This window comes from Streptomyces sp. NPDC002580 (assembly GCF_042889485.1).
Lineage (GTDB): Bacteria > Actinomycetota > Actinomycetes > Streptomycetales > Streptomycetaceae > Streptomyces.
The window spans coordinates 550,172-607,842 of the sequence record NZ_JBIAQZ010000003.1 but is presented as its reverse complement, the minus strand read 5'-3'; the positions used below and the strand labels follow the sequence as shown (position 1 = coordinate 607,842).

General features: G+C 70.2%; 43 protein-coding genes, 1 tRNA gene and 3 pseudogenes (1 of these 47 cut by a window edge). 20 read left to right on the top strand and 27 right to left on the bottom strand.

Features of this window, described 5'->3' with window-relative positions:
* The 7 genes from ACFYW7_RS13665 to ACFYW7_RS13635 all read right to left on the bottom strand — a co-directional run.
* Positions 1-414, bottom strand: part of the annotated coding region (locus tag ACFYW7_RS13665) for a tetratricopeptide repeat protein (RefSeq protein WP_389501432.1) (this coding region is incomplete at its 3' end). The annotated region extends 1,702 nt beyond the left edge of the window; 414 of its 2,116 annotated nt are in view.
* A complete protein-coding gene (locus ACFYW7_RS13660) occupies positions 411-782 on the bottom strand; it encodes a hypothetical protein (RefSeq protein WP_389501430.1) in 372 nt (123 codons plus the stop codon). The genes ACFYW7_RS13665 and ACFYW7_RS13660, both read right to left, overlap by 4 nt.
* Before the next feature lie 551 nt (positions 783-1,333).
* Positions 1,334-4,888, bottom strand: coding sequence for an SAV_2336 N-terminal domain-related protein (locus ACFYW7_RS13655; protein WP_389501428.1), 3,555 nt, complete (start codon positions 4,886-4,888; stop codon positions 1,334-1,336).
* Positions 4,888-5,883: an AAA family ATPase gene (locus tag ACFYW7_RS13650; RefSeq protein WP_389501426.1), complete on the bottom strand. Its 996-nt coding sequence runs from the start codon at positions 5,881-5,883 to the stop codon at positions 4,888-4,890. The genes ACFYW7_RS13655 and ACFYW7_RS13650 overlap by 1 nt, the downstream gene beginning before the upstream one ends.
* A 13-nt stretch (positions 5,884-5,896) precedes the next feature.
* On the bottom strand, positions 5,897-8,104 hold the full coding sequence (locus tag ACFYW7_RS13645; protein WP_389501424.1) for a caspase family protein: 2,208 nt from the start codon (positions 8,102-8,104) through the stop codon (positions 5,897-5,899).
* Positions 8,105-8,139: 35 nt separating this feature from the next.
* Positions 8,140-9,366 carry an alpha/beta fold hydrolase gene (locus ACFYW7_RS13640; protein WP_389501421.1) on the bottom strand — a complete coding sequence of 409 codons (1,227 nt, stop codon included), beginning with the start codon at positions 9,364-9,366 and terminating at the stop codon, positions 8,140-8,142.
* 376 nt (positions 9,367-9,742) lie between these two features.
* The gene (locus ACFYW7_RS13635; RefSeq protein WP_389501419.1) at positions 9,743-10,573 is read right to left on the bottom strand and encodes a class I SAM-dependent methyltransferase; all 831 of its coding nucleotides are present in this window, start codon (positions 10,571-10,573) and stop codon (positions 9,743-9,745) included.
* Positions 10,574-10,629: 56 nt separating this feature from the next.
* Here ACFYW7_RS13635 and ACFYW7_RS13630 point away from each other — a divergent pair, with 56 nt between their 5' ends.
* The 16 genes and pseudogenes from ACFYW7_RS13630 (at position 10,630) to ACFYW7_RS13555 (ending at position 23,668) form a co-directional block, all read left to right on the top strand.
* On the top strand, positions 10,630-11,346 hold the full coding sequence (locus ACFYW7_RS13630) for a GntR family transcriptional regulator (protein WP_389501416.1): 717 nt from the start codon (positions 10,630-10,632) through the stop codon (positions 11,344-11,346).
* 403 nt (positions 11,347-11,749) lie between these two features.
* Positions 11,750-11,929 carry a hypothetical protein gene (locus ACFYW7_RS13625; RefSeq protein WP_389501414.1) on the top strand — a complete coding sequence of 60 codons (180 nt, stop codon included), beginning with the start codon at positions 11,750-11,752 and terminating at the stop codon, positions 11,927-11,929.
* A 107-nt stretch (positions 11,930-12,036) separates the two neighbouring features.
* Positions 12,037-12,303, top strand: a complete 267-nt coding sequence (locus tag ACFYW7_RS13620; RefSeq protein WP_389501412.1) for a DUF6284 family protein — start codon at positions 12,037-12,039, stop codon at positions 12,301-12,303.
* A complete protein-coding gene (locus ACFYW7_RS13615; protein ID WP_389501410.1) occupies positions 12,303-13,148 on the top strand; it encodes a protein spdB in 846 nt (281 codons plus the stop codon). Before ACFYW7_RS13620 ends, ACFYW7_RS13615 begins: the two co-directional genes overlap by 1 nt.
* The gene (locus tag ACFYW7_RS13610) at positions 13,148-13,486 is read left to right on the top strand and encodes an RRQRL motif-containing zinc-binding protein (protein WP_389501661.1); all 339 of its coding nucleotides are present in this window, start codon (positions 13,148-13,150) and stop codon (positions 13,484-13,486) included. The genes ACFYW7_RS13615 and ACFYW7_RS13610 overlap by 1 nt, the downstream gene beginning before the upstream one ends.
* A gap of 29 nt (positions 13,487-13,515) precedes the next feature.
* Positions 13,516-13,746 carry a hypothetical protein gene (locus tag ACFYW7_RS13605; protein WP_389501407.1) on the top strand — a complete coding sequence of 77 codons (231 nt, stop codon included), beginning with the start codon at positions 13,516-13,518 and terminating at the stop codon, positions 13,744-13,746.
* 2 nt (positions 13,747-13,748) lie between these two features.
* Positions 13,749-14,066, top strand: coding sequence for a hypothetical protein (locus ACFYW7_RS13600; protein WP_389501405.1), 318 nt, complete (start codon positions 13,749-13,751; stop codon positions 14,064-14,066).
* A gap of 84 nt (positions 14,067-14,150) precedes the next feature.
* Positions 14,151-16,268, top strand: coding sequence for an ATP-binding protein (locus tag ACFYW7_RS13595; RefSeq protein ID WP_389501403.1), 2,118 nt, complete (start codon positions 14,151-14,153; stop codon positions 16,266-16,268).
* 204 nt (positions 16,269-16,472) lie between these two features.
* Positions 16,473-16,940, top strand: a complete 468-nt coding sequence (locus ACFYW7_RS13590; protein ID WP_389501401.1) for a hypothetical protein — start codon at positions 16,473-16,475, stop codon at positions 16,938-16,940.
* 19 nt (positions 16,941-16,959) lie between these two features.
* A complete protein-coding gene (locus ACFYW7_RS13585) occupies positions 16,960-17,442 on the top strand; it encodes a hypothetical protein (RefSeq protein ID WP_389501399.1) in 483 nt (160 codons plus the stop codon).
* 85 nt (positions 17,443-17,527) lie between these two features.
* Positions 17,528-18,275, top strand: a pseudogene (locus ACFYW7_RS13580) (DNA methylase).
* On the top strand, positions 18,272-19,123 hold the full coding sequence (locus tag ACFYW7_RS13575) for a bifunctional DNA primase/polymerase (RefSeq protein ID WP_389501397.1): 852 nt from the start codon (positions 18,272-18,274) through the stop codon (positions 19,121-19,123). The pseudogene ACFYW7_RS13580 and the gene ACFYW7_RS13575 overlap by 4 nt, the downstream one beginning before the upstream one ends.
* Positions 19,113-20,594: an ATP-binding protein gene (locus ACFYW7_RS13570; RefSeq protein WP_389501395.1), complete on the top strand. Its 1,482-nt coding sequence runs from the start codon at positions 19,113-19,115 to the stop codon at positions 20,592-20,594. The genes ACFYW7_RS13575 and ACFYW7_RS13570 overlap by 11 nt, the downstream gene beginning before the upstream one ends.
* 230 nt (positions 20,595-20,824) lie before the next feature.
* Positions 20,825-21,677, top strand: a pseudogene (locus ACFYW7_RS13565) (IS5 family transposase).
* A gap of 327 nt (positions 21,678-22,004) precedes the next feature.
* The gene (locus ACFYW7_RS13560; RefSeq protein ID WP_363136509.1) at positions 22,005-22,208 is read left to right on the top strand and encodes a helix-turn-helix domain-containing protein; all 204 of its coding nucleotides are present in this window, start codon (positions 22,005-22,007) and stop codon (positions 22,206-22,208) included.
* Positions 22,209-22,272: 64 nt separating this feature from the next.
* Positions 22,273-23,668, top strand: a pseudogene (locus tag ACFYW7_RS13555) (tyrosine-type recombinase/integrase).
* Between the two features lie 47 nt (positions 23,669-23,715).
* On the opposite strand, the gene ACFYW7_RS13550 reads toward ACFYW7_RS13555, so the two are convergent.
* From ACFYW7_RS13550 to bldG, 11 genes are all read right to left on the bottom strand, one after another.
* A tRNA-Thr gene (locus ACFYW7_RS13550) sits at positions 23,716-23,789 on the bottom strand.
* Between the two features lie 108 nt (positions 23,790-23,897).
* The gene (locus ACFYW7_RS13545; RefSeq protein WP_389501392.1) at positions 23,898-25,502 is read right to left on the bottom strand and encodes an alpha/beta hydrolase; all 1,605 of its coding nucleotides are present in this window, start codon (positions 25,500-25,502) and stop codon (positions 23,898-23,900) included.
* A gap of 355 nt (positions 25,503-25,857) precedes the next feature.
* Complete coding sequence (locus ACFYW7_RS13540) at positions 25,858-27,063, bottom strand: DNA polymerase III subunit delta' (RefSeq protein WP_389501390.1); 1,206 nt, start codon at positions 27,061-27,063, stop codon at positions 25,858-25,860.
* Positions 27,064-27,345: 282 nt separating this feature from the next.
* A complete protein-coding gene (gene tmk, locus ACFYW7_RS13535) occupies positions 27,346-30,717 on the bottom strand; it encodes a dTMP kinase (RefSeq protein ID WP_389501388.1) in 3,372 nt (1,123 codons plus the stop codon).
* A gap of 313 nt (positions 30,718-31,030) precedes the next feature.
* Complete coding sequence (gene topA, locus ACFYW7_RS13530) at positions 31,031-33,841, bottom strand: type I DNA topoisomerase (protein WP_389501386.1); 2,811 nt, start codon at positions 33,839-33,841, stop codon at positions 31,031-31,033.
* Between the two features lie 250 nt (positions 33,842-34,091).
* On the bottom strand, positions 34,092-34,289 hold the full coding sequence (locus ACFYW7_RS13525) for a hypothetical protein (protein WP_389501384.1): 198 nt from the start codon (positions 34,287-34,289) through the stop codon (positions 34,092-34,094).
* A 1,160-nt stretch (positions 34,290-35,449) separates the two neighbouring features.
* The gene (locus ACFYW7_RS13520) at positions 35,450-36,979 is read right to left on the bottom strand and encodes a methyltransferase (protein WP_389501382.1); all 1,530 of its coding nucleotides are present in this window, start codon (positions 36,977-36,979) and stop codon (positions 35,450-35,452) included.
* A 203-nt stretch (positions 36,980-37,182) separates the two neighbouring features.
* The gene (locus ACFYW7_RS13515) at positions 37,183-37,779 is read right to left on the bottom strand and encodes a small secreted protein (protein ID WP_389501380.1); all 597 of its coding nucleotides are present in this window, start codon (positions 37,777-37,779) and stop codon (positions 37,183-37,185) included.
* A 233-nt stretch (positions 37,780-38,012) separates the two neighbouring features.
* A complete protein-coding gene (locus ACFYW7_RS13510; RefSeq protein ID WP_389501378.1) occupies positions 38,013-40,421 on the bottom strand; it encodes a sodium-translocating pyrophosphatase in 2,409 nt (802 codons plus the stop codon).
* Between the two features lie 323 nt (positions 40,422-40,744).
* Positions 40,745-41,182, bottom strand: coding sequence for an ATP-binding protein (locus ACFYW7_RS13505; RefSeq protein WP_389501376.1), 438 nt, complete (start codon positions 41,180-41,182; stop codon positions 40,745-40,747).
* Positions 41,183-41,283: 101 nt separating this feature from the next.
* Positions 41,284-41,637, bottom strand: a complete 354-nt coding sequence (bldG, locus tag ACFYW7_RS13500) for an anti-sigma factor antagonist BldG (RefSeq protein ID WP_028799135.1) — start codon at positions 41,635-41,637, stop codon at positions 41,284-41,286.
* A gap of 80 nt (positions 41,638-41,717) precedes the next feature.
* Between bldG and ACFYW7_RS13495 the strand changes: the two genes are divergently transcribed.
* Positions 41,718-44,198: a DEAD/DEAH box helicase gene (locus ACFYW7_RS13495; RefSeq protein ID WP_389501374.1), complete on the top strand. Its 2,481-nt coding sequence runs from the start codon at positions 41,718-41,720 to the stop codon at positions 44,196-44,198.
* A 54-nt stretch (positions 44,199-44,252) separates the two neighbouring features.
* On the opposite strand, the gene ACFYW7_RS13490 is transcribed toward ACFYW7_RS13495, so the two are convergent.
* The 7 genes from ACFYW7_RS13490 to ssd all read right to left on the bottom strand — a co-directional run bounded on the left by ACFYW7_RS13490 (position 44,253) and on the right by ssd (position 49,795).
* Positions 44,253-44,714 carry an Rv3654c family TadE-like protein gene (locus ACFYW7_RS13490; RefSeq protein ID WP_389501372.1) on the bottom strand — a complete coding sequence of 154 codons (462 nt, stop codon included), beginning with the start codon at positions 44,712-44,714 and terminating at the stop codon, positions 44,253-44,255.
* 38 nt (positions 44,715-44,752) lie between these two features.
* A complete protein-coding gene (locus ACFYW7_RS13485; RefSeq protein WP_389501370.1) occupies positions 44,753-45,160 on the bottom strand; it encodes a TadE family type IV pilus minor pilin in 408 nt (135 codons plus the stop codon).
* A complete protein-coding gene (locus tag ACFYW7_RS13480) occupies positions 45,147-45,425 on the bottom strand; it encodes a DUF4244 domain-containing protein (RefSeq protein WP_389501368.1) in 279 nt (92 codons plus the stop codon). Before ACFYW7_RS13480 ends, ACFYW7_RS13485 begins: the two co-directional genes overlap by 14 nt.
* A gap of 78 nt (positions 45,426-45,503) precedes the next feature.
* Complete coding sequence (locus tag ACFYW7_RS13475) at positions 45,504-46,289, bottom strand: type II secretion system F family protein (RefSeq protein WP_389501366.1); 786 nt, start codon at positions 46,287-46,289, stop codon at positions 45,504-45,506.
* A complete protein-coding gene (locus ACFYW7_RS13470) occupies positions 46,286-47,158 on the bottom strand; it encodes a type II secretion system F family protein (RefSeq protein ID WP_389501363.1) in 873 nt (290 codons plus the stop codon). The genes ACFYW7_RS13475 and ACFYW7_RS13470 overlap by 4 nt, the downstream gene beginning before the upstream one ends.
* A complete protein-coding gene (locus tag ACFYW7_RS13465) occupies positions 47,145-48,704 on the bottom strand; it encodes a TadA family conjugal transfer-associated ATPase (protein WP_389501361.1) in 1,560 nt (519 codons plus the stop codon). The genes ACFYW7_RS13470 and ACFYW7_RS13465 overlap by 14 nt, the downstream gene beginning before the upstream one ends.
* Complete coding sequence (gene ssd / locus ACFYW7_RS13460; RefSeq protein ID WP_389501359.1) at positions 48,701-49,795, bottom strand: septum site-determining protein Ssd; 1,095 nt, start codon at positions 49,793-49,795, stop codon at positions 48,701-48,703. The genes ACFYW7_RS13465 and ssd overlap by 4 nt, the downstream gene beginning before the upstream one ends.
* A gap of 572 nt (positions 49,796-50,367) precedes the next feature.
* Between ssd and ACFYW7_RS13455 the strand changes: the two genes are divergently transcribed.
* A complete protein-coding gene (locus tag ACFYW7_RS13455; RefSeq protein WP_389501357.1) occupies positions 50,368-51,201 on the top strand; it encodes an HAD family hydrolase in 834 nt (277 codons plus the stop codon).
* Between the two features lie 365 nt (positions 51,202-51,566).
* Here ACFYW7_RS13455 and ACFYW7_RS13450 read toward each other — a convergent pair whose 3' ends face one another.
* Entirely contained in the window at positions 51,567-52,391 is an 825-nt protein-coding gene (locus ACFYW7_RS13450; RefSeq protein ID WP_389501355.1) for an oxidoreductase, read from the bottom strand.
* Between the two features lie 101 nt (positions 52,392-52,492).
* On the opposite strand from ACFYW7_RS13450, the gene ACFYW7_RS13445 reads away from it, so the two are divergent.
* Positions 52,493-53,473, top strand: coding sequence for an ATP-binding protein (locus ACFYW7_RS13445; RefSeq protein ID WP_389501353.1), 981 nt, complete (start codon positions 52,493-52,495; stop codon positions 53,471-53,473).
* Between the two features lie 88 nt (positions 53,474-53,561).
* On the opposite strand, the gene ACFYW7_RS13440 is transcribed toward ACFYW7_RS13445, so the two are convergent.
* Positions 53,562-54,836, bottom strand: coding sequence for a hypothetical protein (locus ACFYW7_RS13440; RefSeq protein WP_389501351.1), 1,275 nt, complete (start codon positions 54,834-54,836; stop codon positions 53,562-53,564).
* Between the two features lie 337 nt (positions 54,837-55,173).
* Here ACFYW7_RS13440 and ACFYW7_RS13435 point away from each other — a divergent pair, with 337 nt between their 5' ends.
* Positions 55,174-57,543, top strand: coding sequence for a SulP family inorganic anion transporter (locus ACFYW7_RS13435; protein WP_389501349.1), 2,370 nt, complete (start codon positions 55,174-55,176; stop codon positions 57,541-57,543).
* The last annotated feature ends 128 nt before the right edge of the window (positions 57,544-57,671 follow it).

The window sequence follows — 57,671 nt, the reverse complement described above, 5'->3', positions numbered from 1 at the left end:
CTTGGCCGTGGTCCACACCGCCAGGTCCGCGCCGGAAGCCAGGTAGTAGGAGGCGGCCAGTTGGGACTTGCCGACCCCGCCCTCGCCCACCAGCACCCGCCCTGACTCGGCCGGCTGGGCGAGCACCACGTCCTGGCCGTCCGTGCGGGCTGCCTCCACCAGCGCCCGCAAAGAGGGCCGGGGCTGGAAGGAGGACACCAGTGACGGCACCGCGCCTACCCGCAACGGCCACTTCACCTCAGGCAGAACATGGTTGACGGTGGTGCGGTTGACCACACGCGAGCCCGGCGCGAGCGCGGAACCCGACGCGTCACCGCCGACCGCGGCCCCCTGGGCCCGCACAGTCCGGCGGCCCACGAAACGGGGCACACTGCCGGCGCCGTCCTTGTCATACGCGCCGGTGCCCCTGCTCAAGAGCCGGTCCGCTTGGAGCGCTTGCCCAGCGCCGCGTCGTTCGCGTCGCCGCCCACAGCGATACCGTCCGGCCCCGACTCCACGTCCGCCTGTCCACCACCCGCACCGGGCCCACGAGCAGAAGCCAGCCCGACGACCTGAGAGTCCTCACCCAGAGCAGCGCCGTTCGCATCACCGGCGATCGCCACACTGCCACCCCGTACCCGCCGCGCCGGCCCGGGAGCGGTACGGAAGAACGCCACGACCGCCACCACCAGACCCGCCGCCGACAGCACAGTCCCCACCACCCCGGCCACCTGCGAGGCCTCATCCAACCGGCCCATCACCAGCATGACCACCAACCCCGCCGTCACCAGCAGAGCCGCCACCGCACACACACCCGAAACCCAACGAGCCACGACCACGCCCCCGAAACTCCCCAGCACACCCAAAACCGGGCACCACTGACGCAGTCTCCCAACACGACCGACTCGATGTCAGCCACATGGCACGTCCCGACCCGAGGAGCAACCGAGCGCTTGCCCCTCCAACCGGCGCCGAGGTGGTGAGACTTGAACCCGCGACGCCTTCGTCCCGAACAAGGTCAGAGCAAGATCCAGACATGGTCTCGGAGTTGTTTGCGCAGGTCAGGGGCTTGGCCTGAGTTGGTCTCGACGGGCCTCCGGGAGACGTATGGAGAAGATCTTCTCCCAGATTTCTCCCAGCCTCTCTAGCGGGTGCGACTAAGCGGAGGGGCATCTCTCAGGAAGTGGGTAGCGGTACGCGGTGGCAACAAGCACTTCCCGCGCTGGCGTCCAGTCGTCCCACGTACGCCAACGTCCCCCATGGCAATGGAGGTCCTCGCCGAGTTCGATCTGATCTATCACCACTAGGCAGGTGGGGACGCCTTCAGCGTGGCGGACCTCCCCTGCTGCGGGGATCACCGGCCCGGCGCTTCCTCCTCCTCCCGCTCCAGGGATTGGGCCGCGGCGTACACGATCTCGTGGTCCTCGCCCAACTCGCTGGCTGCCGTCTCCCACACGGTCGTCCACTCCTCCCGGGCTCGCTCCCTGCGCCCCAGTGCGGCAAGAGCATCGCCGAGCAACTGCCGGGATACGAGCGTCGCGGGGTGGGCCCCGCCGAGCATCCGGCTGCGGGTCCCGGTCACGGTCTCCAGCACGTCAAGGGCCTCCTGATGCCTCTCGGCACTCAGTAGCGACGCCCCGAGGTCATGTCCCGTGGACATGCTCAGCTTCGCGTCCGCCCCTATGACCCGGCATCGTACGGTCCACGCCTTGCGCAGCTGTTCGGAGGCCTCCTCGTGCGCGCCGCTCCTGGTGAGAAGCCTCGCCAATCTGCGCCGGGTCTTCACCATCTCAAGACTGTCCTCCGGCAGGGTGCGTTCCTCAATCGCCAACAATTCCAGACAGACGGCGATGCCCTCGTCCGTCCGATCCAGCGAGCTGAGTGCGTTCGCCAGGAGGAACCGAGTCCCGCTCGTGAAGCTGTCGTCCGGACCGAGGTGCTCGATCATGTCCGCCAGCGCCGCCCGCAGAATCTCTTCGGCCTCCGTAAACCGTCCGGCCTTGTGCAGGATGAGGCCGAGGTCGTGGCGGAAATCGAGGGTGATGCGGTGCACGGGACCGTCCAGATCTGTCACCTGGGCGAGAACCTGCCGCTGAAGCGCGATCGCCTCGTCGTACTCCGCCAGGTCTGTGTGGATCATGGCCCGTTGTACGCGGAATCTGAGCGTCTCCCTGTGCAGCTCTCCCAGCGTCGCAACCAGGCGCGGCTCCGTCGCCTCCATCTCATCTCGGGCCTCGGTGAATCGGCCCAGCTTGCGCAGCACGGAGATCAGGTCATAGCGCGCCCGGAAGGCCCAGGGCTGGTCGGTTCCGTGCCGCTGGCTGGCCGTGATCAGCGCCCTGCGGAACGGCTCCGCCTCCTCGTACCGTCCGCAGTCGTCCAGAAGATCGGCCAAGTTATCCAAGACCAGGGCCTCGCCGCTCCCCTTCCACTCATCGGACAGTTCCAGCTCCTCGAGTCCGGACCGCAGCTCGCTCTCCGCCTCGGCATAACGGCCTTGGGATTTCATCGCCGCAGCTAGCCAGGCCCGGGTGGCGAGCCTCGCGTCCATGCTGTACTCCAACGGCCCCGCAATCAGCGCGACCGCTGAGCGCAGCATCGTCTCTGCTTCGCGGAACCGTTTCATGCCATGAAGGGTGCGTCCCTGGTACCGCATGACGCTGGCGCGTTGCGACGTGTCTGCCTCAGGTCCGAGTCGTTCGAGGGTCTCCAGCAGGGCATCACCCTCCGCTTCCGCCTCGGGCAGCCGCCGGGCGTTGTAGAGCATTTTGTGCAAAAACCGGCGGGCGTTGAGTGTGTACGCGTGATCGGCGCCGTGCACCTCACGCGAGATACTGATGACCGCCCGCAGGTGTGCGGCACCTTCCTCGGTCTCACCCAGGCGACTGAGCGCGATGGCCAGGTTGCCGCGCATGTTGCGGCTCACCAGGTCGCTCTCCGGCGTCAGTTCCTCCAGCAGCTCCGTCAGCAGGGCGACAAGTGCGTTCCGGTAGCCCTGCTGACGGGTCGCCACAAGGAGATTCGCGAGCGCCGACACTGCGGTGATGCCCCTCCATCCGTATCCAGACCGCCACTCCTGAGCTTGGTCGACGACCTGCCGCGCCTGGTCGCTCACCAGGACCGGCGGGGCGGGATCGGCGATCAGGCGCCGGGCGAAACCCACCAGGGCAGGTGCCACGCGTTCCATCACGAAGACCTCTGCCGGGCCTTCCGGCACGTCCGGCACGGGCGTCTCCACCTCTCCGCCCGCGGATTCCGGTTCCGAGCGTGGAGGCGGCTGGGGCGTGCGCGCCGACGCGGGGCCGTCCCACAGCCCTAGACGTCGCAGCAGCTGTGGCGAGGCCGCGGCGAACGGCCCGGCCCGGTCGGGCAGGCCAGGGGAGGTGCCCGGCCTCTCCCCTGCCAGTTGGGCACGGAACTCCGGACCGGACCCGCAACGTCGCAGGAGGTATTCGCTGACCTGCGCGGCTGTGTCCAGCGCCACCGATGTGCGCACCGTGTCCAACAGGAGGTCCGCCACACCTGGTGCGAATTCGTACTCCACGCTGTCCGCCGCCTGGGTCCGTGTGGCCGGCCCGGTGCGGCGCAGCAGACCGCCCAGGAACACCTCGGCGAGCTGAGCCTGATGGAACTGCCCCTGCCCGGTCCGGTACGCCTCGTGCACCAGGCGCATGACCGGCAGGGTGAGCGGTTTGACGGAGGCCAGGGCGCCCGCCAGTTGACGGCTCTCCGGTGAGGCCGCTTCTCGGAATCGCCGCAGGCGCTCCTCCGGCTCCGGACCGCCACCGAAGCCGGTCCCCGCACGGGAGTCCGCGAGGGAGTCGGTGAGGGAGCCGGGGACGCCGTCGGGGATCAGCAACACAGGCAGCGCAGCCCGGCTGTGGCCGGTACTGAGGAGCGAGACCCAGGGTTCGAGCTCGCCCTTGGCGAGCTCCAGGACCGGGACGGGCGTACCGCTGTAGGACACCAGCTCGCTCGGCAGTACGGGATGGCTGACTCGAAGGGCGCGGCCCGCGGCAGCAGGCTCCCGGGACTGGACGACGAGCCGCTCGACCGGCCTGCCCGCCGACGGCCACATCCGCTCCGGCAGAGTCTGAAGCACCGTCACTGGGGCGCGCCGGGCCCAGCGGCGCAGCAGCCCCTTGACCGTACAGTTGCTCCAGCCCGGGCCCACCATGTCGGAGATCACCATGATCACGGTCGGGCGGACCGGATCAATACGCAGGCTGGCCCTCGGCGCGGCACCGGAGCGGAAGGGCCGTGCCCTCAGCAGGGGACCGGCTGACGCCCCCGAGCTGTCGAGCCAGTAGGTACGGATGTCGCGAAAGGCGCCCAGTCCCTCCAGCAGGGCCCGAACCTCGACGGCGTACTGCTGCCACAGCACCATCGAGGGCCCGTCGTCGACGACAAGGGCGGCGTTCAGCCAGCGTTCCGGCTCGGGCCGCAGCACAGGTTCATGCAGGGCCGTCTCGGCCATCCGTTCGACGGTCGCGTCCTCGTCGAACGCGAGGGCCGCGCGGGAGGGAACCGTCCGGCGGAGCGGTCGCATGGCCCGGCTCAGTGCCCGAGGGGACGCCAGGGACCGCGCTCCGTGAACCCCGACCGCGCGGGTGGGGCCGCCGCCCCTGGTTCCGGGTGCCGTAGGAGCGTACAGGCCGTGGGGTTGGGCGGACTTGCGCCGGGCCGCCGGGTCTTCGTCGTCGGTGCCACCAGGGTCCGGGGACCGTTCCTCCGGCTCCTCCGTTTCCGGAGCGGGTGCCCGGCGTACGTCCGTGGTCTGTTCCGGCCGCGGCTGGTCGTACGGTTCACCGGCCTGCCGGACCGTGGCAATCCAGAGGACGTCGAGGAGCTCTTCGGTGCCCAGGTCCACACCCGCGCCGCCCAGAAGTGCGGTGAGCCGGTCGAACATCAGATGTCCGTGTCCCCGAGCGAGCGGAAGACCGTCTCACGGAGCTTGTCGAAGTCCGTCGCGGCACCCGAGACCCGCAGGTGAACGGCGTTGAGTAGCTGATCGGTCGCCAGGTCGTGCGCCTCCAAGTCGCGCAGCTGCAGGAACTCCTCGATCAGCGCCTCCGCGCGCGCCGCCGCGTCCGTACCCAGGTGCATCCCCACGATCGACCGCAGTTGCTCCGCGTCGGGCTGCTTGAGATCCAGCCGGACGCAGCGGCGCAGGAAGGCCGGCGGGAAATCGCGTTCGCCGTTGCTCGTGATCACCACCACCGGGAAGGTGCTGCACGTCACCCGGCCGTCGTTGACACCGACCCGTTCGTCGCCCGGGCCGGTGATGCGTACCTGTGCCGTCGGGGACTTGAGACGTGCGAGTTCGGGGATCTCGTAAGTTCCCTCCTCGAACACCGTGAGCAGGTCGTTCGGCAGGTCCACATCGCCCTTGTCCAGTTCGTCGATGAGCAGGACTCGGGGAATGCGACGGGGCAGCAGGGCCGTACCGAGCGGGCCGAGCCTGAGATAGTCACCGATGTCCGGCTCGGTGGCGGCGATCGGCTTGGCGGCGGCATGCGGATCGGGGCGCCCGGTCAGGGAGGCATCCCGGAGCCTGCCCACGGCGTCGTAGCGGTACAGCCCGTCGGCGAGAGTGGACCTGCTGTTGATCGGCCAGTGCAGTACGTCGCCCAGGCAGAGCTGGCGTGCGATGGCACGGGCGAGGGTCGACTTGCCGGTGCCGGGGCGTCCGGTGACGAGGAGCGGCCGGTGCAGGTGCAGTGCGGTGTTGACGATGTCCTGGTCGGTCTCGGAGATGACGTAGCGCTGGCGCTGTGTCCCCTCCTCAGGCGGCTCGTCGGTCGCGTCACCGCCGGTGAAAACCCGCCACGGGGGTGGTGCCGGCCAGTCGGTGACCGGGTGTGGCTCGGCGTCCCCGCGAAAGAGCCGCCAGTCCGTGTTCATCAGTTCCCTCTTCTCATGGTGCCGACAGGTCGAGGCCTCGCGGCAGCGGCCGTCCCGGATCGTCCCAGAGCAGTGCCAGTCGGCCGCCAGCGTGCTGTTCGTCGACATCGCATTCGGCACGAAGCCTACGCAGCCTTCCTGGCAGCGCGCGCAGCGAACCGCCGACCAGCAGCGACCTCAACTCCTCTTCGCTGCTTCCGGGTTCGCTCCCTCCGCGCCAGACCATCACGGGTACGCCACCGAACAGACAGGCCGTGAAGACGGCTTTGCGGTGGGTCTCGGCAGCGGGTACCACGGTGCCCGGCGCATCCTCACGGGCACTCACACTTCCGTGTACGGCCTTCACCGTGGTCACGTCCGTCGGCAGCCAGTGCAGATCGTCCGTCTGCGCGGTGGCGACCCGCTTCCATCGGCGCTGCCACAGGTGTTCCTGCTCGGAGCGGCGATACTCGGTGCACCGTACAACGACTGGGAAATCCGTGCCGATGGACCGTTCGACGGGATCGCCGGCCCCGAGCCGCCAGCGGTGGACGTCCAGTTCGAGATCCGCGGCATCCACGAAGAATTCGACCAGTGTCTGGTGGACCCGGCCGTGCCTGCTCAGGATCGCGTCTACAGCCCGCTGTAGGTCGTCCAGTGACACGGGTACGTCATGTGTCTCGACGGACTCCACGCCCGATGCGGTGCGCGACCAGACCTGGCAGGTCCGCCACCCCGACCGGTCGGCGGGCGGGCACAGTCTGATCTGCACCCGGTCCTCGGTGTCGAGATGGTCGTCCGTGTCCGGCCGGGCGTGCGCGGCACGCTCCGTCAGATTGGCACGCAGGTTGACAAGAGCCGACCGCAAGTTCTCGCCGAGCCTGGTGGCGCATTTCAGCGACCATTTCCTGAGCTGTTCGGCACGGGGGTCGGTACCTGTCACCGCGGCGAGGCGCTCGACGGCCCCCAGCAGGCGCGGAAGTTGCCACTCGTCGACGTTCAATTCTTCCAAGTGGTCGGCGACTGCGATGGGTTCAGTGTCGGTGAGCACGACACCGACCGCCTCCTCGCGGGCTGCGCGCGCGAACGCTCGGGCGAAGTCGTGCGGTGGGGGGTGGAGCAGTCCGATCAGCGCATCGTATTCGCTGCACAGCAGCCATCGGCCCCGGGCCAGTTGCACGGAGCTACGCCGCATCTCCTCGGCGTCGGCCACGCTCACCCCGTCTGAGGCCAGCAGGTGGATCAGGCTCACGGTGCCGTGGGGCCGTGTCAGGGACCAGTCGACGATGGTCCGGGCGTCGAGTTCGTCGGGTGCACAGGGCAGGACGGAGTCCAGTTCCTTGCAGAGCCCGGCGGCGACACGTGCGGCGGAGACCGGACGGGTGGTGAGCGCGGCATCGACGTGGAGTGTCAGCATGTCCCGGTCGATGCTCTGAAGCCCCGTTAGCTCGCTTGGAGAGGGCGGATAGGGGTGGTGGGATTCGTTGTCGCGCCAGTCCTTGAGGTAGACCGTGGGCATCTGCCCGGCGCCAGCGATGGTCCGCAGCCGGTCGAATTCTGCCGAGACCTCGGCCCAAACCTGGGTGAGGTCGGGAACGGCGGCCGCGTCACGGCGGGAAGCGGCCTCCAGACGGTCCATCAGGCATGAGGTGAACACCCCTGCCCCCGCACGGTTCTTCGCCGCCTCGCCGGGCCGGGAGGCGCGCATCAGAAAGATGTCGCGGGAGCGGTGGGTTTCCGGGTAGGCGGCGATCGTCTCCGGTGCCTGCGCCTGCGCATACTCGCGGGGCGACAGTGCCGAGCGACAGGCGTCGATGACGACTGTCGCTCGGCCCGGCCCCACAGCAGGTAGATGTGCCGTACGGAGCAAAGAGACGAGATTGTCGGCGTCCAGGCCCAGCGGGTCACCGGTGCGGGATTCGGGGTACAGCAGACTCCAGCGGTTGCCGCCAGCCTGAACGCCGTGCCCTGCCCAGTACACCCACAGCCAGTCGACGTCGATATGGCGCAGTTCGTCACGGAAGACCCTACGGACGTTGGCCCGGTCCGCAGTGCTGCGTTGGGCCTGCGTGAAGCCAGCCAGCAGCCCTGTGTTCTCCGCGAGGGGCGAGGCCAACAGGTGCATCTGGTGCCCGGGTACTCCGCGCTCCAACAGCCAGCGCATCATGCGGGCGGCGTCGTTCGCCGGCCCCGAGAGCTCCCAGTCGGCGCCACCCGCGTATGCCTCGACGGCCACGATCACGGCATGGGTGCGCTCCCAGTCGTGCGGTGGGGACATCACGGCAGCTCGTCCCTTATGCGCTCGTAAAACGAATCGTGTGCGAAGTAGCCTGTGTGCGCCCTGGGGAAGGGCTGTCGCAGGTCGACGCGGGCGTCGGTGACCCGGCCAGGAAAGATCCGCTCGGCGACGAATCCGAGCAGGTCCCGGCGGTCGTAGACGTTGAGCCAACGAGGGAAGGCGGCGGGCAGTTCGTCGCCTCGCCGCAACCCTGTGAGCGCGTCGATCTCATACAGGAAGGGCGCCTGCGAACCCACAGTGATGAGTAGATCCACGCCGTGGGACGGTTCCATAGCCAGCAGATCGAAGGAGGCGATGCCTCCGAGGCTGTGGGCGAGCAGCACCACGGGGCCGTCGTCCTGTTCTCGAGTAAGCGCGACGACGTCGGCGATCCGTGCCCGCAGCCCCGCGCCGCGCCCCTGGTAGCGGAGGATGTCGCCGCTCTCGGGGAGGATTCCCCGGGTCATCCGCCGACGGCCGACTTGGATTGCGGGTGAGACGGTCCACAGGAACGGGTCGCCCAGCAGCCTAGCGCCAACCCATTTCCCGGCTTCCTTGATCCCGCGGTCGGTCCCGCCGAGCCGGTCGGTGAGCAGGGCGACCAGCATGTCGCGGTCGGCGCCATCGACGGGCAGCGGTTCCTCCGCGTCCTGGGCCGTCTCGGCCAACCTGGTAGCCAAGGCGATCACGGCGCGCGCGGCAACTGCTTCGGAATCGTGCCTGGGGGCTGTGCCGGAGAGCCGCATCGAGACTTCAGCGGCGATCTCGTCGGCGGCCTCAGTGACGAAAGGGGCGAGCTCCGCGGCGAACACGCGGGCGCTGTCGCCGGCTGGCTGCCCGCCTTCCGTCAAGGCCCCTTCGGTGAGGGTGCGAAGCCGGTCTGCGAGTGCGTCCCACGGGTCGGTGCGGCCTGGTGCGAATCCGCCGTCGTGGTCCCCTGCCCTGTCGGCGAGGAGTTCGATCTCGGCGACAGGGTCCCGTTCGAGGAGTGCCCAGACGGCCAGCGGGTCATCGGCATCGGCGGTGGGCAGTGCCCGGTCCTGGTCCTGTTCGGGGAAGCAGGCACCGTTAAACGCGAGGTGCGCCCCGTAGGGGTCGCCCCAGTAGCAGGGGACGAGCCGGATGTCCGGCCGTAAGCGTTTCACTCCCCTGGCAACGCGGCTGTACGACTTCCGATACGAGTCCTCTCGCACCCCCGTGCCGTGCACAAAGACAACGCTCGTCACCCGATCCCCCATCTGTGTCCCGAGGCCCGCATTTTAACCAGTGGGACACGTGACAGTTCCCCCTTTCGCCTAGGAATTGGACCCTCATCTGTTGCGGACCACACACCGACTCCAGCTTGGGGCGCAGGGTCACTGGAGGAGCTGGGCGGTCAGGTACAAAAGCTGAACCTTTAGTCGTCTTACTTGCCCCGAGTCAACGCAGGAAGCTTGGAGGTGGCGAGCTGAGATCGGGGGAGACAGCGCGTACCGCAGCAAGCCAGTCCTCGGGGAACTTTCCTCATGGATGGTTTCTGGCGCATCAGACGGCGCCAGGATCGGCTCGCGGTCTCCGACATGAGTGATCTCGGACAGCCGACGGAACGGTGGCCTCTGCCCGTCACTGTTCGCCACCGTCGATGCCAGCTGGAGCCCTGCCCACCGCCAGTAGGTGCGAACTGGCAGCAAGCAATTCCGGATACGGCTCCGCCATGCGCGCCGCCTCCATCGCTGAGGCGATCAGTTCGTCCGTGGGCCCCTCGCCAGGCTGTTGTTCGGCTGCTTTGACGAGCGACCATGCGGGCCCCTCGATGCCGAAGACCTGTACGTCTGTCAGCCCGGAAGCCGCCAACTCCGCGGCAAGCTCTTCAGCGCGGTGGAAGTAGGACAAGGTGAACCCTCGTACACCGTCGTAGACAGCCGTCTCAAGAATCTTGGAGACGGAGTCACGAATCTGTCCGGTGTGCAGGTGGGCGTATGTGACGTGCTCAAAGAGCGACGCGTAACGGTTGATTGCAGCCGCCGCAACCAATCCGCCCGGCTTCACCACGCGGCGGGCTTCCGCCAGGGCCCTGCGCCGATCATCGGGGTCGGGCAGGTGGTACAGCGGCCCAAGGAGCTGCACCACGTCGAAACTGTCATCCGACTCACGCAGATCGCGCGCGTCCCCCACGACCGCGGAGCACACGGCCGCTGCGCTCTCGACATGACGGGGCACGGGATCCACGAGCGTCACGTCGTAGCCGTCCTTCACAAGCCATTCAGCGTGAACCCCGGTCCCCCCTCCCACGTCGAGCACGCGCGCCGGCGCGGGGGGCAAGAAACGTCGGAGAAGCTCTTGAGTCCGGACCAACTCCATACGTCCGTCTGCCGAGCTACGCAGGCGGCTGTCCTCGTTCACTGTCTCGCCGTAGAACCGCATCACAGAGGGTGCCAATTCGAGATTCGACATGGTCGCAGTATCGTGTGTACCGGTGGACCAGTCCAGCATGCGGAGTAGAGGAAGCCATGGCCGTCCTGAAGTACGAAGAGATCGCCGAGTCTCTGCGCGCCCGCATCGCCGCTGGCGAGTTCGCCCCTGGTGCCACCATCCCGTCGGGCCGCGACCTGGCCGAGCAGTGGGACGTGTCACGGGCCACCGCCATCAAGGCCGTGGACGTGCTGCGCAACGACGGTGTGGTGGTGGCCAAGCAGGGCACCGGTTTCGTCGTCACGGAGACGCCCGTGGCGCGCCCTGCCGGCGCCCGCCGAGCTGGGTCGGCGCGCATCTTGGGCGGGATGCCGTTCCTTCGCGTCGGTGCGCCCGACTGGGCGGAGCCTCCCGCCCGCGTCGCCGTCGCACTCGGGATCTCCCCCGGAGTGCTGGCACTTCGGCGCATCCGCGTCCTCCAGCTCCCGGACGGAACCCCGAATAGCTGCGTGGAGGCGTGGTTCCCTCCAGAGATCGCAGAGGCAGCGCCTCGCCTCGCCGACACCGCTCCCATCGCCGAGGGCACGACGCGCTACGTCCGCCGGCAAACCGGGCGGTTCCCGGTCGAGGGAGTGGACATCACGACCGTGCGCCTCGCCACGGATTCGGAGGCGGGCCGCTTGAACGTCGCGACAGCCACCCCCGTCGCCGTGCTCCTCCATACGGCACACGACGAGGAAGGTCGTCCGCTGGTCTGCGAGGAAGGCGTCACTCCCTCCTCGCTCTTCGAGCAGGTGGACACCTACGCGATGTAGGCACCCGCAAACCAAGCTGGACCGGTCCGCCGGTCCAGCTTTTTTGATGCCTCGTCATGTCATCTGACCTGCGCTAACTCTGGCCAGCATCATCCAACTCCATTTTCATCACTTGACTGGACCGGTCCACCGGTCCAGTCTGTGAGTGCGACGCCGCTCCTCCTCTGTGAGGACGGTTCCGGATCGGGATAGCTCGCCACAACTAGGCGCCCCGCGCTGGTAGTTGCTTGAGAACTGCATAGGCGGGCCCCGTCTCCCCGAGTCGAAAAGACGGACCGTGCGGATGTGCCGCGCATCGACCCTCGCAGCGCTTGCTGCGGCCGGTTGCCTCCGCTGCTCGTCCCGTACGAGCAGCGTCGAGGGGAGCCGGAACAGGCCGGACCGGAAACCGAGGGAGAACCTCGTGCCGAAGTACAGCTTCACCGCCGAAGAACTCGCCGACACCCTGACCCCCGGAGAGGTCACGAGCGCGAGCGGCACGTTGAGCGCGTCCTCGCCGCAGGCCGCCAGGAAGGCGGTCGAGCGCAGCTTGCGCAGTAGGGGATACGAGCCGACCGGCCACATCACGATCACCCAGAAGTAGGCGTACCTGCCTGCCTCACCGACAGCCGATGAACGGCGCGCGGCCCCGGTGCTGGAACACCGGGGCCGCTGTTCGGGCCATCCACCCTGTGAGAGGAACACGACCCAATGAGTCCCATCGTCACTGTTCAGGATGCTGTTACCGCGTTCGCCGACTTCATGAAGCCGACGGATGCGGAGCTGGATGCGATCGAGCTGGAGATGCCCGCGATCCTCTCGGACGTCGACCTGATCGACGCGCAGATCACCGCCATGGACCACGTCCCCAACGAGGTCGACACCCGCCGGGTGCGCCGGGCCCTGTCCCGAGTGCTCGCCGAACGGGCCAAGCTGACCAACCGCACCGCCAGCACGATCCCGGCGGGGGTGGCGTGATGGCCCGCCCGACCGCACTGCCCGCCGTCGCCGTGACGGCGGTGTCCCTGGTCCTCACCCTGGCCGTGGTGGTGATGTGGCTGGGCACGGCGATGCCGTGGCCCGTCGCTCTCGTCGTCGGTCTCGGCATCGACGGGGGATGGCTGGCCACCCTCGCCTACGAACGCCGCCTCGCCGCCCAGGGCGACCACTCCACCGCCGTGACCGCGGTCGGCTGGTCCTTCGGTCTGCTCGCCACCGGCGTCCTGATCGCCCACGCGTTGACCGCCGAGTCGGACACCGGCGCGTGGTTGGCGGTGGCGTGGCTGCCTCTGGCGGCCAAGGCACTGTGGCTGGTCCACGGGCTGTGGGAGCGGACCGCACTCACCCCGAAGGCGCTGGCCGCCATCACCGGTATCCAGCAGGAAGCGCGCGACGAGGCGGCTGTCGCCCGTGCTCGACTGCGAGCGGAAGCCAGCACGGAGGAGACCCGGCTGACGGCCGTGACGCAGGCCGGCGCCCGCGTCCAGGCCACCACCGCCAAACGACTCTCCAACGCATGGTCGACGCTCGAAGCGGCTCGGACCGGCGAGGACACCGGCCGGGCCCTGACCAGCGTGACGCACCGCGTCACACCCGACGTCACACCCCGCTGGGAACTCCCCGTCTGGGGACCGACCGAGCCACTGACCGCGCTCGAATCCGGGCCCGCCCTCACCGACGCCGAACTTGGCGCGGTTGTCGACGAGATCCGCACCAGTCGCGTTCCGGCGCTGTCCTACCGGGAGATGGCCACCCGCTTCCGGGCAGCCGGCCACTCCGCCTCCGAGGTCCGCCTGCGGGCGGCGTGGAAGCGCGTGGCGTGATGGGCGCGCTGCCGGTGTTCCGGTGGCGCCTCGCCCCGGACGGCTACGCCACCCGCCGCCAACTCCGCGCCCGCGGGCTACGGCCCGGCGGACAGCCTGTGGCGGCACAGCTCGAACGGCCCCGCCGCCGTCACGGGCTGCTGGTCGCCTACCTCTACCGGGTCGACCTGGCCCGGCCGGTGCGGCCGATGACGGCCGCGAAGCGGGCGGCGCTGGCCAAGGCCAACGCCGCCCGCCGCACCTGCCCGTCCTGCCGGCGCGATGCGGGCTATGTCATCCCCGCCTTGCTCGGGACCTGCGTGCCCTGCGCCTACCCCGACGACCAGCGCACCGCCTGAACCCTCCCTCCACACCTTGGAGTTCCGCTGTGACCAGCATCAACGCTGCTCCGAGCAGCATCGACTACGCGTGGCATGCCTGGGTGACCGTGCCCGGCGAGGGCCGCGCGTTCGCCCACGGCACCGTCACCGCCCCCGCCTCCTTCTGCTGGGACCGCGTCACGCGCGAAGTCGCGGCATGGCTCGGGACCCAGGGCACGACCGGCCGGCTCGACGACATCCACCTCATCCTCGCCCCCGACGCCGGAAAGGCGGTCTGACCATGGGAAAGCCCGACACCCGACGCCTGGACCGCGCGATCCGCGAGACGAACCGCAAGCTCGAAGCCGTCCGACGCGGCGAACTGTGGCCGCTGACCGGTTCGGAGCGGCGGGCGATGCTCGCCGCCGTCGCGGGCGGCTCGTACCGGGTCCTGCGCGGAAAGAGCACCGGCCGCGCCGACAACCGGATCGACTCCGTCTCCACCTCGGCCGAGACGCGGCTGATCGCGGAGATGACCGCGTTGCAGATCGAGCGGCAGCGACTCGTCACCGAGGCCGCCCGCGCCAAGGCCGCCAAGAAGTCCTCCGGCTGGTGGTGACCCGCACCCGCACTACCCGCCCGCACCGCACTTCCCCCTCTCGCCTTCACCCCGGATCCGGGGCAGTCAGGAGTCCGTTTCACCATGAGTGAGAACGTCGTTCACCTGCACAAGAGCACCGACCCGGCCCCCGAGCCGGGCACCGTGACCACGCTAACCGTGGTCCCCGAACCGGCACCCGCGCCGCCCGTCCCGCTGTGGATCCGCTCCGGACACGCCATCCGCACGGCGGTCACGCACGAGACGACCAAGACCACCGCCCGCGCGGTCGCCCGGCACACCCTGTACGTCGTCGGCGGGGCGAGGATCGCGGCGAAGCGGACGTGGGACGGACGGACCGCCTCCCGCTACGAGCGGATGTTCCGTGCCGCCGAAGCCGCCGGGAACCATGAGATGGCCTCGGAGTGGGAGGAGCGCGGGCAGCACTTCCGCGAGGCACGCCATCGCCGCCGCATGGACCTGCTGCACTCCCCGGTCGACGCGGCCAAGGGCTTAGCGGTCAGGACCGGGATGGGCATCGGGTCCCTGGTCGCTCTCGGGGTCGTGATGGCGATCGCGACGAAGGACGTCACGCACGTCGTCACGCCCCTGATGGCCGTGGTCGACTTCATCAACCTGCTGATCACCATCGTTCAGGTGGTGTGGGGCCCGGCCCTCGCGATCGGCCCTTTCCTGGCCCTGCTCGCCCTCTGGGCCATCGGCAGCAAGCAGCAGGCCGCCCCAGCATGGGCCCTGCCCGACAACGTCCGGTCCAGTGAGGGCGAGCCCATTACGCCCTCGATCGTGGTCAAGGCCCTGCGCGACCTCGGCGTGCCCGCGCTCCGCAACGCGATCAAGGAGATGGGGGACGCTGGCGCGTCGATGCTCGGTCCGATCCGGATGGCCGGATGCGGCGTGGAAGTCGACGTCACGCTCCCGTCCGGGGTGTCGACGATCGAGGTGCAGAACCGGCGTCGGAAGCTCGCGGAGAACCTGACCCGGCACGAGCACGAGGTGTTCATCACCATCCCGACCGCCGCCCGCACGGTCTGCCTGTGGGTGGCCGACTCCGGGGCGCTGGATGAGCCGATCGGCCCGTCCCCGCTGGTCACCGACGACACCCTGACCGCCGACTACGCCAAGGGCTGCGCCCCCTGGGGCGAGGACCTGCGCGGCGATGCTGCCGCACTGAGCCTGTATCAGCGCCACCTGCTGATCACGGGACTGTCCAACCAGGGCAAGACGGCCGCGCTGCGGTCGCTGGCCCTGTGGCTGGCCCTGGACAAGTCGGTCCAGTTCCTCCTCGGCGACCTGAAGGGCGCCGGTGACTGGCGGATGTTCAACGGGGTGGCCACGACCCTGATCGAGGGCCCGACCGACGAGCACGTCATGCAGGTGACCGAGATGGCCGAGGGCGCCGTCGACGAGATGAACCACCGTCTCCAGGCACCGCCCGGAACGGTCTTCCCGCCGCTGATCGTGCTGGTCGACGAGGCGCAGGTCGCGTTCATGTGCCCGGCCAAGGACGAGGACAAGCGCCCCTACGGCGGCTCGAAGGCCAACTCCCGGTACTTCATGGCCGTCCGCAAGATCCACAACCAGGGGCGGGCGGTCAACGTCCTGATGTGGCAGGGCACCCAGGACCCGACGAACGAGAACCTGCCCAAGCTGGTCCGCGAGGGCGCCCACACCCGGGCCTCGCTCGCGCTGGGTACCGAGTCGCAGGCCCGCATGGCGCTCGGGGACAAGGCCGTCGACGGCGGGGCCGCGCCGAACCTGCTGCGCCCCGGGCTCGACAAGGGCACCGTCGTCGTCGCATCGGACGGCATCGCCATCCCGGCGGGGCAGGCGTCCATCACGGTGCGCACGCACTACATCGACACCGACGAGGCGTACGTCATCGCCGACCGGGCCAAGGCCCTGCGGGACGGGGTCACCACCCTGCGCGTCATCGAGCGGGACGAGGACCGCGACCCGCTCGCCGACATCGCCGCCGTCCTCGGGGACGCCTCCCGTGTCCTGACCGCCGACGTGCTCAAGCGACTCTCCACGCTCAACGCGGACGCATACGGCACCTGGACCCCGGGCGATCTCAAGCGCGTGCTGGAGGACGCCGGCGCGGAGCCCTACAAGTCGGACGGCCGCATGGTCGTCGGCTCCGAACGCGTCGCCCGCGCGCTCGCCAACCGCGACACCGACGGTTCCGCTTCCGCCGACGGATGACAGGGAGCCGACCCCGCCCGGGTCAGGGAGGCAGGGAGAACTCCCTGAACCCCTCCCTGACCCGCCTCCCTGGCTCTGAGCTGCACAAATGATCCATCAGGGAGTCAGGGATGCACCCCAGGTCACACCCCGAAAACCCCCTCCGCAGCCACCCCTCAAGGGGGTGGCTCCGCCTCCCTGACCGAGCACCGGAAGGGATTCCGCATGTACCCCGAACACCCCACCGACCGTCGCCCCGTGACCGCCGTGGAAGTCCACCACCCCACCCCGATCACCCCCGCCGACGTGGCACCGGCGCCCCTCGTGCCCGTCCAGCCGGGCAGCGTCCCGGCGGTGGCGAGCGTCGTCCTTCCCGACGGGCGGGTCGTCACCGGCTACGCCATCAACCCTGTCCAGCCCGAACCCCTCGCCGTCAAGCCGGCCGTCTCCCGCACGGCGGTGAACATCGCCCTCGGCGGGATCGGATTCGGCGCCGTGTGCGGCGGACTGCTGCTGCTGACGACGTTCATCGCCGCACTCACCGCGCTCATCACCCAGCTCATCACCCTGGCCGCCGTCATCTTCGGCGGGTGGATCACCGTCCAGATCTTCGGCGCATCCGGCAGCGCCAAGGGCGGGACCACGGTCAACATCCGCAAGGCCGTCATCAAGCGCAACCACTTCCACGGCTGAACCCCCAGAGAGGACATCCGTGTTCGAGATCCACGTCATCTGCGCCCCGGCCGACACCGAACGTGTCGTCGCCGCACTCGACAGCACGTTCACGACCGGCACCGTGACCGTCTACCCCACCCGCGACAGCAAGCAGAACCGCCTCTGCCTCCGGGCCGACCACCTCGACTCCCACAGCACGCCGGCCGACACGGCGGACTGGCCCACACCCGAAGTCGCGTACGCAACCGCACCGAGCATCGTCCGTGAGATCGGATGGACCGCACGAACGGCCCGCGCCGTGGCGTCCGGCACCTTCCCGGAGCGCGAGTTCTGGCTCCGCAAGGCCGCCCTGCTCGACCGCGTCGCCCTCTCCGACGAGAACGACGGCACCCCCACCACCTCCACGGACCTCGCCACACAGGCCGCCCGCACGCTCATGGACCTGGACGAGGAACCGGTGATCTGCGACCCGCGCCACTACGTCCGCCAGCAGTACGCCCACTGGACCAAGCACCAGTAGCTACGCCAAGGGCGGCCCCACTCCGCCAAGAACCGGGGCCGCCCTTGCTCACCAGCAACTCATCAAGGAACTGGAGACATCCAGCATGACGCAACGCACCGACAACCGGCGAGTCCTCGTCTTACGGCTCGGACGCGGGGACGTGTTCCGGGTCCTGGACGCCTACTCGTGCATCGGCGGCGCCGCCAAGGGTTACCGGCGCGCGTTCGGCGCCGACTGCCACGTCACCGGCGTCGACATCCAGGCTCAGCCGGACTACTGCGGCAACGCCTTCCACCAGGACGACGCGATCAAGTACATCCGCGCGCACGGCCACGAGTTCGACTTCATCCATGCGTCTCCGCCGTGCCAGGGCGAGGGCGCCCCGACCAAGGGCACCAACGCCGCCCGCAACGCGGCGATCGGCCGGACCTACCCCCGACTCATCGCCCCGGGCCGCCCTAGAAGAGACGAGGCGGCCGTACGTGATGGAGAACGTGGCCGGCTCCGACGTCCGCAAGGACATCCGCCTGTGCGGGGAACAGTTCGGTCTCACGGTGCTCATGCACCGCTACTTCGAACTCGGCGGCTGGATGTTCCCGCAGCCCGTCCACCCCCTGCATCGCGGCTACGTCCGGGGCTACCGCCACGGCATCTGGCGCGATGGCCCTTACGTCGCCGCATACGGCAAGGGCGGCGGTAAGGCCACGGTGGAGGAGATCCGGGAGGCACAGGGGATCGACTGGTCCACGGATCACCTGCGTCTGCGTGAGGCGCTCCCGCCCGCGTACACCGAGTGGATCGGCGCCGCCTACCTCACCACCCTCGCCCCCCAGCTGGAGACGACGGCATGAGCGAGCACCTGCGCACCGCGCTCACCCTCGCCGCGAACGGCGTGCCGCCCTTGCCGTTACGGGCGGGGAAGGTGCCGTTCGGGAACTGCCCGCCCTGCGCTAAGAACGCCTGCGGTGGCCGACCGAACATGAAGACCCCCGGACCTTGCCTCTGCCCGTACCCGTGCCACGGGTGGGCCGCCGCCACCACCGACCCGAACGTCATCAACTCGACGCCGTGGGTGCGGGCGTGGTGGGAGGCGGCGGGCGTGGCCTACCACCCCGGTGGCGCCAGCCTCACCGTCGTTGACCTCGACAACGCGGAAGCCATCGCGTGGGCCCGTGCGAGCCTGCCCGCCACCCGGATCGTGTCGACGAACCGGGGCGAGCACTGGCTCTACCGGGGCGTCATGCAGTCCGCCAACGCCGTGCGGCCCGGCGTCGACATCAAGTCCCTTATGCAGTATGCCCGTTGGCTCGGGCCGGGCGTGGGCGTCATGGCCGTTCTCCCGGACACCGTGCGCGCGCTGACAGTAAAGGACCCGTCCACGGCTCTCAGGGCGCCACAGGCGCTCTCAGCGCCCCTGGGTGGCCGACGGGGCGAATGCCCGCACCGCACGCCCACCTATCTGGATCGTGGGATCGCCATGGCGGAACAGCGCATCACCGAGGCCCGGGAGGCGGTGCACGCCACCGTCTACCGCACGTTCCTCGCTGTGCTGTCGACGCACGGCCGCTGCGGTTGCCTCACCGAGACGCACGCCACGCGGCTGTTCACCGCAGCGCAGGTCAAGGGCGAATCGCCCCGGCACTGCACGGATGCGTGGACCAACGCCCTGACCACGTTGGGACTGAGCCATGTCCGATGACGAAAAGAACCCCGCCCGCCAGATCATCGCGGACTACGCGCAGGAGCACTTCCGGTACTTCCGCACAGCCGACGGGACCGTGTACGCGCAGAAGAACGGCCACCCCGTCGCCCGCCCGATGCGCTCGCAGGGCACCACGGGCAGCCACCGGCAGGAACTCATGGTCGGCCTGTTCAAGGACGGGCGCGGCGTCTTCAACGGATCGGCGATGAAAGAGGCGTTGGACTTGATCGAAGCACTCGCATTGGAGTCGGACACGCACGCCGTGAACATCCGCGTAGCCCCCGGCTTCGACGGGGCCACGTGGCTGGACCTGGGACGCGACGACGGGCAGTCCGTCCGCATCCACCCGTCGGGCTGGGACATCCTCACCCCCGACCCGCGCGAGGTGTGCTGGCGGCGCACTCAGCTCACCGGGGAACTGCCCCTGCCGGTCAAGGACACCGACGGCAAGGGCATCGACCTGCTGATGCGGCTGTGCAACTTCGCCAACGCCGAGACCGAATGCCTTGCCATCGCGTGGCTGATCGGCTGCCTCGGTCCGTCCGTTCCCGTGCCCGCACCGTTCCTCACCGGCCCGCAGGGCGCGGGCAAGTCCACCGGGGGCCGGATGCTCACCCGGATCATCGAGGGGATGAGCGGTGACCTACGGCGGGCACCGAAGGACGAGGAGAACCTCATTGCGGCGGTGGCGGCGGGATGGATCACCGCGCTGGACAACCTCTCCCACATGACGCCGGACCTGTCCGACGCGATGTGCTGCATTGTGACCGGGGCCGAGAGCGTCAAGCGCGCCCTGTTCACCGACGGGGACGTGTTCCGCGTCGGGTACCGCCGGCCCCTGCTCCTGACCGGGATCGACGTCGGTGTCATCCGGCCCGACCTCGCGGAACGGCTCCTGCCGCTTCGGCTCGAACGGCCCCGGATCAGGCGCACCGAGGCCGAACTGTGGGCGGACTACGCGGAAGTGCTGCCGGTCGTGCTCGGCTCGCTCCTGGACCTCACGGTCAAGGTGCGTGCCGTGGAGGCGGAGACCCCCACGGATCTGCGGATGGCGGACTTCGCGCACCTGTGCGCGCAGTTCGACGCCGCTACCGGGCTCGGGGCGCTGCCCGCGTACCGGGCGAGTCTGGACGACCTGAACGACGACGTGATCGAGGGTGATCTCCTCGCGCAGACCGTCCTCCTGCATGCGGACACCATCGAGCCGGGCAGCGCGCAGCAGATGACGTCCACGGAGTGGCTGTCGTGCCTCAGCCGTCTCTGCAGCGGCGACGAGTGCCGTCCCGTGCCCAAGGGGTGGCCGACCACTGGCAAAGTTCTCTCCGACCGCCTCAAGCGGCTCCAACCGACGTTGGCAGCCCGGGGTGTGCTCATCGACTCGGGCCGCACCAAGGCGGGTCGCTATCTCGAAATGACCCGCACGGTCGCCCTGGCCCTGCCTCCGCACGAGCAGACGCGGGCGTTCTGACCCGCGATCCGCAGGCTCAAGCGAAACGGCAAGAGGAGCACGTGCTCCTCTTGCCGTTCGGCGGAACGCCGCCTCAGGTCGCGCCGCGCAGCGGCTCCTTCTTCGCTCTGTGAGGCGCACCCAGGTACTACAGGCAGCCCCTTCTTTGTCCTAAGAGGGCATCTGATCTAGGTAGTTGGTAGTTAGGGATGTTTTTGTGACTGTCGGGGATGGCTGTCGTTGAGCGAGGCGTGAACGCTCGTCGCCCGTACCGCAGTGATGTCTCCGACGCCCGCTGGGCCTTGATCGAACCGGTCTTCACGGCCTGGCGAGCCGGCCGGACCGGCCCCGGCACTGCGGCCCGGGTCCACGACTTACGGGAGATCGTCAACGCGATCCTCTACGTCAACCGAACCGGCATTCCCTGGGAGTACCTGCCGCACGACTTCCCGCCGTACAAGACCGTCTATGACTACTACGCGAAGTGGGAAGCGGATGGGCGCGACCCAGCGGGTCCACGACCTGTTGCGTGAACGGACCCGACGCTCCCACGGCCGCAACGCGGAGCCGACCGCCGCCGTGATCGACGCGCAGAGCGTGAAGACCTCGGCAAACGTGGCCGAGACCAGCCAGGGCATCGACGCCGGCAAGAAGATCAAAGGACGCAAGAGGCACCTGATCACCGACACGCTAGGCCTGGTCCTGGCCGTCCTCATCACCGCCGCGAACGTGCACGACACCGCCGGCGGCAAGCTCCTGCTCGACGACCTGGCCGCCGCCCATCCCGGCGTGACCAAGGTGTGGGCCGACGGCGGCTACCAGACCAGCATCCTCAACCACGGCGCCGGACTCGGCATCGACGTCGAGGTGGTGCAGCGGCCTCGGGCGAAGGGGTTCGAGCCCCTGCCGAAGCGATGGGTGATCGAGCGGACCTTCGGCTGGCTCATGCAGCACCGACGCCTGGCACGGGACTACGAAGCACTGCCCCAGAGATCCCGAGCGATGATCCACTGGGCGATGGCTAACAAAATGTCCCGCGAGCTGACCGGAGAATCCACCCCAACCTGGCGAATCGAAACGGACAACACTGTCATAGCGATCTGAAAGCTGATCAGATGCCCTCTAAGTAGGAAGACGCTGCGTCACCTGCGTCACCCGGGCCGGAAAACGACCCCTGGCCTGCGTCGACAGCGGTGACGCAGACGGCCGGCTCTGCGTCATCCTGCGTCATCTTCGTCACCCGGTGACGCAGATGGTGACGCACCGGTGACGCAGCCCCGAAGTGCCGCGTCACCCAAAACGGCAGGTCAGGGCCCTGAGTGACGCAGGTGACGCGGTGACGCAGAAATCCGAGCTTCGGACACACACACCGGTCTAGGACCCGCGCACAACTCCCCTTGGCAATGCCGAACTGCCCTGGAGGCACCCCGAATGAGCACCGCAATTGCCGCCCCGATCGATCGGCTCCTGTATAAGCCCGAGGAGGCGGCCGAAGCCCTCGCCATCGGCCGCTCCACCGTCTACGAGCTGATGGCCGAAGGCGCCCTGAAGTACATCAAGTTGGGTCGCACGCGCCGGATTCGACGGGCGGACATCGAGGCGTACGTCGAGAGCCTCGCCACGCTGCCCAACTGACCAAAGCCCGCACCAAAGGCGCCCCGAGCACTCCGCTCGGGGCGCCTTTCGAATGGAGGAACAGATGAGCCCCCGCAAGTCGAACCTGGAATCCACCATCTACTTCGGCGATGACGGCTGGTGGCACGGCCGCGTGACCATGGGCGTGCTGCCCGACGGGAGCCCCGACCGCCGGCACCGCATGGCCCGTACGGAGCCCGCGGTGCGGCGCAAGGTCCGTGAACTGGAGAAGCTGCGTGACGAGGGGCGCGCGACCAAGGCGGGCCGTAAGCCCACAGTCGGTCAGTGGATGGAGACCTACCTCACCGACATCGCAAGCCTCAAGCTGAAGCCCCGCTCGCTGGACGACTACTGGTCCAAGACCCGCAACGACATCATCCCCGGCGTCGGCAAGCACCGCATCGACAAGCTCGCCCCCGAACACCTTGAGCAGATGTACCGGGCCATGCTCGACGCCGGGCGCGCCCCGTCCCACGTGGTCAAGGTGCACCGCATCCTGTCGCGGGCCCTGAAGATTGCCCACCGCCGCCGGATGATCGGCGAGAACGTCGCCACCCTGGTCGACCCGCCCAGCATCGAAGAGACCGAGACGAACCCGTTCACCCAGGAAGAGGCCAAAGCGTTCCTGGAAGCGGCGGCCAAGCGGCCCACATTCATGCGGTGGATCGTCGGCGTCGGCATGGGGTTCCGGCAAGGCGAGACCCTGGGACTCCGGTGGCCATACGTCGACCTTGAGGCGGAGCTGTTCCACCCCCGGTGGCAGCTCCAGCGGCTCACGTGGCGACACGGCTGCGGCAACGCGCACGCCTGCGGAACGCCTGCACCGCTTCGAGCTCTGCCCGCCGCACTGCGCCACGCACAAGGGCTACAAGCGCGGATGCCCGAAGCCGTGCACCAAGACGTGCGTCAAGCACGCGAGCATCTGCCCCGCCCGCAAGGGCGGAGGGCTGGCCTTCACCCGTCCCAAGACCAGGAAGAGCACGAACCCGGTGCCGATCCCGCCCGCGTTCATCCCCTACCTGATCGCGCACAAGGCACAGCAGGACGAATTGCGGGAGGTGGCCGGCGAACTCTGGCAGGAGCACCAGGCCGTGTTCACCCGGGCCGACGGACGCCCCATCGACCCCCGAGACGACTGGGGAGAATTCAAGGAGCTACTGGCCGAGGCGGGCATCGGTGACCGTCGCCTCTACGACGGGAGCCGCCACACCGCGGGCACGATCCTGAACGAACTGGGCGTGGACATGCCCACCATCATGGAGATCCTGCGGCACACCCAGATCAGCCAGACCCGCCGCTACGTCAAGGGCCGCTCGCATCTCTCGAAGGACGCCATGCGCCGGATGGGAGACGCCTTCCTGCCGGCCCCGGCGCTGCCGTCCGAGCCCGCGACTGAGACTAGAACTGAGACTGGGGACCGCCGCACGGCCCGCGCACGGCGGCGTCGCCGTATCCAATAAAAGCAAAAGCCCCAGGTCACGGCGAGTGAGTCCTGAGGCTTCTACAGAGCCGCCTTCGGGATTCGAACCCGAGACCTACGCATTACGAGTGCGTTGCTCTGGCCATCTGAGCTAAGGCGGCGCGCTGCCCACACCTATGGTGCGATCAGCAACGTCGGTAAGTCTACACAGTTTCCGGGGGTGCTCCGCACACGCCCCGGGGCGGGGTTCCGCGGGACGGGTGGGACGGCTATGAGCAGCGCTTTCCCTTCTGTGGAGGGGTCCCCTGGAGGAGGTAGCGGTTGATCGCGGAGTCGATGCACGCGCTGCCCCGGCCGTACGCGGTGTGACCGTCCCCGACGTAGGTCAGGAGGGTCCCGGAGGAGAGCTGGGAGGCGAGGGACCGGGCCCAGGGGTACGGGGTCGCCGGGTCGCGGGTGGTGCCGACGACGAGGACGGGAGCCGCCCCCTCGGCCTCGATGCGGTGGGGTTCGCCGGTGTTCTTCACGGGCCAGTACGCACAGTTCAAGGAGGCCCAGGCCAGGCCCTCGCCGAAGACGGGAGACGCCTTCTCGAAGGCGGGCAGCGAGTCCTCCACCTGATCCGGCCCATTGAAGGCGGGCGGCAGGTCGAGGCAGTTCACGGCGGCGTTGGCGGACATCAGGTTCGCGTACTGGCCGTCGGCGTCCCGCTCGTAGTAGCTGTCGGAGAGGGCGAGCAGACCCGCGCCGTCGTTCTTCTTCATCGCGGAGGTGAGCGCGTCGCGCAACTGCGGCCAGGCCGTCTCGTCGTACATCGCCGCGATGACCCCGGTCGTCGCGAGCGCCTCCCCGAGCTTGCGGCCGTCCGCGTCACCCGTGGGGACGGGAGTCTTGTCGAGCTGCTGGAAGAACGCCTTCAGGTTCCTGCCCACCTGGTCCGGACTCGTGCCCGCATCGCCCAGCGGACAGTCGCTGTGCCGCACACAGTCCTTCGCGAAGGACTGGAAGGCCGTCTCGAACCCCGCCGTCTGCTCCTCGTTCAGCCTGCGCGCGGTCAGGGTCGGGTCCAGCGCTCCGTCCAGGACCAGCCGGCCCACCCGGTCCGGGTAGAGGCCCGCGTACGTCGCCCCCAGCAACGTCCCGTACGACGCGCCCACGTAGGTCAGTTTCCGGTCGCCCAGCAGGGCCCTCAGGATGTCCATGTCCCGGGCCGCCTCGACCGTGGACACGTGCCGGAGCAGCTCGGGCGAGTGCGCGCCGCACCCCTCGGCGAACTTCTTGAACGCGTCGACGAGTTGCTCGGTCTCCCGGCCGTCGTCCGGCGTGGTGTCCGTCTGCGTGTACGCGTCCATCGCACGACCGTTGAGGCATTCGACCGGCTCACTGCGGGCCACTCCGCGCGGATCGACCGCGACCATGTCGTAGCGGGCGCGGACCTCCGCCGGGTAGCCGATTCCGGCGTACGCCTGGAGGTAGCCGACCGCCGAACCGCCCGGCCCGCCCGGGTTCACCAGCAGGGACCCGAGGGGCTTGCCCGATCCCGTGGCCTTCTTCCGGGAGACCGCCAGCCGCACATCGCCCGAGCCCGGCTTCGCGTAGTCGAGCGGCGCCTTCATCGTGGCGCACTCGAAGCCGGGGACACCGCAACTGCGCCAGTTCAGCTTCTGCTCGTAGTACGGGGACAACGCGGTCGGCGTGGCGAGCGGCAGCGCGGTGAGCGCCGCGCTCGTCGCCGCGCCCTTCGTCGCGGCCGTCGTCGCCGACGTCGTCGAACTCCCGGCGGAACAGGCGGAGATGAGCAGCGCCGTGGCGGCCAGCAGCACGCCGCTCCCGCGGAGCGGTCGGATCGGCCGGGAGATGCGCCTCGTGTACATCTCGCGAGCGTAACCCTGCGAGGTCGAATGATCACCTTCAGTCGCAGACGCAGCTCGTACGAGTGACCCGGGTCAACTCATCGCGGACGCGTCACTTCCTGCCCGGTCCCTTCGGACGGCACGCTCCGGCCGACATCGTGGCTTGGGACGCGTCCCCAGAAGGTCGGGAGCCCGTGCCGCACGCCGTACAGCACGCAGAAACGTACGGCCCGCGAAAAACGTACGCCCGCGGTGCACGAGGCCTGCACGGCGCCCGCGAACAGCCACTCCTACGACTCCACGCACGCCGTTCACGGCACGCGCGGCAGCCGACACCCCCACGGCACCCGCTGATCCCACGGCACCCGCCGCGGGATCAGCCCGCTCGCAGCGCCATCGTCATCGCCTCGACCGCGAGCAGCGGGGCGACGTTGCGGTCGAGTGCCTCCCGGCACGCGGCAATCGCGTCGATGCGGCGCAGGGTCGACTCCGGCGAGCTGCCGCGGGCCAGCCGTTCCAGCGTGTCTCCCGCCTCCACGTTGGCGATGGCCAGGCGGGAGCCGAGCTGGAGGGCGAGTACGTCGCGGTAGAAACCGGTGAGGTCGATCAGGGCCAGGTCCAGGCTGTCGCGCTGCGTACGCGTTCTTCGGCGCTTCTGCCGGTCCTCCAGCTCCTTCATGACGCCCGCCGTGCCGCGTGGCATCCGGCCGCCCTGAACCGCGCCGAGCGCCGCCTTCAGCTCCTCGGTCTCCTTGACGTCGACTTCCTCGGCGAGCTGTTTCGCGTCTTCCGCAGCCGTGTCGATCAGCTCCTGCGCGGCCTTGAGGCAGCCGCCGATGTCGTCGACCCTCAGCGGAAGCTTGAGGACGGCGGCGCGGCGCTGCCGGGCGCTCGGGTCCGTGGCGAGGCGGCGGGCCCGGCCGATGTGGCCCTGCGTCGCGCGCGCGGCGGCCGCCGCGACGTCGGGCTCGATGCCGTCACGGCGCATGAGGATGTCGGCGACCGCTTCCACCGGCGGCGTGCGCAGGGTGAGGAGCCGGCAGCGGGAGCGGATCGTGGGCAGCACGTCCTCGATGGACGGCGCGCACAGGAGCCAGACCGTGCGGGGAGCGGGTTCCTCCACCGCTTTCAGCAGGACGTTGCCCGCGCCCTCGGTGAGACGGTCGGCGTCCTCCAGGACGATGACCTGCCAGCGGCCGACGGCCGGCGACAGCTGGGCGCGGCGGACCAGGTCCCGGGTCTCCTTGACGCCGATGGAGAGCAGGTCGGTGCGGACGATCTGCACATCGGCGTGGGTCCCGACCAGACTCGTATGACAGCCGTCGCAGAAGCCGCAGCCGGGGATCCCGCCGAGCGCACGGTCGGGACTCACGCACTGCAACGCGGCCGCGAACGCTCGAGCCGCCGTGGCGCGGCCCGATCCCGGCGGGCCCGTGAACAGCCAGGCGTGCGTCATCTTGGAGGCCTCGGGGAGCGGGGTGCCCGCGGTGACCGCCGTGACGAGGGCATCGGCGTCCCGGGCAGCGGCGGCGAGCTGCTCGCTCACCTTCTCCTGGCCCACGAGGTCGTCCCACACAGGCATGGGCTCCGCCCTTCCGTCGCACGTGTCTTGCGTCGTCCATTGTGCGGGTCGCCACTGACAGTCCGCCCCACCCGGCCGCCTGCGGGCCCGCCCAGCCGTCGCCCGTACCCGGCCCGCAGCCCAAGAGCCCTGCCCCCGGCCGTCAGCCGTCAGCCGTCAGCCGTCAGCCGTCAGCCGTCAGCCGTCAGCCGTCAGCCGTCAGCCGAGGATGCCTCCGTGGCCGAGGATGCCTTCGTGGCCGGGGAGGCATCGCGTCGGTCGGGCACCTCGTCGGCCGTGGAACTAGGACCGGCGCCGCCCGCCGCGCCCCCGCCCCTCGCCCCAGTCGTCGTCCTCATCGTCCCCGCGCGGGCCGAGCAGCTCGTCCGCCAAGGTCGGGAGGTCGTCGAGCGGGGTCTCCTCGGCCCAGTCGGGGCGCGGCCTGCGGCGCGGTGCGCCCGTCTCGTCCAGCTCAGGCATCTCCTGTGTGCGGCCGACAGGACCCTCGGGCCCCGCCTCCGGTCGCTCGTCGCGGAAGTAGCCCCGCGGCATGCGGTTCGTGGGGTCAGCCGGCGGAACGTCGGCACCGGCCCCGGTGCCCCTGTCCCGCAGCGGAGGAAGCACCGCGGTCTCGTCGGCGGCACCGCGCGCGGGAGAGACGGGCGGCAGCACCGCCGTCTCGTCCGCCGCCCGGTCCGGCACCGGCGGCTTCGGCAGCGTGGCGGTGTCCTCGCTCTCGGATCGGGACGTCGAACGCGACGCGGAACGGGAGGACGTCGAGCGCGTGTTCGTACGGTCCTCGTCCGCTCGTACGGGCCGCAGTGCGACGGTCTCGTCGACCGGTCCACCGGGAGCGGGGCCGGTCACGACCGGCGTGGGCAGCGTCGTCTCGTTGTCCGTCGCGGCCCTGCCCGACCCGGAACCCGCCGGAGCGGGCGAGTCCTCATCCGCGTCGCGCCTCTTCCCGGCGCCCGAGCCCGAACCGGTCGATGCGCCGGTCGGCGCACCGCCCCGCGGACCCGTTCCGGTGCCCGCGCCCGTTCCCGCGCTCGACACCGAGGCCTCGGCCGAAGCCGCCGCGGCAGCCGAGGCCGCCGCCGCCTCGGCGGCGAGCCGTCGCGCTTCCTCGGCCCGCAGCAACGCCTCCTCGGCCTTTCGCTGCTTCTCCAGGCGGCGCGCCTCGGCCTCGGCGCGCAGTCGCGTCTCCTCCTCGGCCTGCCTGCGAGCCCGCTCCTGCTCGGCGGCACGGGCCTGTTCCTCGGCGAGCAGCCGGACGCGCTCCTCCTCGGCACGACGGCGGGACTCCTCGGCGCGCTGCCGGGCCTCCTCCGCCTGGCGCTCGGCCTCGCGACGCTGCGCCTCCTCCAGCTCGCGCTGCTTGCGCTCCTCCTCCTCGGCGCGCAGCTTCGCGAGCTGCGCCTGGCGCTCCCGCTCCAGGCGCTCCTCCTCCGCCTTGCGGGCGGCCTCTTCCTCCGCCTTGCGCCGGGCCTCCTCCTCGGCCGCCCTGCGGGCCTCCTCCTGGGCCTTCACCTCGGCCTCGGACAGGGGCAGCATCACGTCGAGCCGGTGCCGTACGACCGTGGTGACGGCCTCGGGCTCCTGGGCCGCGTCCACGACCAGGTAGCGGCTCGGGTCGGCGGCCGCGAGCGTCAGGAAACCGGACCGCACGCGCGTGTGGAACTCGACCGGCTCCGACTCCAGCCGGTCGGGGGCCTCGGTGAACCGCTCCCGGGCGGCCTCCGGCGGCACGTCGAGCAGAACCGTCAGATGCGGTACGAGCCCGTCCGTCGCCCACCGGTTGATACGGGCGATCTCCGTGGGGGACAGGTCGCGGCCCGCACCCTGGTAGGCCACGGAGGAGTCGATGTAGCGGTCGGAGATGACGACGGCGCCCCGCTCCAGCGCGGGCCGCACCACCGTGTCGACGTGCTCCGCGCGGTCGGCGGCGTACAGGAGCGCCTCCGCGCGGTGCGAGAGGCCCGCGGACGACACGTCCAGGAGGATCGAGCGCAGCCGCTTGCCGACCGGCGTGGCGCCCGGTTCACGGGTCACCACGACCTCATGGCCCTTGGCCCGGATCCAGTCGGCGAGCGCCTGCGCCTGGGTGGACTTCCCCGCTCCGTCACCGCCCTCCAGAGCGATGAAGAAGCCCTTCGTCGTGGGCGTCTGCGCCGGGTCGTCGCCGCCGCGCAGCGCGTCCAGCAGGTCCTTGCGCAGCGGCACCCCGCTACGGTCGTCGACCTTGGCGAGCACCATGGCGGCGACGGGCAGCAGGAGCGCGCCGACCAGCATCATCGTGAAGGCGGCGCCGCCGTGCGCGAACACGAACTTGCCGTTCTCCAGGCGGTGCGGGCCGATCGCGGCGGCCACCAGGGGTGCCACGACCGCGCCGACCGCCACGAAGAGCCGTACGACCGCGTGCAGGTGTTCGGTCGTGCGGGCGCGCCGGTAGTCCTCGGCCTCCTGGTCGAGCAGCGCGTGCCCGGTGTTGGCCGCGACCCCCGCGCCGACGCCGGCCAGGGCCACGATGAGCAGCACGGTGGTGACGTCCGGGACGAGACCGGCGACCAGCAGCGCGACCCCGGTGAAGGCGATCGCGATCGCGAGGAGCCTGCGCCGCGACAGCGACGGGAGCAGGGCGGGGGCCGTGCGGATGCCGACGACGACACCGCCGGTCAGGGCCAGCACCAGCAGCCCGTACGTCACCGGTCCGCCGCCCAGGTCCTTGGCCTCCAGCACGGAGACCGCGACGGCGGCCGAGATCGCTCCGGCGACCGCCGCGCAGGCCGGCACCAGGAGCGGAATCGCGCCCGTGCGGCCCTTGTCGATGCCGGTTCCCGTCTTCGGGCGGCGCAGTCCCTCCAGCGGGGACCGCGCGCGGGGGGTGCGGGAGTCGGGCAGCTCCAGGAAGGTGATCACCGACAGGGAGGCCGCGAACAGCCCGGCCGCGACGTACGAGGCGAGCGCGGCCTGGTGCTGGTCGAACCAGTCGATCCCGGCGCCCAGCAGGTTGTTGACGAGGGAGGCGACGATCAGGGTGGCGGCCGCCATCGGTACCGCGATGAACCCCGTACGCAGGGACAGGCGGCGCAGCGCGTCCATGTGGTCCGGCAGCGGGCGCACGGTGGCGCCCTCCAGCGGCGGCGCGGGCAGCAGCGCGGGGGCCGCGCTCTCGCGGCAGACCGTCCAGAACCGCTCGGCGACTCCGGTCACGAAGACGACGACCAGGAGGATGGCGAGCGCGTTGTCCGGGGTCCAGTCGATGAACAGCGGCGCGACGATGAGGAGCAGGGCCCGCAGACCGTCGGCCCCGAGCATCGTCCAGCGTCGGTCGAGGAGCCCGTCGGGAGAGGTCAGCGACGTCAGGGGCCCGAGGAGTACGGCGCCGAAGAGCAGCGTCGCGAGGACGCGCGTCCCGAAGACGGCCGCTACGGCGAGGGCCGCCCCGCGGTAGCCACCGCCGAAGGAACCCACGGAGATCGCCGCCTGGAGGGCGAGGACGACCAGGACCAGCAGGGCCAGCGCGTCGGCGACACCTCCCACCAGGTGTGCGCTCCACAACCGCTTCAACTGCGGTTGACGCAGCAACGCGCGGACGGCACGCTCGCGTGAATCCGCGACCAGGGCGTCGTCGGGGGCCGGATTGTGGGCCGTTGGCTGCTCGGCTCGCGTCATCCTGCCAGCCTATCCGGACCCACTGACTCCCCGGAGGGGTGCCCGAACATACGGACACCCCCGCACGATTCGGTAGGGGGGTGTCCGCCCTCTGACGTGGGGCCGGAGCCAGTCGGAGCCGCTCCGAAATCACAAAGATCCCAGACGTCCCGGAGGTCCCGGGAGCCAAGAAACTCCCGGATCCTGCCCGAAGCCCGCCCGAGAGGTGCCCGGAGATGTGCCCCGGAGCCCTGTGGCCCGGAGCTGTCCGAGAGCGGGCTGAACCCCGCGATCGCGGCGTCGGTGGCCGGTGCCACCGACGCCGGCCGGTGTCTCAGCCTTCGGAGGCCGCCGTCTTCTTCGCCGCGGTCTTCTTGGCGGGCGCCTTCTTGGCGGCCGTCTTCGCCGTAGTCGTCTTGGCGGCCGCCTTCTTGGCCGGCGCCTTCTTGGCGGGGGCCTTCTTCGCCGCCGCCTTCTTCACGGTCTTCTTGGCCGGGCCCTTGGCACGCTTCTCGGCGAGCAGTTCGTAACCGCGCTCCGGGGTGATGGCCTCGACACTGTCGTCGGAACGCAGCGTCGCGTTGGTCTCGCCGTCGGTCACGTACGGACCGAAACGGCCGTCCTTGACCACGACCGGCTTCCCGCTGACCGGGTCCTCGCCCAGCTCCTTCAACGGCGGCTTGGCGGCCGCACGGCCCCGCTGCTTGGGCTGGGAGTAGATCTCCAGCGCCTCTTCCAGCGTGATGGTGAAGAGCTGGTCCTCGGCGGTGAGCGAGCGGGAGTCCGTGCCCTTCTTCAGGTACGGACCGTAGCGCCCGTTCTGCGCGGTGATCTCCACGCCCTCGGCGTCCGCGCCGACGACGCGCGGCAGGGACATCAGCTTGAGGGCGTCGTCCAGGGTCACCGTGTCGAGCGCCATCGACTTGAACAGCGAGGCGGTGCGCGGCTTGACGGCGTTCTTGCCCGTCTTCGGGGTGCCCTCCGGGAGCACCTCGGTGACGTACGGGCCATAGCGGCCGTCCCTGGCGATGATCTGGTGACCCGACTGGGGATCGGCACCGAGCTCGAAGTCGCCGCTCGGCTTGGCGAGCAGCTCCTCGGCGAGTTCGACCGTCAGCTCGTCCGGTGCCAGGTCCTCGGGCACGTCGGCGCGCTGGTGGTTCTCGGAGTCCTTCTCACCGCGCTCGACGTACGGGCCGTAGCGGCCGACGCGCAGCACGATGCCGTCGGCGACGGGGAAGGAGGACACCTCGCGGGCGTCGATGGCGCCCAGGTCGGTGACGAGCTCCTTGAGGCCGCCCAGGTGGTCGCCGTCGCCGTTGCCGGCCTCGGCGGCGCCGGTCGCCTCGCCCTCACCGAAGTAGAAGCGGCGCAGCCACGGCACCGCCTGCGCCTCACCGCGCGCGATGCGGTCGAGGTCGTCCTCCATCTTGGCGGTGAAGTCGTAGTCGACGAGCCGCCCGAAGTGCTTCTCCAGGAGGTTGACCACGGCGAACGACAGGAAGGAGGGCACCAGGGCCGTCCCCTTCTTGAAGACGTAACCGCGGTCGAGGATCGTGCCGATGATCGACGCGTACGTCGACGGGCGGCCGATCTCGCGCTCTTCGAGTTCCTTGACCAGCGAGGCCTCGGTGTAGCGGGCCGGCGGCTTGGTGGCGTGGCCGTCGACCGTGATCTCCTCGGCGGACAGCGGGTCGCCCTCACCGACCTGCGGGAGGCGACGCTCACGGTCGTCGAGCTCGGCGTTCGGGTCGTCAGCGCCCTCGACGTACGCCTTCAGGAAGCCGTGGAAGGTGATCGTCTTGCCGGACGCGCTGAACTCGGCGTCACGGCCGTCGGCGGCCCGTCCCGCGATCTTGACGGTGACGGAGTTGCCGACCGCGTCCTTCATCTGGGAGGCGACGGTCCGCTTCCAGATCAGCTCGTACAGCCTGAACTGGTCGCCGGTCAGTCCCGTCTCGGCCGGAGTGCGGAAACGGTCCCCCGAGGGGCGGATCGCCTCGTGCGCCTCCTGCGCGTTCTTGACCTTCCCGGCGTACGTGCGCGGCTGCGCCGGCAGGTAGTCGGCGCCGTACAACTGCGTGACCTGGGCGCGGGCGGCGGTGACCGCCGTCTCCGACAGGGTCGTGGAGTCCGTACGCATATAGGTGATGAAGCCGTTCTCGTACAGCTTCTGCGCCACCTGCATGGTCGCCTTCGCGCCGAAGCCGAGCTTGCGCGAGGCCTCCTGCTGGAGCGTCGTCGTACGGAACGGCGCGTACGGCGAGCGGCGGTACGGCTTGGACTCGACCGAGCGGACCGCGAAGCTCGTGTCCGCCAGGGCGGCGGCGAGCGCGCGGGCGTTCGTCTCGTCCAGGTGGAGCGTGTTCGCGCTCTTGATCTGGCCGAGCGAGTCGAAGTCGCGGCCCTGGGCGACGCGCTTGCCGTCGACCGAGGTCAGTCGGGCGACCAGGTTGGACGGGTCGCTCGCGTCACCGCCGCGGCCGGTGCCGAAGGTGCCGGTCAGGTCCCAGTACTCGGCGGAACGGAAGGCGATGCGCTCGCGCTCCCGCTCGACGACGAGCCGGGTCGCCACGGACTGCACTCGGCCGGCCGACAGGCGCGGCATGACCTTCTTCCACAGGACCGGCGAGACCTCGTAGCCGTAGAGGCGGTCGAGGATGCGGCGGGTCTCCTGGGCGTCGACCATGCGCTTGTTCAGCTCGCGCGGGTTGGCGACGGCGCTTCGGATCGCGTCCTTGGTGATCTCGTGGAAGACCATCCGGTGGACGGGAACCTTGGGCTTGAGGACCTCCAGCAGGTGCCACGCGATGGCTTCGCCCTCGCGGTCCTCATCGGTGGCGAGGAAGAGCTCGTCGGAATCCTTCAGGAGATCCTTGAGCTTCTTGACCTGGGCCTTCTTGTCGGCGTTGACCACGTAGATCGGCTGGAAGTCGTTCTCGACGTCCACACCGAGGCGGCGGACCTCACCGGTGTACTTCTCGGGCACCTCCGCGGCGCCGTTGGGGAGGTCGCGGATGTGCCCGACGCTCGCTTCGACGACATAGCCGGGGCCCAGATAGCCCTTGATCGTCTTCGCCTTGGCAGGCGACTCGACGATGACGAGTCGGCGGCCGCCGTGTGCGGTGTCGCTGGTCGGGGACAACTTCGCTCTTCTCTCCGGTCGACGCGGAATCTCCTCGGGGGGCTTGGCTCCCGAGAGGTCGGGTCATGCTGACGCTGCGGAGTGTGACGGTACATCCCGCCCCCGTGTCAAACGGGAAAAGCCCGCAACGGCCACTCGAACGGTAACCCGACTACCGCCATTCCTGCCGCCCGGAGTGTCGACCGACCCGTTCGGGCCTATCCGGAGGGTAACTTTCCGGTTACCTGAGCGGTTGTCCTCACGCGCGGTGTCACACGCGCGTGAAGCACCACATACCGAGCGCCAGCGCCCCGCTCCCGACGACGCTCGTGAGGGTCGCCGATGCGACGCGGTTCACACCCCGGGCGACGGCCCCACCCTGCCGCACCCGGACCACGGTCCAGGCCAGGAGCCCGCCTCCGAACAGGGCGAACACCGTCCCCGCGAAGATCGCCGGTCCGCTTTCCATGGATCTGTCCTTCCACCCGAGTGCTCAGGCTCGGGAGGCTGACACGCCCTGGCGGCGGCCGGACGAACCCACGGTGAACGCCGGACGACCGGCGCCCACGGGGCACCCGCACCGTCCCCCCGCGCCGCCGTACGCCCCTTCGTCCCCTTCTCATCTGCGCGGTCCGCGACGCGCTCGACTGTGGCGAATCCGTCGCTCTCACCTTCCCCGTCCTCCCCGCCGCTCCCGGCGCTCCCGCGCCCCGGACCTCGTCGCCCGGTCGGCCGTACGACTTCACCTCCGCCCGGTCACCCGACACGCCCCGAACCGAACCAGCCACCGCCCAGTACTTCCCTGGCGGATCGCCTTCCCCTGTTCGCACCCATCCGCAGGCGTTTCCCCGGCCGTAGCCCGGAACGGCTTCCCCGACGAATTCCCGCCGACCATCTCCGACCACCGACCAGCGGTTCTCCCTCACCCCCGCCAAGCCCTTCTCGGCGTCCCTGTCCGCGTCGATACACCTCTCCTGGCGCAGGTCCGGTCCCGTCGCCGTGCCACCGTCTCGAAGCCCAGGTGTGGACGCGCGACCGGGAGAGCGGGGACGAGGCCTGCGCCGCGCCGGAGGGATAGAGATGGGGACGGGAAAAGGACCGAGGAGCAGCGACGGAAGACCTGACACCGCTGGGCGCAGGGGAAGGGCGGCGGGCACAAGGCAGAAACCGATGGTCCGGTGGGGCGCGGAGCGCGGAGCGGGGTCGGAGACCGGGGCTGATGCGTCGGCCGGCCCGCGCCATGGAGGGGCCGCCGTAGTCCTCGCCACCGGGTCCCGGACCTGGTCGCCTGCGTGGTGGCCGCCGCCGACCCAGCGCCGGCGGCCGTGGCGACCCGCCCAGGTCAGCCGCCCCCACTCGGCCCACGCCATCGCGGTCGGCCGAGCGAACGGCCCCTGCGGCAGAGATGGCCGGAAACATCCGCCACCGCCCGGACGTTGCCCGGTTCCCTCCCCACGGAAAGTTGCCGACCCATCTCTTGCGGAGCGACTGCTGAGCCCGGCGCGGGAGGGTACGACAACGGACGCCAACCCCCGCCAAAGCCCGACCCGGCCACGTACGACAGAAGACGCCGCCCCGGCCCGGCCCAGCCCAGCCCAGCCCAGCCCAGCCCAGCCCAGCCCCCGCAAGCTACCCAACCGGCTCCAGGAACCCCTGTTCCACCAGCAGTCGGATCTGCGCGGGCGTCCGGTCGCGGAGCAACACCGGATCCTCGCCGACCAGTTGCGCGATGGCGTCCAGGATCCGCCCCGCGCTCAACGTGCCGTCGCACACCCCCGCGAAGCCCGCGCCGACCGTGTCCACCTTCGTGGCCCGGCGCATTCCGCGGTGCTGACGCAGCACCACATGCTCCGGGTCCTCGGCGCCGGGCAGCCCGACCTGCTCCTGCACGACCTCCGCCACCAGTCTGAAGTGACCGGAGAGCAGACCCGCGTCGTCGTGCCGCCGCAGATAGTCGAGGCGGTCGAAGTGCTCGCGCACGGCCTCGCCGAGCGGCTGTTCGACGGAGTGCGGCCATTCCTCGACCGTGATCGACGGCTCGGCGGCCGCCGTTCTGCGCAGCGTGATCCATCCGAAGCCGATGGCCTTCACCTTGCGCGCCTCGAACTCGTCGAGCCACGCGTCGTAGCGCGCCTGGTAGTCGGCCGGATCGGCGCGGTGGTCACCCGCGTCCCGCAGCCACAGTTCCGCGTACTGCGTGACGTCCTGGACCTCGCGCTGCACGATCCACGCGTCACAGCCGCGCGGCACCCAGGAACGCAACCGGTCCTGCCAGTCCTCGCCCTCCACGTGCTGCCAGTTGGCCAGGAACTGGGCGTATCCCCCTTCGTTCAGCCGGTCCCCCGATTCCTGAACGAGCGTGCGGCACAGATCGTCCCCGCCCATTCCGCCGTCGCGGTACGTCAGCCGGGCGCCCGGCGAGATCACGAAGGGCGGGTTCGAGACGATCAGGTCGTACGTCTCGTCGGCGCGGACCGGCTCGAACAGGGAACCCTCGCGGAGGTCGGCGGCCGGGGCGCCCGACAAGGCGAGGGTGAGCGCGGTGATGTGCAGCGCGCGGGGGTTCAGGTCGGTCGCGGTCACGCGTGTGGCGTGCTGCGCGACGTGCAGGGCCTGGATTCCGGAGCCGGTGCCGAGGTCGAGCGCCGAGTCGACGGGCGTGCGCACGGTGATGCCGGCGAGCGTGGTGGAGGCACCTCCCACGCCGAGGACGACACCTTCCTCCCGGCTGCCGATACCGCCCGCGCCGCCCACGGCGCATCCGAGGTCGGACACGATGAACCAGTCCTCACCGTCGGGGCCGCCGTACGGCCGGATGTCGACGGTCGCCGCGACCTCGTCCTCGCCCGCACGGGTCAGCCAGCCGCTCTCCAGGGCATCCGCGACGGGCAGCACGTCCGCCACGCGCGCGTGCGGCACGGGGCACTGCAGGAGGAACAGGCGTACGAGTGTCTCCAGCGGTGTGTCTCCACGGGTCGCCCGGAGGGCGGGCACGGTCTCACTGCGCGCGAGCGCCGCGTACGCGGGGGCGCCGAGCAGGTCGAGGAGTCCGTCGGCGGTGAAGGAGGCGCCGAGCAGGGCGCTCCGCAGCCGAGCGGCGACGTCGGCACGATCGGACGAGGGCAACGGTGACAGGCTGGTGTGACTCACGCCTCCCATTGTGTCCGCTATCGCCCACCGCCACCCACACCTGTGGACAGAGCATCACTTGTGGACAGCGCATGCCGAGAGCCCGGCACACGCCCGTGCCGGGCTCTTGTTCGACCGAACGGACGATCCGCTGTCTCTCGGCCCCCCGAGGGGCCGGTCCGTGGCCGCCAAGGGCGTTCGCCCGGCCGCCGCGGCGGATCCTCCCGGAGGGCTCAGCCCTTGGTGGCCGCCGAGGACCCGGACGCCGACTTGCAGCTCGCCTGCTGCGCCATCGCCTTGCCCACGTCGCCCTCTTCCAGCTTCTTCAGGGCGTCGTTGCCACTCTGGCTCAGCTTGTCGAGCTGGGTCGCGATGTCCTTGAGACCGTCGGCGAACTTCGCCTGGTCCTTGGTGTCGAGCTTGTCGACCTGCGTCTTCAGCTTGGCGTACGAAGCGGAGATGTCCTTGAGTTCCTTGACCGCGTTGGTCTGCTTCGCCTTGCCGTCTTCGACGTTCGGCGCGCCCACGTTGTCGACGGCCGTCCCGATCGCCTTGTAGGCGTCGGACATGTCCTGGAAGGCCTGTGCGTCCGTCTGCTGGACGGCTTCCGGCGTGCTGTTGTCCGAGGTCTGCTTCTGGATCGCGGTGTTCGCGTCCTCGATCTTCCCGGCCTGCGGCTTCACCGCGTCACAGACCGCCTTGGCCCAGGCGTCCAGCTTGTCGTTACCGCCGTCGTCGCTGCCGCCGCATCCCGACAGGGCGAGCACCAGTACCGCACCGCCGGACAATGCGGCCGCGAGCTTCTTGTTCACCGGTTTGGTCCCTTCCATGGCTCTCGGCCCCGGAACATACACGCCATCTGGGCGACATCCCCATATCGAATGTCTATTACGACCACCCTTGAAGCCATTTGCACCAAGCGAGAGAAGGCTCACGACGAAGGTGTGAACACACACAGGGCGGGCGCGCAGCACGTCAACACGCGCTGCCCGCCCGCCCGTTGGCCCTCGCCCTGACCAGCCCGGAAAAAAATCCGTGCCGCGTCAGGCCTGGAACCCGTGAGTTACGAAACCACTGCCGGGTCGGCCGACTTGGCGACCCCTTCGTCGTTGTCCTCCTCGTCGCCCATGACGATCCCGCGCCGCTTGGAGATGTACACGGAACCCACGATCACGAGGATCGCGAGGATCGCGATGAACGCCCGTACGCCGGCGCTCTTGTCGTCGCCGAACGAGAACTTGACCACCGCCGGAGCGATCAGCAGCGACACCAGGTTCATGACCTTCAGCAGCGGGTTGATGGCGGGACCCGCCGTGTCCTTGAACGGGTCACCGACGGTGTCGCCGATCACCGTCGCGGCATGGGCCTCGCTGCCCTTGCCGCCGTGATGACCGTCCTCGACGAGCTTCTTGGCGTTGTCCCACGCGCCACCGGAGTTGGCGAGGAAGACCGCCATCAGCGTGCCGGTGCCGATCGCGCCCGCGAGGAACGAGCCGAGCGCGCCGACGCCGAGCGTGAACCCGATCGCGATCGGCGTGAGCACCGCGAGCAGGCCCGGTGTGGCCAGTTCGCGCAGCGCGTCCTTGGTGCAGATGTCGACGACGCGCCCGTACTCGGGTTTCTCCGAGTAGTCCATGATCCCGGGATGCTCGCGGAACTGCCGCCGCACCTCGTAGACCACCGCCCCGGCGGACCGCGACACCGCGTTGATCGCCAGCCCCGAGAAGAGGAAGACGACCGCGGCGCCGGCGATGAGCCCCACCAGGTTGTTGGGCTGCGAGATGTCCATCATCAGGTTCATCGGCGCGCCCGCTCCGGAGACCTTCTCCCCCACGTCGCTCGCCGCCGTGGTGATCGCGTCCCGGTACGAGCCGAAGAGGGCCGAGGCCGCGAGGACGGCGGTGGCGATGGCGATGCCCTTGGTGATGGCCTTGGTGGTGTTTCCGACGGCGTCCAGGTCGGTGAGCACCTGCGCGCCCGCGCCCTCGACGTCGCCGGACATCTCGGCGATGCCCTGCGCGTTGTCGGAGACGGGGCCGAAGGTGTCCATCGCGACGATGACACCGACCGTGGTGAGCAGGCCCGTTCCGGCGAGTGCCACCGCGAACAGCGCCAGCATGATCGACGTACCGCCCAGCAGGAACGCCCCGTACACACCGAGGCCGATCAACAGGGCGGTGTAGACGGCCGATTCGAGACCGATGGAGATGCCGGCGAGGACGACGGTGGCCGCGCCGGTCAGTGAACTCTTGCCGATGTCCCGCACGGGACGTCGGCTGGTCTCGGTGAAGTAGCCGGTCAACTGCTGGATGAGAGCGGCCAGCACGATGCCGATCGCGACGGCGAGCACCGCGAGGACCCGCGGATCGCCGCCCTTGGCCTTGATCGCCGCGTCCGTGACCCCGTCCAGTTCGGCGTACGTCGCCGGGAGGTAGATGTAGACGGCCACGGCGACCAGCACGAGCGAGATCACCGCGGAGATGAAGAATCCCCGGTTGATCGCGGACATGCCGCTGCGGTCGGAACGACGGGGCGCCACCGCGAAGATGCCGATCATCGCGGTCAGTACGCCGATCGCGGGCACGATCAGCGGGAACGCGAGCCCGGCATCGCCGAACGCCACCTTGCCGAGGATCAGCGCGGCGACGAGCGTGACGGCGTACGACTCGAACAGGTCTGCGGCCATACCGGCACAGTCGCCGACGTTGTCGCCCACGTTGTCGGCGATGGTCGCGGCATTGCGCGGGTCGTCCTCCGGAATGCCCTGCTCGACCTTGCCGACCAGGTCGGCGCCGACATCGGCGGCCTTGGTGAAGATGCCGCCGCCGACACGCATGAACATGGCGATCAGCGCCGCGCCGAGACCGAAGCCCTCCAGGACCTTCGGCGCGTCGGCCGCGTACACGAGCACCACACAGGAGGCGCCCAGCAGACCGAGCCCCACCGTGAACATGCCGACCACGCCACCGGTGCGGAAAGCGATCTTCATGGCTTTGTGCGAGACAGCGGTGAGATCCTTTTCGGGCTCACCCTCCGCCGGGGTCGCTTCCCGTGCGGCGGCTGCCACGCGGACATTGCTCCGTACGGCGAGCCACATACCGATATAGCCGGTGGTCGCCGAGAACGCCGCGCCGATCAAGAAGAAGATCGACCGTCCGGCGCGCTGATTCCAGTCGTCCGCGGGCAGGAGCATGAGCAGGAAGAACACCACGACGGCGAATACGCCGAGCGTGCGCATCTGACGTCCCAGGTAGGCATTCGCGCCTTCCTGGATCGCCGTCGCGATCTTCTTCATGCTGTCGGTGCCCTCGCCGGCCGCGAGAACCTGGCGCACCAGGATCCCGGCGACCACGAGCGCCGCCACCGCGACGACCGCGATGACCATCACGATCAGTCGGTTGTCGTCCGTCAGGACCGCGGCCGCGAGGGTTGTGGGGTGGTCAAACTGATGAGGGGTAGAAAGCCCCGCCATTCGTCCTCCTTGACGCTTGGGCTGAGCTCAAGATGTGGACGGATTCTAGGTACCGGAACCTGATCAAAACAGTGGGCGGTAAGCGGAATTCGCCTTCACATGCTCTTTGGCAAAAGATCGACAGTCGCCCACTCGGCCAAAAGCAGTAATGCCCCAGAGGCATTGACACTTGATCCAATCATCACGCGATTGATCGTGAATGAATTCACGAAACGCCGCGCGTGATCACCTTCAGGATCACCCCAAGGCCGCTCAAGAGATCCCGGACATGCCGAAGGGCCCCACAGAATGGGGCCCTTCGGGGCAAGAAAGACGGGCGACCGTCAGGAAAGAGCCACGGCCGGCGGCGTGGTGGGCCAGCTCATCCTGATCAGTCCGCCGTGCTCCCCGGCGGTGACTTCCACATCGTCGACAAGGCCGCTGATGACCGCGAGGCCCATCTCGTCCTCTTCGGTTTCCACGTCCGAGCCACCGGAGGCGGCGCCGGACGCCGTCCCTCCGGGCACCGAACCCGGCGCCTCGTCACCGACCTCGATGGAGAATTGCTTCTCCTCCTCGATCAGTGTCACCTGCACCGGCGCCGAGATGCCGTTGCTCTGGTGCAGTCCGACGGCACGAGTACAGGCCTCGCCGACAGCGAGCCTGACCTCGTCTAGTACGGCCTCGTCCACTCCGGCCCTGCGCGCAACCGCTGCCGCCACCAATCGGGCGGTCCTGACGTGCTCGGGCAGCGCGCTGAAGCGGAGTTCAACGGTGGCCATGCATCCCCCTCTGAACTACGGGCGTGCTGTCAGGGGGCCAGGCCGTGGGCCCGGTCCCCCCACTTCTGCGAAGCCGGGCCCACGACCCGGGAGACCGCTGGTCAGTCGGTCGCGTTGACCGCCTCCTCCACCGAGGTGTGAATCGGGAACACCTTGGTGAGACCAGTAATACGGAAGATCTTCAGAATGCGCTCCTGGTTGCAGACCAGACGCAGCGAGCCCTCATGGGCCCGGACACGCTTGAGGCCGCCCACCAGCACGCCCAGACCGGTGGAGTCGAGGAAATCCACGCCCTCCATGTCCACGACGAGGTGGAAGCTGCCGTCGTTCACCAGCTCGACCAGCTGCTCCCGCAGCTTGGGCGCGGTATATACATCGATTTCGCCGCCGACCTCGACGACCGTACGGTCGCCATTAGGGCCGGACACATTGCGAGTCGACAGGGACAGGTCCACGGATCCTCCAGCACCTTGCTATCGAGCGGTCGCCCCACGGGACACCTCGGCAGAGCCCCCGGGACGGTTCGCCAGCCGCGATGGCATTCAATCACTTACCGGCAGGCGTGCACGACGCCTTGAGCCCATTGTCCGTCACGCCAGTGACACACTCGATGCCGATGGCCAAGAATCACCGATCCGATCGACCCTCGACGGACACAGCTTCCCGACCCTCGCCGGGCACCGTCCTGGACCGGCTCGCCTCGGGGCCGAGCCGGGCTTCGCGCATCACTCATACGGAGCACTTGCCCCCGCGAGCGGGTCGCCATGCCGTCTGGCCCGACCGGATCCGCTCGGAGGTCATCGCAGCGGTCCAGGCCGCCGGTATCGAACACCCCTGGGCCCACCAGGCACTCGCCGCCGAGCACGCCCTGGACGGCGAGTCGGTGGTCGTCGCCACCGGCACCGCCTCCGGCAAGTCCCTGGCCTACCTCGCCCCGGTCCTGACAGCGCTCCTGGACGGCTCCGAGGCCCCGAACGGCCGGGGTGCCACCGCCCTCTACCTGTCCCCCACCAAGGCCCTGGCGGCCGACCAGTGCCGCTCCGTGAAGGAACTCTCACAACCCCTGGGCAATGCCGTACGCCCGGCCGTGTACGACGGCGACACGCCCTTCGAGGAACGCGAATGGGTACGCCAGTACGCCAACTACGTCCTGACCAACCCCGACATGCTGCACCGCGGGATACTGCCCTCGCACCCGCGCTGGTCCTCCTTCCTGCGCGCCCTGCGCTATGTCGTCATCGACGAGTGCCACACCTACCGCGGCGTCTTCGGCTCCCACGTCGCCCAGGTACTGCGCCGCCTGCGCCGCCTGTGCGCCCGCTACGGCGCCTCTCCCGTCTTCCTGCTCGCCTCGGCGACCGCCGCCGAGCCCTCGATCGCCGCGCGCCGCCTGACCGGCCTCCCGGTCGTCGAGGTGGCCGACGACGCCTCTCCCCGCGGGGAACTGGTGTTCGCCCTGTGGGAGCCCCCTCTCACCGAACTGCAGGGCGAGAAAGGTGCACCCGTTCGGCGTACCGCCACCGCCGAGACAGCCGATCTGCTGACCGACCTCACCGTCCAGGGCATGCGCTCGATCGCCTTCGTACGGTCCCGGCGTGGCGCCGAGCTGGTCTCGGTGATCGCCCAGGAACGCCTCGCCGAGATCGACCGCTCGCTCGCCCGGCGTGTCGCCGCCTATCGCGGGGGCTACCTCCCCGAGGAACGCCGCGCCCTGGAGCGCGCGCTGCACTCCGGCGAACTCCTCGGCCTCGCCGCCACCACGGCCCTCGAACTCGGTGTCGACATCTCCGGCCTCGACGCCGTCGTCATCGCCGGCTACCCGGGCACCCGCGCCTCCCTCTGGCAGCAGGCGGGCCGCGCGGGACGCTCCGGACAGGGGGCGCTGGCGATCCTGGTGGCCCGCGACGACCCGCTGGACACCTTCCTCGTCCACCACCCCGAAGCCCTGTTCGACCAACCGGTGGAGTCCACGGTCCTCGACCCCGACAACCCGTACGTCCTGGCCCCGCACCTGTGCGCCGCCGCCGCCGAGATCCCGCTCACGGACGCGGACCTGGAACTCTTCGGGCCCGCCACCGCCGATCTGCTGCCGCAGTTGGAAGCCGCGAAGCTGCTGCGTCGACGGGCGACGGCCTGGCACTGGACACGCCGGGAGCGGGCGGCCGACCTGACCGACATCCGCGGGGGCGGCGGCAGCCCGGTGCAGGTCGTGGAGTCCGGAACCGGGCGCCTGCTCGGAACGGTCGACGCGGGCGCCGCGCACACCACGGTCCACGAGGGCGCGGTCCATCTGCACCAGGGCCGTACGTACCTGGTGCGCAAGCTGGACCTGGAGGACTCCGTCGCGCTGGTCGAGGAGGCCGCCCCTCCGTACTCGACGGTCGCCCGCGACACCACCTCCATCGCCGTCCTCGAGACCGACGTCGAAGTCCCCTGGGGTGACGGCCGGTTGTGCTACGGCTCCGTCGAAGTCACCAACCAAGTCGTCTCCTTCCTGCGTCGTCGTGTCATCACCGGCGAGGTCCTCGGCGAGACGAAACTCGACCTCCCGCCCCGTACGCTCCGTACCCGCGCCGTCTGGTGGACGGTCACCGAGGACCAGCTGGACGCGGCCCGGATCAACCCGGAGATCCTCGGCGGCGCCCTGCACGCCGCCGAGCACGCCTCGATCGGCATGCTGCCGCTGTTCGCCACCTGCGACCGCTGGGACATCGGCGGCGTCTCCGTCCCCCTCCATCCGGACACGCTCCTGCCCACCGTCTTCGTGTACGACGGCCACCCCGGCGGAGCCGGATTCGCCGAACGCGCCTTCCACACGGCCCGCTCCTGGCTCACGGCCACCCGCCAGGCCATCGCCTCCTGCGAGTGCGACGCCGGCTGCCCCTCCTGCATCCAGTCCCCCAAGTGCGGCAACGGGAACGACCCCCTGCACAAGCGAGGCGCCGTCCGCCTGCTCACGGAACTGCTGCGGGCGGCGCCGGAGGACGAAAGGCCGAAGAACCCAAGCGAGGAGTGACCGGCCGGCCCTGTGCGCAGGGGCCCCAGGCCGAGGAAACGCCTCCCAGGACCCTTAACCACCGGGCCCATATCCCGTACGCGCTTCCCGTTCCGCGCCCCCTTCACGACGCTCAGGCCCCATGGCCCCGCCGGACCCCGCGGGATCGTCGGACCCCACCGGGCCCGCCCTCGATCCGACCTCCGCGGTGAACGGCCCCGCTCCGGAGGCGGCCGTCACGTCCGCGATCTCGCCCTCGACCGCGCATCCGACGAGCCGTGCGCCCTGAGCCCGCGCCACACGGGCCGCCCGTGCGCAGGCCGCCGCGGCGCCGTCGCTCCAGTGGTCCGCCGCGGCCAGGGCCGCCAAGTCGGCCGCCCCTGCCGCCCGGTGCCGCACGACGACGGCCTGCCCCATCGCCAGTACCGCTCCGAAGACGGCGCACAGGACAGCGATCGCGCCCACCGTCCAGACCGTCGCCGATCCTCTGTCCGAGGACGCGCGCCGTCTCGCGGACCAGCGGCTCACAGCGGGCATCCCCTTCCATCGCCCGCTCCTCACACGACTGCACCTCCTCATCTCCCGACCGCCCCCACCGTCTCCTCCGCCAGCGCCACCGCCTCGTCGCCCAGTTCCAGGGACAGCGCGGCCGGCCCGGGTGTACTCGCCCCGACCTTCACCCTGACCAGGTCGGCCTCCCGGGTCACCGTGACCCTCGCGCCGAGCGGGGCCGCGCCGCGGGCCGTCGCCAGGACCGCTTCCGGGGAGTCCTGACGCGCCGCCGCACGCGCGCCCGCCCTCGCCGCGTCCACGCACTGGATCTGCGCGGACGCGGCGAGCAGGGCCCAGACCAGCGCCATACCGACGAGCACCAGCGAGGGCAGCACCACGGCGGCCTCAGCGGTGACGAACCCTTCGTCCCTCGGCAGGGCCGGCCCGGCCCTCAACCTGGCTGCCCTGAGGCCCTGTTCACATCTGGACATTGAGCGCCTTCGCCACGATGCCCTGCAGTTCCTCACCGACCTGCCCGCTCGTCACCACCTTGTAGAGCGCGGCCGCGAAGGCGACCGCCGCGATGACACCCACCGCGTACTCGGACGTGACCATTCCGGCGTCCCTCCGCACCGCCGAAGCCGACCTCCAGGCCCACAACCGCGCACGCCCTCGGCCTAGCCCCTCTCCCTGTTCCCACCCTCGCGCTCGCCCTCGTCCGAGGACTCGTACCGATTTGCCCATGCCAACCCTCATGTCAACTCCCTCAAGATCCGGCCCTGTCGGCCGATTCGCTCCCACTCGCCGTTCAGTTCTCGCAAGCCTCGGCGCTCGTCACCCGGCACCTGCTCGCAGCAACCCGCCCGCCAGCCCGATCACCACGGGCAGCACCCCGATCGCAAGGAACGCGGGCAGGAAGCAGAGCCCCACGGGCGCGGTGACCATGACCGCCGCCCGGCGTGCCCGTGCGGTCGCGGCACGCCCCCACTCGGCTCGCGCGTCCGCCGCGAGCCGGCCGACGGGCGCAGCCGCCGGTACACCCGACTCGCCGGCCCGCTCCAGCAGTCGCGCCAGAGCCCGCGCTCCCGGTATCGCCGCCAGCCTCCGCCACGCGTCGACGGGTTCACCCCCGAGCCGCACCTCGGCCGCTCCTCGCGCCAGCCGTTCGCCCACCGGTCCGCCCAGCGCCTCACCGACCGCCTGGGCCGCCGCCACAGGACTCGCCCCCGCGGCGATGCAGGCGGCCACCAGATCGGCGGTGAGCGGTAGTTGGCGGGCCGCTCGGGTCGCGTCGTACTCCTCGATCGGTTCCACATCGCGCCGCTGCCGCCACCGCCGAACCCCGAACCCGGCCGCCAGCCCCACCAGAACCCCGCCGGCACCACCGATCAGGACCCAGCCGGCACACACCGCTCCCGCCACGGGCAGCCATCGTCGGCCGTGAGCCCGTACGTCGTAGCGCCTGGGAGGCGGCGGGGGCTCCTGGCGCGGCAGCACTTCGGCCAGCCGCCTGCGCACTCTCCTCTCCCGCCGTGCGGCGTCGAACCAGCGGGCCGACGAGCCGGCAAGGAGCACTCCGCACACGACCACCCCCAGCCTGTGGACAACTTCCGCGCTCATGCCGCCTCCGCCCCTCGCACGATCCTCAGCGCCCACCACAGGCCCACGCCCTCCAGCACCCCTCCGACCAGCAGGCAGCCGAACCCGGGGCCGGTGTGCAGCAGGACGCGCAGGGGGTCCGCACCGAGCGCGGTGCCGAGCAGGAGACCGAGGACCGGGAGGCCCGCGAGCATCGAGGCCGTCGAACGCGACCCGGCCAACTGAGCGCGAGTGTCCGCTCTTTGATCGCGCTCGGCGCGCAACGCTCCTTCGAGCCGGTCCAGGCCGGCGGCGAGCCCCGCGCCCCGGTCCACGGCCACGCTCCAGCAGGCGGAGAGCCCTGCCAGACCGTCGGCGCCCGGTTGCCGCGCGGCCTCGGTGAGCGCACCCGGAACATCTCCGCCGAACTTCGCCGCGGCCAGTACCACCGGCTGCGCGTCCCCCAGACCGTCCGAGTCGCGCGCCGCCGCAAGCAGTGCCTCGCCCGGCTGACGTCCCGCCCGCACCTCACCGGCGATGGCGCCGCACAGGGCGATCACCGCGTCGCCGCGGCGCTCCCGCTCGCGCCGAACCTCTTCCGCCCGCCGCACGCGTCCCAGCAGAGGCACTCCAGCGGCCCCCAGGAGAAGCGGCAGTACCGAGGCGCCCAGGACCGCGATCACCGCTCCCGCCACCACCGACCAGGCCTCGGGCTTCAGCCGACCGCGCAGCCGTCGCCAGTCGGCCACGGCCCGCTCCCACCGGTGCGGACCGGGCGCCGGCCCGTCACCGGCGAGCAGCCACCTCGCCCGGCGCCCTCCCGAGGCGTTGCCTCCGATCAGCCAGGCCGCGATCCCGGCGCACGCCACAGCCGCCCCGGCGGGCGCGTCCGCCATCTCACCGATCTCCATCCCGCTCCCCGTTCACATCCCGACGTCCGGCGCCCGCCTCGGCACCGGCGTCCCCTTCGCCCGGAGCCCTCCCGACGCTCCGCCTGTCCCGAAGAACTCCCCCTGTCTCAGGCCGCATCGGACCCCGATGTCCACCGCTCCCGTCCCGGAGCAGCTCCCGCAGCCGCTGCCACCCCCGCTCGTAGGTGAAGGCGTCCTCACCCCACCGCAGCGCCGGTACCGTCACCACCAGTCCCGTAGGGTCGCGTTCCAGCACGTGCACCTCGGCGATCCGGCGCCGTCCGGCCCTGTCCCGCACGAGATGCAGGACCACCGACAACGCGGCCGCCAACTGGCTGTGCAGGGCGGCCCGGTCGAGCCCCGCCGCCGTACCCAGGGCCTCCAGCCGGGCGGGGACCTGTGCGGCCGCGTTGGCGTGGACCGTGCCCGAGCCGCCCTCATGTCCCGTGTTCAGCGCGGCCAGCAGCGAGACGACCTCGGGACCGCGCACCTCGCCGACCACCAACCGGTCGGGTCTCATCCGCAAGGCTTGGCGGACGAGATCCTGGAGCGCGACCAGGCCGACGCCCTCCTGATTGGCGGGCCTCCCCTCCAGGCGCACCACGTGCGGATGGTCGGGCCGCAGCTCCGCCGAGTCCTCGGCGAGCACGATCCGCTCTCCTGGCCCCACCAGCCCCAGCAACGCGCTCAGCAGCGTCGTCTTACCGGAACCCGTACCTCCGCTGATGAGGAAGGACAGCCGGGCGTCCAGCAGCGCCCTGAGCACCCGGTCCCCGCCGGGCGGCACCGTCCCCGCCGCCACCAGCTCGTCGAGGGTGAACGCCCGCGGCCGTACGACGCGCAGCGAGAGACAGGTGGAACCGACGGCGACCGGCGGCAGCACCGCGTGCAGACGGGTGCCGTCCGGCAGTCGGGCGTCCACCCAGGGCCGGGCGTCGTCGAGCCTTCTGCCGGCCACCGCCGCGAGGCGTTGCGCGAGACGGCGTACGGCTGCCGCGTCGGGAAAGGACACCACGGTCAGTTCCAGGCCGCCGCCCCGGTCCACCCACACCCGGTCGGGCGCCGACACCAGCACATCGGTCACCGACGGATCGGCGAGCAGTGGTTCCAGTGGACCGCTGCCGACCAGCTCGGAGCGCAACCGCTCGGCCGCGCCGAGGACTTCGGCATCCCCCAGCACCCGCCCCCGCTCTCGCAGCGCCTGCGCCACATGCGCGGGCGTCGGCTCGGAACCGCTCTCGGCCAGCCATTGCCGCACCCCGTCCAGCAGTCCCGCGCGTCCGGCCGCCCCGGAACCGGGCACGTCCCACGCCTCCGCGCTCCCTGGCAGGAAGTCTCCGGGGCCGTCCCCCGCGTCCGGCCGCCCGACGGAGTAGTACCTGGGCCCGTCCCGCGCGTCCGGCCGGCCGGGCGAGTGCCGCCCAGGTCCTTCCCCTGTCTCGGTCCGGCGGTGCGCGGAGCCCCAGCGGGTGCCCTTCGCCCCTGCTTCCGTCCGCCCGGCGAATCCCTCCGCCCGGCTCGTGTCCGTGGTGGCGTCCCCGCTCATACGTGTCCTCCTTCGACCGGGACCCGCGCCCAGAAGGCTTTGCAGAACCGGGCCAGCGGCCCCCGCGAAACGCCTCCCGGTGGCGGACCGCCGTCCGTCGGGAAGCGCTCGGCCGGCACTTCGCCCACCAGGGGCAGGTCGAGCAGGCGGGCGACCTCGCGGTCGTCGAGGCCGGGCGCGAAGGGCCCCCGCACCACGACCCGCAGATCGCGCAGGACCATCCCGGCAGAGGCGGCCACGCGCCCGGCCGCCGCGATGGAGCGCAGGTCGGCGGGGACCACCAGCAGTCCCAGGTCGAGTTGGGCGAGGATCTCGGCGACACCCTCGTCGATGCGGCGGGGCAGGTCGACGACCACGGCACCGCCCCGTCGTCTGGCGGCGGCCAGCACCGCGCGCACCGCCTGCGGTGGAACGGTGACCGCGTCGCTCCGGTCCCAGCTCAGGATCCGCAGGGCGTGCAGTTCGGGCAGGGACTCTTCCAGGGCTCCACCGCCCACCCTGCCGCGTGACGCGGCGAAGGCAGGCCAGCGCAGCCCCTCGGCCGTCTCTCCGCCCAGGAGTACGTCGAGTCCGCCGCCCAGCGGGTCGGCGTCCACGAGCAAAGTGCGCTTCCCGTCCCGCGCCGAGGTGAGGGCGAGCGCGCAGGCCAGCGTGGAGGCCCCGGCCCCACCACGGCCGCCGAGCACGCCGACGGTGAGGGCGGGTCGCCCGACTCCTTCGGCCACGTCCGCGATGCGGTCGACGAGCCACTGCTCGCCGTCCGGCAGCACCAGCACATGATCGGCGCCGATCTCGACGGCCCGGCGCCAGACTCCGGAGTCGTCCTGATCCCGGCCGACAAGCACGACTCCCCTTCTGCGCGCCGCGCCACGCACACGCGGTGCGGCGTCGTCGCCGACGAGGACGAGGGGGGCCGCCTCCCAACCGCCCCTGCGATCCGGAATGCCGTGATGGACCTCGGGCCGCGCGCCTGCCGCCGCGCACAGGCGCAGCAGGTCGTCGAGGAGTTCGCCGTCCTCGGTGACGATCAATGGTCCGCCCTGCCGCCCCTCGGCGGTGGGCGGCCGGTCATGGGTGATGGCTCCCGCCACGATCTCCAGCCCCCTTCGCTGCTTCTTGCGCGGGGCCCTCCAGGACCCCGTGATTCCCACTCGTGCGGAGAACCGACGAGCGGCCTCCTTATGAACGGCCGATACGAACCGGCCGAACGCGTCCGACAAACGGAACCGGTCATGAACTGGCCGGCGAGCGGAGCGCGTGGGAATCACAGTGCGGGGATCCCGGAAATCGTGTGGATCTTGGTCGAAAACTGTGGACAACGCAGCGGCTGTGAATATCGCCTTCAGCCCTGCGAGTGAAGAGTCAACGACTTCCACAGAGCATCGCCACGACTACACACAGTGACGAATTGCGACCGGCCGAGGAGCGGGGAATGAGCGGCGCCATGAGGGCCCAGAGGTCGCGCAGAAGAGGGGAAAACCCACCCGGACATGCGACGACCCCCGCCGGGGGGGAGAGCGGGGGTCGTCCCCACGGCCGACTCGGGGGGGGAGGAGTCGGACCGGGTTAGCACGGTCGCGAACGATCCGTGACTTCCATGGTGTACCCGAGAGCCTTCTCAGGCAAACCCACGTGCCTCACCTTACGCCGAATGGTGGGCCCTATGCTCGACCTCGTGGAAAACCACTCCTTGCCCCGTACAGCGGCCTTCTTTGACCTGGACAAGACGGTCATTGCGAAGTCGAGCACGCTCACCTTCAGCAAGTCGTTCTACCAAGGCGGCCTGATCAACCGCAGGGCGGCGTTGCGCACCGCATACATCCAGTTCGTGTTCCTGGCGGGCGGCGCCGACCACGACCAGATGGAACGGATGCGCAAGTACCTGTCCTCGATGTGCCGCGGCTGGAACGTCCAGCAGGTCAAGGAAATCGTCGCCGAGACACTGCACGATCTCATCGACCCGATCATCTACGACGAGGCCGCGTCCCTCATCGAACAGCACCACCAGGCCGGTCGCGATGTCGTGATCGTGTCCACTTCGGGCGCCGAGGTGGTCGAGCCGATCGGCGAACTGCTGGGCGCGGACCGGGTGGTGGCGACCCGCCTGGTCGTCGGCGACGACGGCTGCTTCACCGGCGAGGTGGAGTACTACGCCTACGGCCCGACGAAGGCCGAGGCGATCAAGGAGCTGGCCGCGTCCGAGGGGTACGACCTTCCGCGCTGCTACGCCTACAGCGACTCGGCGACCGATCTGCCGATGCTGGAGTCCGTCGGACACCCCCACGCGGTGAATCCGGACCGCACGCTGCGCCGCGAGGCGGTGGCCCGCTCGTGGCCGATCCTGGACTTCCACCGTCCGGTCCGGCTGAAGCAGCGCCTGCCCGCCCTGTCCGTACCGCCCCGGCCGGCGCTGGTCGCGGCCGCCGCCATAGGCGCGGCCGCCGCCACGGCCGGGCTCGTCTGGTACGCGAATCGGCGTCGCGCGTCGGTGATGTGAGCCGTCACGCGCGAGCGCGCGAAACACCGAAGTCCATTTCTCATCCTTTTGAACCTAAAAGTAAAGAAGTGCGGCCAGGGGTTCCGCTTCCCTCCTACCTGGAGTACAAAGGGTTTAACGGCCCGCGAGACCAAGGACATCCGAGAGGATGACCTTCAAACGCAACAGGCCCCACGGACCGAGCATGGACATCGAGCACCCACGCGACGTCGACCCGTCGATTACGGGCCAGCCGCACCAGGTGACGGGCAGAAGTTCCCGACCTGATGGGCAACATCCGAGGACGCTTGGTAACCCGGTGAACATGCCAGCGGCGGTACGAGAACTCGTACCGCCGCAACCCTTTTCCGGTAGTCGCACGCCCCCTACGCGGCGCCCCGCTGGAGCGCCTCGCAGACCGCGGCGGACTCCCTGACGCCCAGCTCGACGGCCCTCCCGCAGTGGGCGATCCAGGCCGCCATGCCGTCCGGGGTCCCGGAGACGTAACCGTCCAGCGCCGCGAGGTAGGCCGCCCGGCCGAGTTCCGCGTGACCGACCTCCGCGGGGCAGATGGACTTCGGGTCGAGACCGCTGCCGATCAGGACGATGCGCTCGGCCGCGCGCGCGACGAGTCCATTGCTCGAGGTGAAGGGACGCAGGGCGATCAGTTCACCGTGGACGACCGCCGCCGTGACCAGAGCGGGAGCCGACCCGCCCGCGATGATGAGCTGCGAGAGACCTTCCAGACGGCCGGCGACCTCGTCGGCGTCGGGCAGCGGCAGTTCCACCAGAGGCTCGTCGACCCGCTCCCCGTTCCGCCGCGGCCTGCCGACCTCGTCACCCTGGTCCGCCGCCGCCACCAGGTGCAGCCGGGCCAGCACCCGCAGGGGTGACTGCCTCCAGATGGACAGGAGCTGACCCGACTCGGCGGTCAGCCGCAGAGCGGCGCCGACCGTACGGGCCTCGTCGTCCGAACTGAAGTCGGTACGCCGACGCACCTCTTCGAGGGCCCAGTCGGCACCGGACAGCGCCGCGGAACCGCGGGCCCCGCGCAGCGCCGCCTCGGACGTGATCTCGTTGCTGCGGCGCCGCATGATCCGGTGTCCGTAGACCCGGTCCACGGCCTTGCGGACGGATTCCACGGACTCGGCCACCCCGGGAAGCGAACCCAGGGCCGCGAGCGGATCAGCGGTCGCACCTGTCGTACTCATGAGTACGACATTACGCACCCAGGGACCGTGCCCCACGAATGAGTGGTCTTCTTCACGCGCCACGAACACCAAGAGCTACGAACGCACTACCCTTGGTGAACATGAAAATTGCTTTCGTCGGGAAGGGCGGCAGTGGCAAGACCACCCTGTCGTCGCTCTTCATCCGCCACCTCGCCGCCTCGGGGGCACCGGTCGTCGCCGTGGACGCCGACATCAACCAGCATCTGGGGGCCGCGCTCGGGCTCGAGGAGACGGAAGCCGCCGCGCTGCCGGCCATGGGCGAGCGACTGCCCCTCATCAAGGACTACCTGCGCGGCTCCAACCCCCGCATCGCCTCCGCCGAGACGATGATCAAGACGACGCCGCCCGGCGAGGGCTCACGTCTGCTGCGGGTGGACGAGGCCAATCCGGTGTACGACGCCTGCGCCCGGCCGGTGGAACTCGACGGCGGCACCGCCCGTTTGATGGTCACCGGCCCGTTCACCGAGGCCGATCTGGGGGTGGCCTGCTACCACTCCAAGACCGGTGCAGTGGAGCTCTGCCTGAACCATCTCGTCGACGGCCGGGGCGAGTACGTCGTCGTCGACATGACAGCGGGCTCAGATTCCTTCGCCTCCGGCCTGTTCACCCGCTTCGACATCACCTTCCTCGTCGCCGAGCCGACCCGGAAGGGAGTCTCCGTCTACCGCCAGTACAAGGAGTACGCCCGCGACTTCGGCGTCACCCTCAAGGTCGTCGGCAACAAGGTGCAGAGCCAGGACGACATCGACTTCCTGCGCGCGGAAGCCGGTGACGACCTTCTGGTCACGGTCGGGCACTCGGACTGGGTGCGCGCCATGGAGAAGGGCCGCCCGCCCCGGTTCGAGCTCCTGGAAGAGGTCAACAGGCGCTCGCTGCAGGCGTTGCGGACCGCCGCCGACGGTACGTACGAACTGCGCGACTGGAAGCGGTACACGAGCCAGATGGTGCAGTTCCACCTGAAGAACGCCACCAACTGGGGCAACGCCAGAACCGGGGCGGACCTGGCGGAGCAGGTCGACCCCGGTTTCGTGCTCGGCGAGAGTCCGATGGCCACGGCCTGAGCGACCCGTTGAAGCGGCTCACGGTCCGAGCGGCCGACCGGCCCGAAGTGCCGTCGCGGCATGAGCGACGGGCCGGTCGGGGGCACCGCTACGGCTTGACCGCCGGTGCCCCGGGAACGCCCTTCGGAGCCGGGGCGGGGCGGGCCGCGAGGAAGGACTCCCAGCCCTGCTTCGGCGCCTCGCCGACCCCGAGACCGCGAAGCCGGTCGAGGGTGGCCGGGTCCTGGGCGTCGAGCCAGTCGGCGAGCTGCCGGAAGGAGACACAGCGCACGTCAGCCTTGGTACAGACGCGTTCGACGACCTCGTCGATGGCACGCATGTAGTTGCCGCCGTTCCAGGACTCGAAGTGGTTGCCGATGATCAGCGGCGCGCGGTTGCCGTCATAGGCGCGCTGGAAGCCCTGCAGCAGGCCGTCACGCATCTGGTCGCCCCAGAACACCTGCTTGTCCTGGTCGCCCTGGGTCCGGGTGCCCGACTGGTTGACCATGAAGTTGTAGTCCATGGTCAGTTGCTCGTAGGAGTGTCCGGGGAAGGGCACGAGCTGCATCGACAGGTCCCACAGGCCTTCCTGCTTCTTCGGCCAGAGCTGGTTGTTGACGCCACTGGTGTCGTAGCGGAAGCCCAGCTCGTGGGCCGCCTTCATGAAGTTCCGCCGGCCCTCCAGACAGGGGGTGCGGGCACCGATGAGCTCCTTGTCGTAGTCGAAGGGCAGCGATGCCGTCCCGGTCAGACCCGTGTTGGTCCTCCAGGACTTCACGAACGACTTCGCCTGGGCGATCTCGTTCTTCCAGTCCGCGGCCGACCACTGGCCGACACCGCCTTCCGTGCCACAGAAGTGGCCGTTGAAGTGGGTGCCGATCTCGTTGCCCTCCAGCCACGCGCCCCGCAGCTGCTCGACGGTGTCCTCGATGCCCTGCCGATCGTTGAAGCCGATCTCCGAGCTGCCCGGTGAGTGCTGCGGCGGCCGGTACAGGTCCCGTTTGTCCTCCGGCAGCAAGTACACGCCGCTGAGGAAGTAGGTCATCGTCGCCTTGTTGGCCTTGGAGAGCTTCCGGAAGTGGGAGAACAGCCTCTGACTGTCCTCGCCCGCACCGTCCCAGGAGAAGACCACGAACTGCGGGGGCTTCCAGCCCGGCTTCAGCCTCTCGGGCCGGGGCAGATGCGGCTGCGCCCCGGTGTACGAGGTGGAACCGTCGCCGATCGAGCGGACCGCGGTCCTGGGCGCCGCCGGGGCGCCCGACGCCTTCTTCGCGCCGAGCGCACCTTCCTGGGAAGCGGGGGCACCGCCCGCGCAACCGGCGAGCGCCGTGGCACAGGCCATGGCGAGTGCCACACCCGCGGCGATCCTCTGGGTGACGGCCATCTTCCGCCCTCCTTTTCCTCGGTCGGGGCAACGCCGATCAGGGCGCCATCGGGGTCGTGTGCACGTGGGCACCGAAAGCGCCGTCAAGGTTTCACGGGACCGAGAAAAAATAAGTACGACAAGCCGATGAAAAGCCCACATCACCCCACTGAGTGATTCAATGCCCCATTTGCCCGCATTTTCAGCATCAGCCCTTTACTCTGCATTACGATCTGTTTACCGAGCGTTGAAAATCCCGCCACTGCACGCCGTGACCCACGGCCGCGACCCGCCCCCGCCGCCTCGGACGGGGGACCACCTGTTCCGCGACCGCGCTGCCCCGGAGGAGACGGGAACCATGTCTGCCTGCGTCCCCACCCGCGCCGCCGATCCGACTCGGCCCGCGCACGCCCCTGAGCCCCACAGCCCCCCGCCCGACCCGCCCCGCCGTTTCCGTGTCGCGGGTGCCGACCTGTCCGCCTCGATCGCGGTCTTCCTGATCGCCCTTCCGTTGTCCCTCGGCATCGCCCTCGCCACCGGCGCGCCGCTCCAGGCCGGCCTCGTCGCCGCGGCCGTCGGCGGACTCGTCGCGGGGCGCCTCGGCGGCTCTCCGCTCCAGGTGAGCGGGCCCGCCGCCGGGCTCACGGTCGTCACGGCCGAGCTCATCCACCTCTACGGCTGGCGCACGACCTGCGCCATCAGCGTGCTCGCCGGAATCGCCCAACTGGGCCTCGGATGCCTGCGCGTGGCCCGGACCGCGCTGGCCGTCAGCCCCGCGATCGTGCACGGAATGCTTGCCGGGATCGGCGTGACCATCGCCGTCGCCCAGCTGCACATCGTGCTGGGAGGCATCCCCCAGAGCTCCGTCCTGGACAACCTCGTCGCGCTGCCGGACCAGGTGGCGCGTCTGGACACCGCGGCCGTGTCGATGAGCGCGCTGACGCTGGCGCTGCTGTTCGCCTGGCCGCGTGTCCCCGGGCGCGCCGGTCGGGTGCTGCGCAAGGTCCCCGCCGCGCTGATCGCGGTCGCCGGGGCCACCACGACCGCCTCGCTCACCGGGCTCACGCTGCCCAGAGTCGACCTGCCGTCCTGGAGCAGCCACGCGCTGGCCGGGCTGCCCGATGGTCCGGTGCTCGGCATCGCCGCCGCCGTCCTCACCGTGACGCTGGTGTGCAGTGTGCAGTCACTGCTCGGTGCCGTCGCGGTGGACAAGCTGGTGAGCGCGCGTCCGGAACTCCAAGCGCGCGTGGGCCGTTCCGCCCTCGACCGGGAACTCCTCGGGCAGGGAGCCGCGAACGTGGTCTCCGGCGCGCTCGGCGGACTGCCGGTCGCCGGCGTCGCCGTACGCAGCTCCGCGAATGTGCAAGCAGGTGCCGTCAGCCGGAACTCCACGATGCTGCATGGCGTTTTCGTAGTAGTTGCCGCGCTGCTGATGGTCCCGATCCTCGAGCTGATCCCCCTCGCGTCGCTCGCCGCCCTGGTGATGGCCGTCGGCATCCAGATGGTGTCCCTGCACCACATCCGCACGGTCACCCGCCACCGCGAGGTGCTGGTGTACATCGTGACCACGCTCGGCGTCGTGCTCCTCGGAGTTCTCGAGGGCGTGGCGCTGGGGGTCGCCGTGGCCGTCGGCGTCGCCCTGCACCGCCTCAGCCGCACCCGCATCACGCACGAGGAGAAGGAAGGAGTCCATCACGTACACGTAAGAGGGCAGTTGACGTTCCTCGCGGTGCCTCGGCTCAGCCGTGCCCTGCACCTCGTCCCCCGCGGGGCGGACACCGTCCTGGAGTTGGACGGTTCGTTCATGGACCACGCGGCGTACGAGTCACTGCACGACTGGCAGAGCACGCACACCGCCCAGGGCGGCACGGTCGAAGTCACCGGCAGGAGCGGAACGCGGATCGCCGAGCCCGCGGAATCCGCGCACTGCCGCTGCCGGCCCTGGACACCCTGGCGGAACCACCAGTGCGAGGCCTCCACCGCTCCGGCATCCACCTCCTCGGACACCTCTTCGGCCGGCCCGGACGAGCGGACCGGCGAGGCCAGACCGAGCGGGCACCAACTGGCGCGCGGCATCAGCGCGTTCCAGCGCAACACCGCACCCCTGGTGCGGGATGAACTGGCCCGGCTCGCACGGGAGGGGCAACAGCCGTCCCAGCTCTTCCTGACCTGTGCCGACTCGCGGCTCGTCACCTCGATGATCACGTCCAGCGGTCCGGGCGACCTCTTCGTCGTACGGAACGTGGGCAACCTCGTGCCGTTGCCCGGGGAGGAGAGCGGGGACGATTCGGTGGCCGCGGCGATCGAGTACGCGGTGGACGTGCTGAACGTGCGGTCCATCACGGTGTGCGGGCACTCCGGGTGCGGGGCGATGCAGGCTCTGCTGGCATCGGAGCCCGGTGGCCCGCTCACGCCGCTCAAGCGGTGGCTGCGGCACGGACAGCCGAGTCTGGACCGGATGGACTCGGAGGAGACACCGTGGGCGCGGCTCGCCGGACGGGCGCCCGCCGACACGGTGGAGCAGCTCTGTCTGACCAACGTGGTGCAGCAGTTGGAGCATCTGCGGGCGCACGAGTCCGTGGCTCGGGCCCTGCGGGAGGGCGTGCTCGAACTGCACGGAATGTACTTCCACGTGGGTGAGGCCCAGGCGTATCTGCTGGACGAGTCCGACGGGGCCGAGCTGTTCGATCATGTGGGCGCGGCGGAGGATCTGCGGCACCCTGCGTGATCGGCGGGGGTGGGGGGGGCCCCGGGGGGGGGGGGGCCCCCCCCCCCCCGGGGGCCCCGCCCCGGGGGGGGCCCCCCCCCCCCCCGCCCCCCCCGGCCAGGTGCGAAAAAACCGGGGGGGGGGCGGGC

Coding starts and splice junctions, on each gene's coding strand:
- ACFYW7_RS13510 (WP_389501378.1), bottom strand. CDS start 40,421: ATGGCGGGGCTTTCTACCCCTCATCAGTTTGACCACCCCACAACCCTC.
- ACFYW7_RS13435 (WP_389501349.1), top strand. CDS start 55,174: ATGTCTGCCTGCGTCCCCACCCGCGCCGCCGATCCGACTCGGCCCGCG.
- ACFYW7_RS13595 (WP_389501403.1), top strand. CDS start 14,151: ATGAGTGAGAACGTCGTTCACCTGCACAAGAGCACCGACCCGGCCCCC.
- ACFYW7_RS13450 (WP_389501355.1), bottom strand. CDS start 52,391: ATGAGTACGACAGGTGCGACCGCTGATCCGCTCGCGGCCCTGGGTTCG.
- ACFYW7_RS13485 (WP_389501370.1), bottom strand. CDS start 45,160: ATGTCCAGATGTGAACAGGGCCTCAGGGCAGCCAGGTTGAGGGCCGGG.
- ACFYW7_RS13655 (WP_389501428.1), bottom strand. CDS start 4,888: ATGTTCGACCGGCTCACCGCACTTCTGGGCGGCGCGGGTGTGGACCTG.
- ACFYW7_RS13445 (WP_389501353.1), top strand. CDS start 52,493: ATGAAAATTGCTTTCGTCGGGAAGGGCGGCAGTGGCAAGACCACCCTG.
- ACFYW7_RS13600 (WP_389501405.1), top strand. CDS start 13,749: ATGGGAAAGCCCGACACCCGACGCCTGGACCGCGCGATCCGCGAGACG.
- ACFYW7_RS13610 (WP_389501661.1), top strand. CDS start 13,148: ATGGGCGCGCTGCCGGTGTTCCGGTGGCGCCTCGCCCCGGACGGCTAC.
- ACFYW7_RS13615 (WP_389501410.1), top strand. CDS start 12,303: ATGGCCCGCCCGACCGCACTGCCCGCCGTCGCCGTGACGGCGGTGTCC.
- ACFYW7_RS13570 (WP_389501395.1), top strand. CDS start 19,113: ATGTCCGATGACGAAAAGAACCCCGCCCGCCAGATCATCGCGGACTAC.
- ACFYW7_RS13475 (WP_389501366.1), bottom strand. CDS start 46,289: ATGAGCGCGGAAGTTGTCCACAGGCTGGGGGTGGTCGTGTGCGGAGTG.
- ACFYW7_RS13520 (WP_389501382.1), bottom strand. CDS start 36,979: ATGGGAGGCGTGAGTCACACCAGCCTGTCACCGTTGCCCTCGTCCGAT.
- ACFYW7_RS13560 (WP_363136509.1), top strand. CDS start 22,005: ATGAGCACCGCAATTGCCGCCCCGATCGATCGGCTCCTGTATAAGCCC.
- ACFYW7_RS13620 (WP_389501412.1), top strand. CDS start 12,037: ATGAGTCCCATCGTCACTGTTCAGGATGCTGTTACCGCGTTCGCCGAC.
- ACFYW7_RS13525 (WP_389501384.1), bottom strand. CDS start 34,289: ATGGAAAGCGGACCGGCGATCTTCGCGGGGACGGTGTTCGCCCTGTTC.
- ACFYW7_RS13590 (WP_389501401.1), top strand. CDS start 16,473: ATGTACCCCGAACACCCCACCGACCGTCGCCCCGTGACCGCCGTGGAA.
- ACFYW7_RS13515 (WP_389501380.1), bottom strand. CDS start 37,779: ATGGAAGGGACCAAACCGGTGAACAAGAAGCTCGCGGCCGCATTGTCC.
- ACFYW7_RS13480 (WP_389501368.1), bottom strand. CDS start 45,425: ATGAGGGTTGGCATGGGCAAATCGGTACGAGTCCTCGGACGAGGGCGA.
- ACFYW7_RS13495 (WP_389501374.1), top strand. CDS start 41,718: ATGGCATTCAATCACTTACCGGCAGGCGTGCACGACGCCTTGAGCCCA.
- ACFYW7_RS13630 (WP_389501416.1), top strand. CDS start 10,630: ATGGCCGTCCTGAAGTACGAAGAGATCGCCGAGTCTCTGCGCGCCCGC.
- ACFYW7_RS13465 (WP_389501361.1), bottom strand. CDS start 48,704: ATGAGCGGGGACGCCACCACGGACACGAGCCGGGCGGAGGGATTCGCC.
- ACFYW7_RS13505 (WP_389501376.1), bottom strand. CDS start 41,182: ATGGCCACCGTTGAACTCCGCTTCAGCGCGCTGCCCGAGCACGTCAGG.
- ACFYW7_RS13545 (WP_389501392.1), bottom strand. CDS start 25,502: ATGTACACGAGGCGCATCTCCCGGCCGATCCGACCGCTCCGCGGGAGC.
- ACFYW7_RS13650 (WP_389501426.1), bottom strand. CDS start 5,883: ATGAACACGGACTGGCGGCTCTTTCGCGGGGACGCCGAGCCACACCCG.
- tmk (WP_389501388.1), bottom strand. CDS start 30,717: ATGACGCGAGCCGAGCAGCCAACGGCCCACAATCCGGCCCCCGACGAC.
- ACFYW7_RS13455 (WP_389501357.1), top strand. CDS start 50,368: ATGCTCGACCTCGTGGAAAACCACTCCTTGCCCCGTACAGCGGCCTTC.
- ACFYW7_RS13635 (WP_389501419.1), bottom strand. CDS start 10,573: ATGTCGAATCTCGAATTGGCACCCTCTGTGATGCGGTTCTACGGCGAG.
- ACFYW7_RS13440 (WP_389501351.1), bottom strand. CDS start 54,836: ATGGCCGTCACCCAGAGGATCGCCGCGGGTGTGGCACTCGCCATGGCC.
- ACFYW7_RS13470 (WP_389501363.1), bottom strand. CDS start 47,158: ATGGAGATCGGTGAGATGGCGGACGCGCCCGCCGGGGCGGCTGTGGCG.
- ACFYW7_RS13490 (WP_389501372.1), bottom strand. CDS start 44,714: ATGCCCGCTGTGAGCCGCTGGTCCGCGAGACGGCGCGCGTCCTCGGAC.
- ACFYW7_RS13540 (WP_389501390.1), bottom strand. CDS start 27,063: ATGCCTGTGTGGGACGACCTCGTGGGCCAGGAGAAGGTGAGCGAGCAG.
- ACFYW7_RS13575 (WP_389501397.1), top strand. CDS start 18,272: ATGAGCGAGCACCTGCGCACCGCGCTCACCCTCGCCGCGAACGGCGTG.